Annotated in this window: 63 protein-coding genes and 1 tRNA gene (2 of these 64 only partly in view); 4 read left to right on the top strand and 60 right to left on the bottom strand. The window is 37.7% G+C overall.

Annotated elements, in window-relative coordinates:
• The 20 genes from ACSSV9_RS12430 to pgeF all read right to left on the bottom strand — a co-directional run.
• On the bottom strand, positions 1-311 hold the beginning of the coding sequence (locus ACSSV9_RS12430; protein ID WP_437347574.1) for an ABC transporter ATP-binding protein. 487 nt of this gene lie to the left of the window's left edge; 311 of the gene's 798 nt are visible here — the first part of the coding sequence; it begins with the start codon at positions 309-311; the stop codon falls past the left edge of the window.
• A 129-nt stretch (positions 312-440) separates the two neighbouring features.
• The gene (locus ACSSV9_RS12425) at positions 441-986 is read right to left on the bottom strand and encodes an energy transducer TonB (protein WP_437347573.1); all 546 of its coding nucleotides are present in this window, start codon (positions 984-986) and stop codon (positions 441-443) included.
• Between the two features lie 202 nt (positions 987-1188).
• Positions 1189-1587, bottom strand: coding sequence for a VanZ family protein (locus ACSSV9_RS12420; RefSeq protein ID WP_437347572.1), 399 nt, complete (start codon positions 1585-1587; stop codon positions 1189-1191).
• Positions 1577-3145 carry an NAD(P)H-hydrate dehydratase gene (locus ACSSV9_RS12415; RefSeq protein ID WP_437347571.1) on the bottom strand — a complete coding sequence of 523 codons (1569 nt, stop codon included), beginning with the start codon at positions 3143-3145 and terminating at the stop codon, positions 1577-1579. Before ACSSV9_RS12415 ends, ACSSV9_RS12420 begins: the two co-directional genes overlap by 11 nt.
• Positions 3146-3149: 4 nt before the next feature.
• Entirely contained in the window at positions 3150-4580 is a 1431-nt protein-coding gene (locus ACSSV9_RS12410; protein WP_437347570.1) for an NADH-quinone oxidoreductase subunit N, read from the bottom strand.
• A gap of 2 nt (positions 4581-4582) precedes the next feature.
• Entirely contained in the window at positions 4583-4948 is a 366-nt protein-coding gene (locus ACSSV9_RS12405) for a hypothetical protein (RefSeq protein WP_437347569.1), read from the bottom strand.
• Position 4949: 1 nt separating this feature from the next.
• Complete coding sequence (locus ACSSV9_RS12400) at positions 4950-6314, bottom strand: sodium:proton antiporter (protein ID WP_437347568.1); 1365 nt, start codon at positions 6312-6314, stop codon at positions 4950-4952.
• 7 nt (positions 6315-6321) lie between these two features.
• Positions 6322-7845 (bottom strand): NADH-quinone oxidoreductase subunit M, encoded by a 1524-nt coding sequence (locus ACSSV9_RS12395; protein ID WP_437347567.1) that lies wholly within the window; start codon positions 7843-7845, stop codon positions 6322-6324.
• Between the two features lie 17 nt (positions 7846-7862).
• Positions 7863-9803, bottom strand: a complete 1941-nt coding sequence (nuoL, locus tag ACSSV9_RS12390) for an NADH-quinone oxidoreductase subunit L (protein WP_437347566.1) — start codon at positions 9801-9803, stop codon at positions 7863-7865.
• A gap of 7 nt (positions 9804-9810) precedes the next feature.
• Positions 9811-10119, bottom strand: a complete 309-nt coding sequence (gene nuoK, locus ACSSV9_RS12385) for an NADH-quinone oxidoreductase subunit NuoK (RefSeq protein WP_437347565.1) — start codon at positions 10117-10119, stop codon at positions 9811-9813.
• 20 nt (positions 10120-10139) lie between these two features.
• Complete coding sequence (locus ACSSV9_RS12380; RefSeq protein WP_437347564.1) at positions 10140-10649, bottom strand: NADH-quinone oxidoreductase subunit J; 510 nt, start codon at positions 10647-10649, stop codon at positions 10140-10142.
• Positions 10650-11948: an asparagine--tRNA ligase gene (gene asnS / locus ACSSV9_RS12375; protein WP_437347563.1), complete on the bottom strand. Its 1299-nt coding sequence runs from the start codon at positions 11946-11948 to the stop codon at positions 10650-10652.
• 78 nt (positions 11949-12026) lie between these two features.
• Positions 12027-13583, bottom strand: coding sequence for a Ppx/GppA phosphatase family protein (locus tag ACSSV9_RS12370; protein WP_437347562.1), 1557 nt, complete (start codon positions 13581-13583; stop codon positions 12027-12029).
• On the bottom strand, positions 13573-14664 hold the full coding sequence (locus tag ACSSV9_RS12365; protein WP_437347561.1) for a glycosyltransferase family 9 protein: 1092 nt from the start codon (positions 14662-14664) through the stop codon (positions 13573-13575). The genes ACSSV9_RS12370 and ACSSV9_RS12365 overlap by 11 nt, the downstream gene beginning before the upstream one ends.
• On the bottom strand, positions 14664-14873 hold the full coding sequence (locus ACSSV9_RS12360; RefSeq protein WP_437347560.1) for a hypothetical protein: 210 nt from the start codon (positions 14871-14873) through the stop codon (positions 14664-14666). The genes ACSSV9_RS12365 and ACSSV9_RS12360 overlap by 1 nt, the downstream gene beginning before the upstream one ends.
• Positions 14866-15516: a deoxynucleoside kinase gene (locus ACSSV9_RS12355; RefSeq protein ID WP_437347559.1), complete on the bottom strand. Its 651-nt coding sequence runs from the start codon at positions 15514-15516 to the stop codon at positions 14866-14868. Before ACSSV9_RS12355 ends, ACSSV9_RS12360 begins: the two co-directional genes overlap by 8 nt.
• Before the next feature lie 9 nt (positions 15517-15525).
• Positions 15526-16029: a 2-amino-4-hydroxy-6-hydroxymethyldihydropteridine diphosphokinase gene (gene folK / locus ACSSV9_RS12350; protein WP_437347558.1), complete on the bottom strand. Its 504-nt coding sequence runs from the start codon at positions 16027-16029 to the stop codon at positions 15526-15528.
• Positions 16019-16387 (bottom strand): dihydroneopterin aldolase, encoded by a 369-nt coding sequence (gene folB / locus ACSSV9_RS12345; RefSeq protein ID WP_437347557.1) that lies wholly within the window; start codon positions 16385-16387, stop codon positions 16019-16021. The genes folK and folB overlap by 11 nt, the downstream gene beginning before the upstream one ends.
• A complete protein-coding gene (locus ACSSV9_RS12340; RefSeq protein ID WP_437347556.1) occupies positions 16384-17298 on the bottom strand; it encodes a DMT family transporter in 915 nt (304 codons plus the stop codon). The genes folB and ACSSV9_RS12340 overlap by 4 nt, the downstream gene beginning before the upstream one ends.
• A 3-nt stretch (positions 17299-17301) precedes the next feature.
• Entirely contained in the window at positions 17302-18039 is a 738-nt protein-coding gene (gene pgeF, locus ACSSV9_RS12335; RefSeq protein WP_437347555.1) for a peptidoglycan editing factor PgeF, read from the bottom strand.
• Between the two features lie 144 nt (positions 18040-18183).
• On the opposite strand from pgeF, the gene ACSSV9_RS12330 reads away from it, so the two are divergent.
• Positions 18184-19506 (top strand): multiheme c-type cytochrome, encoded by a 1323-nt coding sequence (locus ACSSV9_RS12330; protein ID WP_437347554.1) that lies wholly within the window; start codon positions 18184-18186, stop codon positions 19504-19506.
• Between the two features lie 16 nt (positions 19507-19522).
• Entirely contained in the window at positions 19523-20683 is a 1161-nt protein-coding gene (locus tag ACSSV9_RS12325) for a hypothetical protein (RefSeq protein WP_437347553.1), read from the top strand.
• A 113-nt stretch (positions 20684-20796) separates the two neighbouring features.
• Here ACSSV9_RS12325 and ACSSV9_RS12320 read toward each other — a convergent pair whose 3' ends face one another.
• The 20 genes from ACSSV9_RS12320 to lysW form a co-directional block, all read right to left on the bottom strand.
• Entirely contained in the window at positions 20797-21381 is a 585-nt protein-coding gene (locus ACSSV9_RS12320; RefSeq protein WP_437347552.1) for a CDP-alcohol phosphatidyltransferase family protein, read from the bottom strand.
• A gap of 540 nt (positions 21382-21921) precedes the next feature.
• Positions 21922-21994 (bottom strand) — tRNA-Phe (locus tag ACSSV9_RS12315).
• A gap of 84 nt (positions 21995-22078) precedes the next feature.
• Complete coding sequence (gene argF, locus ACSSV9_RS12310; RefSeq protein ID WP_437347551.1) at positions 22079-23011, bottom strand: ornithine carbamoyltransferase; 933 nt, start codon at positions 23009-23011, stop codon at positions 22079-22081.
• Positions 23012-23059: 48 nt separating this feature from the next.
• Positions 23060-24007, bottom strand: coding sequence for a carbamate kinase (gene arcC / locus ACSSV9_RS12305; RefSeq protein WP_437347550.1), 948 nt, complete (start codon positions 24005-24007; stop codon positions 23060-23062).
• A complete protein-coding gene (locus ACSSV9_RS12300; protein ID WP_437347549.1) occupies positions 24004-25323 on the bottom strand; it encodes a cyclic 2,3-diphosphoglycerate synthase in 1320 nt (439 codons plus the stop codon). Before ACSSV9_RS12300 ends, arcC begins: the two co-directional genes overlap by 4 nt.
• Positions 25324-25340: 17 nt before the next feature.
• Positions 25341-27173, bottom strand: a complete 1833-nt coding sequence (glmS, locus tag ACSSV9_RS12295; RefSeq protein WP_437347548.1) for a glutamine--fructose-6-phosphate transaminase (isomerizing) — start codon at positions 27171-27173, stop codon at positions 25341-25343.
• A 204-nt stretch (positions 27174-27377) separates the two neighbouring features.
• Entirely contained in the window at positions 27378-27932 is a 555-nt protein-coding gene (locus ACSSV9_RS12290; RefSeq protein WP_437347547.1) for a flavodoxin family protein, read from the bottom strand.
• Between the two features lie 71 nt (positions 27933-28003).
• Positions 28004-29332: an NADH-quinone oxidoreductase subunit NuoF gene (nuoF, locus tag ACSSV9_RS12285; protein ID WP_437347546.1), complete on the bottom strand. Its 1329-nt coding sequence runs from the start codon at positions 29330-29332 to the stop codon at positions 28004-28006.
• A gap of 17 nt (positions 29333-29349) precedes the next feature.
• A complete protein-coding gene (gene nuoE / locus ACSSV9_RS12280; RefSeq protein WP_437347545.1) occupies positions 29350-29823 on the bottom strand; it encodes an NADH-quinone oxidoreductase subunit NuoE in 474 nt (157 codons plus the stop codon).
• Positions 29824-29856: 33 nt separating this feature from the next.
• Positions 29857-31107: an NADH dehydrogenase (quinone) subunit D gene (gene nuoD, locus ACSSV9_RS12275; RefSeq protein ID WP_437347544.1), complete on the bottom strand. Its 1251-nt coding sequence runs from the start codon at positions 31105-31107 to the stop codon at positions 29857-29859.
• 2 nt (positions 31108-31109) lie between these two features.
• Entirely contained in the window at positions 31110-31601 is a 492-nt protein-coding gene (locus ACSSV9_RS12270) for an NADH-quinone oxidoreductase subunit C (RefSeq protein ID WP_437347543.1), read from the bottom strand.
• A gap of 1 nt (position 31602) precedes the next feature.
• Positions 31603-32115: an NADH-quinone oxidoreductase subunit B gene (locus tag ACSSV9_RS12265; RefSeq protein ID WP_437347542.1), complete on the bottom strand. Its 513-nt coding sequence runs from the start codon at positions 32113-32115 to the stop codon at positions 31603-31605.
• The gene (locus ACSSV9_RS12260; protein ID WP_437347541.1) at positions 32106-32474 is read right to left on the bottom strand and encodes an NADH-quinone oxidoreductase subunit A; all 369 of its coding nucleotides are present in this window, start codon (positions 32472-32474) and stop codon (positions 32106-32108) included. Before ACSSV9_RS12260 ends, ACSSV9_RS12265 begins: the two co-directional genes overlap by 10 nt.
• Before the next feature lie 131 nt (positions 32475-32605).
• Positions 32606-33760, bottom strand: a complete 1155-nt coding sequence (locus ACSSV9_RS12255; protein ID WP_437347540.1) for an aspartate aminotransferase family protein — start codon at positions 33758-33760, stop codon at positions 32606-32608.
• 9 nt (positions 33761-33769) lie between these two features.
• Positions 33770-34561: a [LysW]-aminoadipate kinase gene (locus ACSSV9_RS12250; RefSeq protein ID WP_437347539.1), complete on the bottom strand. Its 792-nt coding sequence runs from the start codon at positions 34559-34561 to the stop codon at positions 33770-33772.
• Entirely contained in the window at positions 34552-35196 is a 645-nt protein-coding gene (locus ACSSV9_RS12245; protein ID WP_437347538.1) for a class II glutamine amidotransferase, read from the bottom strand. Before ACSSV9_RS12245 ends, ACSSV9_RS12250 begins: the two co-directional genes overlap by 10 nt.
• Before the next feature lie 11 nt (positions 35197-35207).
• The gene (gene argC / locus ACSSV9_RS12240; RefSeq protein WP_437347537.1) at positions 35208-36254 is read right to left on the bottom strand and encodes an N-acetyl-gamma-glutamyl-phosphate reductase; all 1047 of its coding nucleotides are present in this window, start codon (positions 36252-36254) and stop codon (positions 35208-35210) included.
• On the bottom strand, positions 36254-37099 hold the full coding sequence (gene lysX, locus ACSSV9_RS12235; protein ID WP_437347536.1) for a lysine biosynthesis protein LysX: 846 nt from the start codon (positions 37097-37099) through the stop codon (positions 36254-36256). Before lysX ends, argC begins: the two co-directional genes overlap by 1 nt.
• A gap of 48 nt (positions 37100-37147) precedes the next feature.
• The gene (locus ACSSV9_RS12230) at positions 37148-38308 is read right to left on the bottom strand and encodes a hydroxymethylglutaryl-CoA lyase-like TIM-barrel protein (RefSeq protein ID WP_437347535.1); all 1161 of its coding nucleotides are present in this window, start codon (positions 38306-38308) and stop codon (positions 37148-37150) included.
• Positions 38309-38476: a lysine biosynthesis protein LysW gene (lysW, locus tag ACSSV9_RS12225; RefSeq protein WP_437347534.1), complete on the bottom strand. Its 168-nt coding sequence runs from the start codon at positions 38474-38476 to the stop codon at positions 38309-38311.
• Positions 38477-38529: 53 nt separating this feature from the next.
• Between lysW and ACSSV9_RS12220 the strand changes: the two genes are divergently transcribed.
• Positions 38530-38766 carry a hypothetical protein gene (locus tag ACSSV9_RS12220; protein WP_437347533.1) on the top strand — a complete coding sequence of 79 codons (237 nt, stop codon included), beginning with the start codon at positions 38530-38532 and terminating at the stop codon, positions 38764-38766.
• Positions 38767-38801: 35 nt separating this feature from the next.
• Here ACSSV9_RS12220 and ACSSV9_RS12215 read toward each other — a convergent pair whose 3' ends face one another.
• From ACSSV9_RS12215 to ACSSV9_RS12170, 10 genes are all read right to left on the bottom strand, one after another.
• Positions 38802-38963 (bottom strand): hypothetical protein, encoded by a 162-nt coding sequence (locus ACSSV9_RS12215; RefSeq protein ID WP_437347585.1) that lies wholly within the window; start codon positions 38961-38963, stop codon positions 38802-38804.
• Between the two features lie 107 nt (positions 38964-39070).
• Positions 39071-39349, bottom strand: a complete 279-nt coding sequence (locus tag ACSSV9_RS12210) for a hypothetical protein (RefSeq protein WP_437347532.1) — start codon at positions 39347-39349, stop codon at positions 39071-39073.
• Positions 39333-39590 (bottom strand): hypothetical protein, encoded by a 258-nt coding sequence (locus ACSSV9_RS12205; RefSeq protein ID WP_437347531.1) that lies wholly within the window; start codon positions 39588-39590, stop codon positions 39333-39335. The genes ACSSV9_RS12210 and ACSSV9_RS12205 overlap by 17 nt, the downstream gene beginning before the upstream one ends.
• A gap of 249 nt (positions 39591-39839) precedes the next feature.
• Positions 39840-40835 carry an AAA family ATPase gene (locus tag ACSSV9_RS12200; protein ID WP_437347530.1) on the bottom strand — a complete coding sequence of 332 codons (996 nt, stop codon included), beginning with the start codon at positions 40833-40835 and terminating at the stop codon, positions 39840-39842.
• A gap of 12 nt (positions 40836-40847) precedes the next feature.
• Positions 40848-42113, bottom strand: a complete 1266-nt coding sequence (locus ACSSV9_RS12195) for a peptidylprolyl isomerase (RefSeq protein WP_437347529.1) — start codon at positions 42111-42113, stop codon at positions 40848-40850.
• Positions 42110-42940: a hypothetical protein gene (locus tag ACSSV9_RS12190; protein WP_437347528.1), complete on the bottom strand. Its 831-nt coding sequence runs from the start codon at positions 42938-42940 to the stop codon at positions 42110-42112. The genes ACSSV9_RS12195 and ACSSV9_RS12190 overlap by 4 nt, the downstream gene beginning before the upstream one ends.
• The gene (locus tag ACSSV9_RS12185; RefSeq protein ID WP_437347527.1) at positions 42909-44876 is read right to left on the bottom strand and encodes a peptidylprolyl isomerase; all 1968 of its coding nucleotides are present in this window, start codon (positions 44874-44876) and stop codon (positions 42909-42911) included. The genes ACSSV9_RS12190 and ACSSV9_RS12185 overlap by 32 nt, the downstream gene beginning before the upstream one ends.
• Positions 44877-44896: 20 nt before the next feature.
• Positions 44897-45865: a DNA-methyltransferase gene (locus ACSSV9_RS12180; RefSeq protein WP_437347526.1), complete on the bottom strand. Its 969-nt coding sequence runs from the start codon at positions 45863-45865 to the stop codon at positions 44897-44899.
• A 15-nt stretch (positions 45866-45880) separates the two neighbouring features.
• Complete coding sequence (gene metG, locus ACSSV9_RS12175; RefSeq protein ID WP_437347525.1) at positions 45881-47926, bottom strand: methionine--tRNA ligase; 2046 nt, start codon at positions 47924-47926, stop codon at positions 45881-45883.
• Between the two features lie 163 nt (positions 47927-48089).
• Complete coding sequence (locus tag ACSSV9_RS12170) at positions 48090-49913, bottom strand: AMP-dependent synthetase/ligase (protein ID WP_437347524.1); 1824 nt, start codon at positions 49911-49913, stop codon at positions 48090-48092.
• A gap of 377 nt (positions 49914-50290) precedes the next feature.
• Here ACSSV9_RS12170 and ACSSV9_RS12165 point away from each other — a divergent pair, with 377 nt between their 5' ends.
• The gene (locus tag ACSSV9_RS12165; RefSeq protein ID WP_437347523.1) at positions 50291-50905 is read left to right on the top strand and encodes a YqaA family protein; all 615 of its coding nucleotides are present in this window, start codon (positions 50291-50293) and stop codon (positions 50903-50905) included.
• Here ACSSV9_RS12165 and ACSSV9_RS12160 read toward each other — a convergent pair.
• The 10 genes from ACSSV9_RS12160 to ACSSV9_RS12115 all read right to left on the bottom strand — a co-directional run.
• Positions 50902-51294 (bottom strand): hypothetical protein, encoded by a 393-nt coding sequence (locus ACSSV9_RS12160; protein WP_437347522.1) that lies wholly within the window; start codon positions 51292-51294, stop codon positions 50902-50904. The genes ACSSV9_RS12165 and ACSSV9_RS12160 overlap by 4 nt on opposite strands.
• Entirely contained in the window at positions 51275-52669 is a 1395-nt protein-coding gene (fumC, locus tag ACSSV9_RS12155) for a class II fumarate hydratase (protein ID WP_437347521.1), read from the bottom strand. The genes ACSSV9_RS12160 and fumC overlap by 20 nt, the downstream gene beginning before the upstream one ends.
• 76 nt (positions 52670-52745) lie before the next feature.
• Positions 52746-53420: a C40 family peptidase gene (locus tag ACSSV9_RS12150; protein ID WP_437347520.1), complete on the bottom strand. Its 675-nt coding sequence runs from the start codon at positions 53418-53420 to the stop codon at positions 52746-52748.
• A gap of 7 nt (positions 53421-53427) precedes the next feature.
• Positions 53428-54282, bottom strand: coding sequence for a sigma-70 family RNA polymerase sigma factor (locus ACSSV9_RS12145; protein ID WP_437347519.1), 855 nt, complete (start codon positions 54280-54282; stop codon positions 53428-53430).
• Between the two features lie 16 nt (positions 54283-54298).
• Positions 54299-54568, bottom strand: coding sequence for a EutN/CcmL family microcompartment protein (locus tag ACSSV9_RS12140; RefSeq protein WP_437347518.1), 270 nt, complete (start codon positions 54566-54568; stop codon positions 54299-54301).
• Between the two features lie 11 nt (positions 54569-54579).
• Positions 54580-54843, bottom strand: coding sequence for a EutN/CcmL family microcompartment protein (locus tag ACSSV9_RS12135; RefSeq protein WP_437347584.1), 264 nt, complete (start codon positions 54841-54843; stop codon positions 54580-54582).
• Between the two features lie 20 nt (positions 54844-54863).
• The gene (locus ACSSV9_RS12130; RefSeq protein WP_437347517.1) at positions 54864-55262 is read right to left on the bottom strand and encodes a PIN domain-containing protein; all 399 of its coding nucleotides are present in this window, start codon (positions 55260-55262) and stop codon (positions 54864-54866) included.
• Positions 55252-55560: a hypothetical protein gene (locus ACSSV9_RS12125; protein WP_437347516.1), complete on the bottom strand. Its 309-nt coding sequence runs from the start codon at positions 55558-55560 to the stop codon at positions 55252-55254. Before ACSSV9_RS12125 ends, ACSSV9_RS12130 begins: the two co-directional genes overlap by 11 nt.
• Positions 55553-56716: a phosphopentomutase gene (locus ACSSV9_RS12120; protein ID WP_437347515.1), complete on the bottom strand. Its 1164-nt coding sequence runs from the start codon at positions 56714-56716 to the stop codon at positions 55553-55555. The genes ACSSV9_RS12125 and ACSSV9_RS12120 overlap by 8 nt, the downstream gene beginning before the upstream one ends.
• 6 nt (positions 56717-56722) lie before the next feature.
• Positions 56723-57671, bottom strand: the 3' portion of a protein-coding gene (locus ACSSV9_RS12115; protein WP_437347514.1) for a sensor domain-containing diguanylate cyclase. The gene runs 932 nt beyond the window's last position; only the last 949 of its 1881 coding nucleotides appear in the window; the start codon falls outside the window, past its right edge; it ends in the stop codon at positions 56723-56725.

Raw genomic sequence — 57671 nt, 5'->3', positions numbered from 1 at the left:
ATCATCACAGTTTCATACACGGAGTACGGAAATGCGGAACTGATTTTCTGCGGAACATAGGCAATTCTTTTGGCTAAATCTTTTCTTTTATAATCGTTAATGTTAATACCGTCGATAAAAATATTCCCTTTTTCAGGTTCAATAAAGCGAAGAATTAACTTAAGAAGTGTAGATTTACCGCTTCCATTTGGGCCAAGTAGACTTAAAAATGTACCTTTCTTTACGCTCCAGTCGTCAACTCTGAGTTTGAATTGATTATATCCCGAGTGATTCTGGTAACTAAAACGAAGGTTGTTTATCTCAATTATCAATTTAATACTGCGGATATTTTATAAAAGCGGAAAAAATAAAAAAAATGGGCTTTCTAAAAGTATATTCAATTTTAGATTTAGTTTTCACGCAATTTGCGAAAAAACTTACTTTTAGAGAGCCCCAAAATTTTATTGAAGCTTGAATACAACGGGAATGGATACCTGAACTTTAACAGGTTTACCTCTTTGTCTGCCAGGTTTAAACTTAGTTTCCGTAACAGCTTTAACGGCAGCTTCGTCGCAACCGGCACCAATGCCCTTAATAACTTCTGCCTTTACAACATTTCCGTTTTCATCGACAAAAGCTTTGATATAAACTCTACCTTGGACACCGGCACGCTTTGCTATTTCAGGATAAATAATTCTTTTCTGAATAGCTTCAATACCACCTATTGGCTCGGGTTGTTCTTCAACAGCAACGAAGAAAACAGCCTCTTCTTCTTCTTCTTTAGCCTCTTCTTTAGGTGGTGGTGGCGGAGCTGATGTCACCTGCTCGTTTACATCGAGTTCGGTTTCCCCAATTGCTATATCCTCCAATACATCTTCGGATGGAGCTTCGATCGGAATTGGCGGCTTTGGAGGTGGAGGAGGAGCCGCTTCCTGTTTAGTATTTACTACATCCTCAACGTTTACCAATTCTTGCGCCGCTTCAAGTTTTACATCTTCTTTCTTCATCTCAGGGAAAAACTTGAAGGCAAGAATTATGACAGCCAGAGAGATAATAATACTAATCTCAAAAACTCTCTTATACTGTCTCCTTAGATCTGCCTTTGGATTTTTCTTTAAAGCCACAATTTATCTCCTATTTACACATTTAGCCTTAGCAAACTTAAAAAATTGAGAGTGAATAGTCAATTTGTTTTTCCTCTTTTACCTCTCATATTTTAAATTGTTTCTGCTCTTTTACAGTATTTAAAAATTTATGTATAATAAATATTCCCACCGTACCTCCAGTAATGTCAAAAATCAAATCGAATATATCGCAATACCTGCCTGGAATAAACGCCTGGTGTATTTCGTCAATTGAAGCATAAATAGTAGTAAACCAAAATGTAACGCTAAATGGTCTTTGTGCAAATTTGTAAATTTTATTCTGGAAATGGACAGTAAGTGTCAACAACATAGATAAGATAAGGTATGCGATGAAATGTTGTAATTTATCCTGCCATATAAATATTTGAGGTAATTTATCAGCGGGAATTGTTGTTAGAGAAAATAGAAATAACCAATATATTAAAAGTGGCGTGTAGACATAAAGACGCGGATTATTTCTCAATATTTGGTAAAAACGTATCAATAATGAATTTGATTGCATAAGGAATTTTTTCCGTTATATCATTAGCTGTGAAACCGTAAATTGTTTTTTCTTGAGCTAGCAAATCAGCAGCAAGACTGTGTAGATAGACACCTGCTATGGCCGAAGCTTCTATGTTGCTGGATTGTGCAACGAACGAAGCGACGAGGCCTGTTAAAATGTCGCCTGTTCCGAATTTAGCCATTCCTTGATTACCAATTGTGTTAATAAATACTTCTCCGGCAGGATTAAATATAATTGTAGGAGCACCTTTCAGAACAAGATGGCATTTATTCGTTAAAGCAAATTTTTTCGCCTTTGGTATTAGATCTGATTTCAACTCTTCAATTGTAACACTGACAAGATTGGCAAATTCTCCGGTATGCGGTGTCAATATACAATTCTTCAGTTCTAATTTTGAGTTTTTCAGTGCAATAATTGCATCTGCATCAATAACGAATTTTTTATTGCTATAGCTCTTAAGAATTTTTATTACAGCATTAATTGTTTCAGGTTCGTGTCCGAGTCCAGGTCCAATTGCAATTGCATCTGCCCATTTTATTTTTTCTTCAAGCTGAGATAATGCATTTTCAATTAAAAAGCCTTTCTGATCATCATTATACGAAAATACAATCGCCGAACCGAGTTTTATACGAATCATTTCTGCAATTGAATCTGGTACGGCCAGAACTACTGCACCAGCTCCCGCCCTCAGAGCCGATTCCGAAGCCATCACAGCAGCTCCTGGTAAATTCTTAGAACCAGCAATTAGCAACACCTTCCCTGCTGAATATTTGTGTACATCCCGTTTCTTTTCTGGCAAATTCAGGAAAGCATCTTCAGGTTCGATTAAGTAAGTATCTGTTTCCAACTGATTGTAATATTCTGACCCAATTCCAATCGAGCCTTTTACAACTTTACCACAGTGAGTATAACCCCTGCCATAAAAAAGCCCCGACTTGTATTCTGAAAGTGCTACAGTCAAATCGGCATTAAAAACAACACTACCGTATCCGGTGTCAACATCAAGTCCGGTTGGCAGATCGATGGCCACTTTATAAGCATCGATAGTATTTAATTTTTCAACTATCGATTTATACGGCTCTCTTAATTCTCCTTTACTACCCGTACCCAGTATAGCATCAACGATAACATCGGCGGTATTTAGTACGGAAAGGTCGGATAGCTTTTTGTACTTTATTAATTTTGAATCGGGATAATATTTGATTAGATTTTTCAGAACCTCAAAGTTCAAAAGTGCATCGCCTTTCAATTCTTTGTCATCTGCAAGTGCAACTACATTGACTCTGTAACCATTTATTAAGAGTTGGCGTGCAAGCGCAAATCCATCTCCTCCATTATTACCCTTACCCGCAACAATACCGAATACCATCTTTTCGGAGAGGACAAAGTGAGATTTAATCTGTTCTAAAATACTCCGTGCAGCATTTTCCATTAAAACCGTTCCGGGCAAACCGAGCTTTTCAATCGCAAACCTATCTGCGCTTCGTACTTGTTGGGATGTAAATAATGGAATCATAACTTTAACCAACAGCAATGCTGATGATTCTTAAAAGCAAGTCAGGAAATATTCCAAATAATAATACAAAAAGTGCTGAGATGACAATTGCAGATAAACTATAAGGACTGACGTTTAAGCTTAATTCTTTTTGAGGTTCCTTGAAATAGATATATACAACAACTTTAAGATAGAAATAGACGCTAATTACACTCGACAGTGCACCGACGATTGCCAACCACGTTAGACCACCTTCAATTGCCCCGAGAAATACATAATACTTACCGAAGAACCCTGCAAGCGGAGGAATGCCCGCCAGAGCAAACATAAAAAGCGACATAACTGCCGCAAGGAAAGGACTGCGAGAATTCAATCCCGCGTACGAATCGAGATCCAGATTAGTATCCAATTCGCCCTCAAGTACGGATATGACAGCAAACGCTCCGATATTCATAAAAGTATATGCAGCAAGATAAAAAATAATACCACTTATACTTTCTACATTGTTAGCAGCAAGACCTATGGACATATAGCCAGCATGTGCAATTGAAGAATATGCCAGCAGTCTTTTCAAATTACTTTGAGATAGTGCAATAATACTTCCAGCTATCATCGATAGAGTAGCAATTATTGCAAAATACGGCTGTAAAACATTATTTCCATTTACAGGAAAGGAAAGTGCAAGAAAGATTATAAGGACAGCGAAGGCTGCTGTTTTACCAGCCGTGGACATTAATCCAGTTACTGTAGTCGCTGCTCCCTGATAAACATCGGGCACCCACATATGGAATGGTACAGCTGCTATCTTAAAACTGAAGCCCACTACCAAGAGTAATACACCTGTCCAGAATAAGATATTTCCTTGCAATGAAAAGATTTTATCCACTATTGAATAGATACTCGTGGTTTGGGTTGAACCGTAAACCAGAGCTAATCCATAAAGAATAAAACCAGATGCGAAAGCTCCTAAAAGAAAATATTTCAATGCAGCTTCGTTTGCGGTTAATTTCTTTCTGTTAATTCCGGCAAGAATATAAAAACAAATCGACATCAATTCGAGCCCCATAAAAATCATTATCAAATCTTGAGTGCTTGCCATCAACATCATTCCAAGAACCGAAGATTGTATCAAAATATAATATTCACCGTAATAAGTACCGTATTTTTTGAGATAATCTGCAGAAGCCAGAACAACAAGCATTGCGGCGATATTAAAAATAAAATTAAATATAGCAGACTTTCCCCCTATGCCTATCATACCGCCGAAAAGCATTGTCTGATCATTTATATTCCAGAGCGATATGATACCTGTTGCCAAAAAAGCAACGGCGGAAAACCAGGGTAAAAATTCCTCGCTGCGTTTTAATGATATTTCTATAATTATCGATATTAATATAGTAGCTCCCAACAAAACGAAGGGAAGCATCATTAAATATTCTTGATTACTTGTAGGCATAATTACTCTATAAACAAAATGTCTTCGTTGGTTTCTTCAATAATTAATTTATGATTTTCTTTTATGTGCAAAACTAATTTTCTGTGATTCTGAAAATCAAAAATATCTTTACCATCCTCAACAACAACTAATTTAATAGTTTCAAATTCTGTGACCACTTCTTCGAGACTTGGATATTCAAAAAAATAAATTTCAGTAAAATAATCATGCTTATTGTAGCATGCTTCTTTTCTTTGATGGCTGAAGTCCATTATAATATCGTTTTCTACAACTGCTTTAAGAATGTCTGCTTTGAAGGGAAGAAGCACTCTGTTACCATAATGAAGCCCATTGATATTATTTTTCAAGACCTCATCTAATGTTCTCATTTTAACCTCGACCATAATAAGCAATTAACCATAAAATTGTAAATAATGGTAACAAAATCGGAATTGAATATTTAATTAAATATCCAAAGAAACTGGGCATTTTAATGCCTGCTCTTTCGCAGATCGATTTAACCATGAAGTTTGGACCGTTGCCAATATAAGTCATTGCACCAAAAAATACGGCCGCAACAGAGATTGCCTGCAAATACAAGGGATGCGACCAGGCAAACTCGCTCACGTGTTGTTTTATTGTTACATCCAGGCCATACTTGCCCAGCGCGGCACTAAGGAAATTCAAAAACGTGGGAGCATTATCAAGGAACGCTGATAGCGAACCAGTAGCCCAGTAAAATATTCCAGCGTTTAATTGCTCGCCATACAATTTAGCTTCGTAAGAAATTAATTGAAGCGCAGGTATCATAGTGGCAAAAATTCCGATGAAAAGATAAGCCACTTCCCTGATCGGTTCGAAATTAAATTCATTCTTTTCGAGTATTTCTTTATCCGCTTTTTTGTACGAAAGATAAACAATTGTAAACATTATGATTTCTCGTATACCAATCGGTAAAGGAGCCAACGAAGGCACCCAATTAAAAATTTTAGGATCGATAAATACCGAAATTAAAATTACCAATAAATAGATTAGATTTTTTGTGCCTTTGATTTCTATCTTACCAGTATATTCAGTGTCAGTCTCCGCAGCTTTATTCCTTGAATCAATTATATAAAATATTGCCATCAAAACAATTAATGTGGGTAACCATAAGTACCAGATATGTACAATGAACCAGAAGAAATCGACACCTCTTAAAAATCCAAGGAACAATGGTGGATCGCCAATTGGAGTTAATGCACCGCCAATATTACTTACAGAAAAAATAAAGAAAATTATGTGATAAGGTTTAATTCTGTTTTTGTTAATGCGAATGTACGGACGTATCAATAGCATTGATGCGCCTGTGGTTCCTATTATATTTGCAATAACTGAGCCAAATAGAAGCAAAATAATATTGAGTATCGGTGTTGATTTTCTGTCAATTTTTATATGTATACCACCTGAGGCTACAAACAACGATGAGAGTAGAGCAATAAAAGAAATATACTCGGCAGCTGTATGCAATAAGGAATGAGTATCATTTAATAAAACTAAATAATAAAATGTAGTAATACTTCCCAGTCCGATTGCAATTTTAGGATAATTTTTTTCCCAGAAGTGATGATAAAAAAGAGGACCTGTTGCAATCATGATCAACAGAACAATAAACGGAATAACCATCCATGGATTGGGCAAGGCATGAGACACTTCCGCATCCGAAGCAAAAATATCTTTCGATAAAAGAAGTGGTAACAAAAATAATTTTTTCATCTTTTCATTATTTAATTAATGACGTATACTCTGAAATCTGTCTCAATACTGAATCAACCGAAATCTGAGTCATATTTAAAAAAGTTGAAGGATAAACCCCAATCCATACGATAAAAATGAGAATAGGTATTAATACGATCATCTCACGTTGTGTTAAGTCAGTAAGCTGTTCTTTCAAAGCTGGATTTTTTACTTCACCGAAAACAACTCTTTGATACATCCATAATAAATAGACCGCTGCAAAAATAACTCCAGTAGCTGCAAAAACAACGTACCACCAACTATTGAGTACACCAGACTTAAAGGCTCCGAGTAAAATCAGGAATTCACCAATGAATCCATTTAAACCTGGCAACCCGATCGAAGAAAGTGAAACGATCATTAATATAGTAGAATAGAGAGGTACTATTTTAGCAATTCCACCATAGTATGCAATATCTCGTCTATGAGTTCGTTCGTAAATAGCGCCGACCAGCAAGAATAAGGCGCCGGTTGAAAGTCCGTGATTGATCATTTGAATTACAGCACCCTGTAGCGCTTCAGCATTGAATGCAAAAATTCCAAGTACAACAAATCCAAGATGAGACACCGATGAATATGCCACCAATTTTTTCATATCCGGTTGTACCATCGCAACCAGAGCTCCGTAAATTATACCAATTACCGCAAGTATCGATATAATCGGAGCGTATTCTATTGCCGATTGCGGGAATAAAGGCAAATTAAAACGTACCAACCCGTATGTACCCATTTTCAAAAGAACACCTGCCAGAATTACGGAACCTGCGGTGGGAGCTTCAACGTGCGCATCAGGCAGCCAAGTGTGTAAAGGGAACAATGGGACTTTAATTGCAAAACTTAAGAAGAAAGCCAGAAACATCCAGTTTTGAATATCTCTCGCTATAGTCGGAGCAACTTTATAAAGCTCGAGCAGATTGGTTGTAAAAGTGCCCGTTTGATTGGCAGCGTAAACAGCCAGCCATATAATAGCAACAAGCATTAATAAACTTCCGAACATCGTATAAAGGAAAAATTTCACGGAAGCGTATATTCTTCTCTCTCCTCCCCATATTCCAATAATAAAATACATCGGTATAAGCATCGCTTCCCAGAAAATATAAAACAGAAATAAGTCGATCGAAATGAACACTCCTATCATTCCTGCTTCGAGAAACAGCATGGAGAAAGTAAACATCTTAACATTCTTTTCAATAGCTTTCCATGTAGAAAGCAAAGTCAATGGTGTCAAAAACGTGGTCAATAATACAAGTATTAATGAAATTCCGTCAACTCCGACAAAATAACTGACGTTTAAACTTTCAATCCAAACTGATTGGTAAGTAAATTGGAATCCCGAATTAGTAGAGTCGAATCCAGCATAAATTGAAAGAGAAATAAGAAATGTAATCAAAGAGACAATCAATCCTGTCCATCTAATTAATTTCTCATTTTCCTTGTTGAAAAAGAGGACAATGATGCTGCCGACAATCGGGGTGAACAATAAATATGTTAATATATAACTGGATTCCATAATCTATATCGTGTTATTTATAAACTCATAATAAGCCATAGGAGCGCTATGGCAATACCAATCATCATGATAAAAGCGTAGAATTGGACGAAGCCGTTTTGAACTTTTCTGATTACTCCCGATATGCCACCTATTACACGCGCTGTTCCGTTTACGAGTCCATCTATTACAGCTGCATCTGTAAATTTCCAAAGAAATTTTTCTGAACCTTTTTGAATTGGCTGAACTACAGCAGCTTCGTACAATTCATCCACATAGTATTTATTCAATAAAATTCTATAAAGAGCGGCAAACTTTTCAGAGAGTTTTTGAGCAATTTCGGGTTTCTTCGTATAAATATGTAATGCTAAATAAATTCCTGTCAATGCAAGTGCTATAGATAGAGCCATTAGCATTATTTCTTCGAAATGCGTATGAAAACCGTAAATCGATAATTTTTCGAGGGCAGGCTGGTATACCGGCTCAAGCCATATTTCGAAAAGATTTCCGTGCTCACCTGAAAATACTTCCGGTATTCCAACATAACCTCCCACCACCGATAAAAAAGCCAGAATAATTAAAGGAACCGTCATTACAGCTGGTGATTCGTGAGGATGCACTTCGTGGTGATTGAATCTTTCTTTTCCTAAAAAAGTCAACGAGAAAAGTCTGAAAATATAAAATGCCGTCAACATTGCAGTAATTGCGCCGACAATCCAGTAGAATAAACCGCCATTGGCATATGAATACCAGAGAATTTCATCTTTGCTGAAGAAACCAGAAAATCCGGGAAAGCCCGAAATTGCCAGCGCTGCAATCAAAAACGTTATATATGTTCTCGGCATATATTTTTTTAATCCGCCGTAATGGCGAATGTCCTGCTGCTCGTGCATTCCATGAATCACAGATCCGGCGCCGAGAAATAAGAGAGCTTTGAAGAATGCATGGGTCATGACATGGAATATCGAAGCACCAAAAGCACCAACACCTGCACCAAGAAACATATACCCTAGTTGGCTGACCGTCGAATATGCCAATACCTTTTTAATGTCGTTTTGTACCAATCCAATTGTTGCCGCAAAAATTGCAGTAATCAGTCCAATTACAGCAACAACAGTCATTACACCAGGAGCTGATGCAAATATAACTGAGACACGAGATACCATATAGACACCCGCAGTAACCATCGTAGCTGCATGTATCAATGCTGATACCGGTGTTGGACCTGCCATTGCATCTGGAAGCCATACGTAGAGAGGTATTTGAGCAGATTTACCCGTTGCCCCGATAAATAAAAATAATGCGATCAAACTAAATGTCGTTTCTGATACTGGCAATGAGGCGGCTTTGCTAAAAACTTCGTTAAATACCAGCGAATCGAATGTAGAGAAAATCAAAAACATGCCGAGCAAGAAACCAAAGTCTCCAATCCTGTTAACCACAAATGCCTTTTTAGCAGCTTCGGCAGTAGTTCCTTTCTCGAATTTCCTGTCGTACCAAAATCCAATTAGCAAATAAGAACAAAGGCCTACTCCTTCCCATCCAAGAAACAAAAGCACAAAATTATCCGCAAGGACTAAATTCATCATAGCAAAGATGAATAGGTTCAAATAAGAGAAGAAACGCCAGAAGCCTTTATCACCATGCATGTAACCGATCGAATAGACATGAATCAAAAATCCGACACCGGTTACAATCAAAGCCATTGTAAGAGAAAGCTGGTCGATCAGATAAGCCGCATTAATTTTTAGACCTGCAACAGAAATCCACGTAAATAATTCAATTGTTTTCGACCTCTCTTCTGCAGGCAAGCCGATCGTTTCAATAAAAGCGAGAACTGTTATAAGGAAACTAATTCCTACGGTGCCGCTGCCAATTATACCGATTATTTTTTCATTTTTAATCTTTCTGCCGAACAGTCCGTTAATCAAAAACCCGAGCAACGGAAATACAACAGTTAAATAGATTAAGTCGATCATTAATACCTTACCATTTGAAAATATTGATTTCGTCTATATTGACCGTAAGTTTATTACGGAAGATTGCAATAATAATTGCAAGTCCGACGGCTGCTTCTGCGGCTGCCACTGTCATCACAAAAAAAACAAATACCTGTCCTGCAGGATTTCCCAAATACGATGAGAAAGTAACCAATGCCAGATTTGCTGAATTGAGCATTAATTCAATCGACATAAAAACAACAATGGCATTTCTCCTCAAAAGTACACCTGTTACACCTACAGTAAACATAAATGCACTTAGTACAAGGTAGTACTCCATTGGTATATTTGACATTTTACCTACTCCACAGGAATTTATTCAAGTTTTTTCTTAGCCAGAATCAGCGCTCCGATGGTAGCAGCCAGCAATAGGAAGCCCGCAACTTCAAACGGAATTATGTAATTGGTATAAAGTTCTCTTCCGATTGATTGGATTGTTCCAATTTCTACACTTTTCATTAAGTCAGGTGATATGCTTCTTGATGGAGCTCCATAAAAAATTATATATGCTACCTGAAGAAAAACGAAAATCGAAATTCCAATTGCAAAATACTTCAATATTTTTTTTTCGCTGAAAATTTTGGCTTCGCTATCCGTACGCAACAGCATTATAACAAAAAGGAAAAGCACCATAATAGCACCGGCATAAACGATAATCTGGGCGACAGCAATAAACTGAGCATTGAGCAATAAATAGAGCCCTGCCAGCGCAAAGAAGTTGAGAACAAGAAAGAGAGCGCTTATTACCGCATTCCTTCTTGTAATCATCATTATTGATGAGACTGACGCTATCAACGCCAGAATTATAAAAAGAGCTAATTCCATTTAAGGTGTATTCCTGTATATCATTCTGGGAAATGGTATTGCTTCTCGTAAATGCTCAAGTCCGCAGATCCAGCTAACGGTTCTTTCTAATCCAAGTCCAAATCCTGAATGAGGAACCGAACCGTATCGGCGCAGGTCGAGATACCACTCGAAATATTCTTGTGGTAGATTATGTTCTTTTATTCTGGAAATAAGCGTATCGTAATCGTCCTCTCTCTGGCTACCACCAATAATTTCCCCGTATCCTTCAGGTGCAAGTACATCGACAGCAAGAGCAAGTTTAGGATTTTCAGGATCTCTTTTCATATAAAATGCTTTTACTTCAGCCGGATAGCGGTGAACCATGACAGGTCGATCGAACTGTTCTGAAATAATAGTTTCGTCAGCACCTCCGAAATCGTCTCCCCACTTGAAATCGACGCCGTTCTTCTTAAGAATTTCAACTGCTTCGTCGTAAGTAATTCTCGGGAAAGGACGTATTACTTTTTCTAATCGGGAGGTATCGCGCTCGAGTTCTTTGAGTTCTTCTTTCCTTTCTTCAAGGACAGTCTGCACAATATACTCTAAAAATTCCTCTGCAAGATCCATATTATCGTTCAAATCATAAAAAGCCATTTCGGGCTCAACCATCCAGAACTCGGTGAGGTGTCTTCGAGTTTTCGATTTTTCGGCTCTGAATGTTGGACCAAAAGTATAAACTTTTCCCAGAGCCATAGCACCACTTTCAGCATAAAGCTGACCGGATTGTGTCAGGTAGGCTTTCCCTAGGTCAAAATAATCCATTTCAAAGAGAGTAGAAGTGCCTTCGCACGCATTTGGAGTAATAATTGGAGCGTCAAAAAGTGTAAATCCACGTGAATCGAAAAAATCGCGAATGGCTTTAACAATCCGATGCCTTATTTTAAGAATTGCTACCTGCTTTTTTGATCTTACCCACAAATGACGATTGTCGATCAAAAATTCGATACCGTGTTCTTTTGGGGTTATCGGATACTCCTGGGACATTGAAATCAATTTCAGATCGGTGACATCGAGTTCATAACCACCGATAGCACGTTTGTCCTCTCTTATTGTGCCTTTAACTTCGAAAGAGGATTCTTGTGTGATTCTGTCGGCTAAATCAAAAATTTCGGGAGAAACGTTCCCTTTAAAAACGACGCACTGGAGGTAACCCGAGCCGTCTCTCATTATAAGGAATTTAATTTTTCCGCTTGAGCGTTTGTGGTAGAGCCAGCCTTTTAAGCTGACTTCTTCGCCGACGTGCTTTCCTAAATCTTTAATATAAACAGTAGGTCTCATTATCTGGAAATTCTCGAAAAATTATAATCAAATATAATGAAGTGATTTATTATAATGCAAAAAAAGATAACTCTCTGTTCACTCTTCTATCAATTCTGTATAAACCTTTTTACCGAAAACTTCCTCGAATAGATTTTTCCTGCGTTCTAAATTCCACAATTCGATAGCAGGTTCAATCCCTTTTTTGTGATTAACAATAATTTTTACCTTCTTCGGCTCAATCACTGCATTTAACTGTTTTACGATTTTCCTGTGTGTCCTGTCGAACGAATCGGCAATCCTGAGTATCGACGCAAGTTTTTTTATTATTGTCCTGGTTTGTTCATTTAACTTCATAAATTCAGGATGACCTGGCTTGGGATGACTTTTTCTGTGATAACGAGCCGTATGTGCTATTATATCGATTTCATTTTCCGAAAAGCCGAGTAGCTCGCTGTTCTTTATAATATAATAGCTATGATGGTGGTGATTTGTGTGCGCAATATGATAACCGACGTCGTGAAGAATTGCAGAGGCTTCGAGAAACTCCCTGCATTCGGGTTTAAGTTTATGGATTGGCATAAGATCGTCATAAAGCTGAAGAGCAAGTTGCGAAACGTGGATGCAATGCTCCCTGTCGTATTCGCATTTTTCTGCAAGATGCATAACAGCTTCTTTACGAATATCCGTGAGCACTGGTTTCGATTTTTCCGAAGCACTTTTTTGTAAGGTATCAATAATGATTCCTTCACGCAGCGCATAACCGGAAATGGTCATTTCTTTGATCTCGAGCAATTTGAATATGGTCTCAAGTATAATAACACCAGCTGGAATTATGTCTGCTCTTTTTTCGTCCAACCCTTTTATTTTTTTTCTTTTTTCGGTTGTGCTGTGGGATAAAACTTCGTCGATAACATCTTTTAACTCGCTTTTTGTAAAAGTAAAATTATTCAGTATGGTCACATCGTTCGATTTCTTCTTTTGAGCATTTATCATTAATCCACATGACATTATAGTGCCCGATGTACCAACAATTTTTTCAAGACGAAATTGTTTCAATTGATTTGTCACAGGATAAATTTCGCCTTCGACCCATCTTCTGCAAGCTTCGATGCGTGATGGAGTAAGCTTAAAATCGGGGAAGAACTTTTCGGAGAGCCTTACCGCTCCCAATTTCATACTAACAGAGAAATCGATATGCCCTTTAAGACCAACAACAAATTCAGTGCTCCCGCCGCCAATGTCTATGACTAATGTCCTGCTGTTATAAATAGGGAGAGCTTTCAAAACTCCCAGATAAATTAAACGTGCTTCTTCGTGTCCACTTACAACTTCTATTTCGATTCCGGTTTTTTCCCTTACCAGTTCAATAAACTCATTGCTGTTGTGCGCCTCTCTAACGGCGCTTGTGGCAACTGCTCTTATAATTGCATTATGCGAAACTGCTATCTCCTTAAATCGCACCAGACAATCGACAGCTCTCTTCATTGCAGTCGGTAATATTTTTTTAATATCCGTACTGCTACCCTCACCCAATCGGATAACTTCTTTTTCCCGATCAATAATTTCAAAATTTCCTTTGTTTTTAATTTTTACTACAATGAGGTGAAACGAATTTGTACCGATATCGATTGCCGCCAGATTTTTATTTATCATTGTTTTTATCCGATGTATTTAAAATTGAATTGCACAGAGTAATAACTTCGTCAACTCTAATATCAGAAACAAAATCGGACTTTCGTAAAAAAAATTTATTATTGCCCAGAGGTGCCCAATTGAAGGGGTTCGTCGGTCCGAAAAGAGAAATTTGAGGTGTATCGGTAGCTCCGGCCACATGCATTATTCCTGTATCATTTGTAATAAAAAGGTCGCTCATTGAAATCAGAGCTGCAATCGTAGGAATACTTCTGTTTATAAAATATCCCACTTCGAAATTGAGATTACTTTTAAGGAAATCAATTTCATGCTTATCGGCGCTGCTTCCGGTAATATAAATTCGTGCATTAAACCTTTCTTTTATATACTTAATTAGTTCCAGAAAATTTTCCATTGGCCATCTGTTTTGAGGTTTGCCAGCTCCTACATGAAACCCGATCAGTTTTTCCCCTTTAAGCTTTCTTGTAAATTCCTCAGCTTTATCGATATCATTTTTATCAAACTCAATGTGAGATTTAAATTCATTCGTCGAAATGCTGAAAGGTCGGAGAATGTCGAGAATAAAATCTGAAACATGCGCGTCGGGATTTTTACGCCAATCGAGATCTATACGATAATTAAATAAATACGAAATATGATTTTCCTTACCATTCAAAGAGGCAGGGCCTATCTTAATTCCACTGTTTGAAAACGCAGCCAATATACAACTGGTTTTCGATATTGCAACAGTAGCCGGTACAATTGCAATATCATATTTTTTTCTTAAAACACGGAATAATTTTAGAAGGTAGAATGGACTGAATATTTTTTTCTTGTCAAAAACAAAGAGTCTGTCGATGAATTTATTTTTTGTTACTGCGTAAAAATTGTCAGGGCTTGCAATCAATGTTACTTCCGACTCGGGAAATGATTCTTTGACTGCTCTGAAAAGAGAAACACTTGCCAGCATGTCGCCAAGTTGATTATGCTGTCGTACAATCAAAATTTTTTTTGGTAAGCCGAGATTATAATCGTTCAGCCTTTCGGCCGAAAAATATTTTTTTAGGAATGATTCAAATGGATTTTTCTTTTGATGAGACATCAGGGATTACTGTTTTCTTTCGGTTTAATTTCTTCGAATTTTGCTTCTATTACGTCTTCTTTATTGATTTTATATTTTGAATTCTTTCCTCCTCCTGAATTATTTTCTTTTGCATTGTCAGATGTAAGCACACGATAGACAGTTTTAATCAGGCGGTAAATTATCGATACTATTAATATCCATATAATTATTCTTAAAAAATTAATCATTATTTCTCGCCTCCGGTTTGAAATATTCGATAAATCCTCTATCTTCTCTGAAAATTTGTTCATATAGTTCGTCGAAATCTCTTTCGTTATTTACAAAATCAATTTCTGAGGTATTGACAATTAGTAGAGGAGTTTGATTGTATTTGAAAAAGAAATTGTTGTAAGCTTCGGCTAATTCGACAATATAAGCTCGAGTCAGGTGTTTTTCTATCGGTCTGGCTCGTTTTTTAATATTGTGCATCAAGCGGTCGATGCTCGCCTGCAGGAATATTACCAAATCTGGTTTCGGAATATCTCGTTCTAATAACGGGAAGATCGACTCGTAGAGTTTTAATTCCTCACCCTGCAAATTTAGATATGCAAATATTCTATCTTTATCGAAGATGTAATCCGAAACAATATACCGGGTAAATAAATCTTGTTGATTGAGCTGTTGTTGCTGTTTGTAGCGGTTTACCAAAAAAAACATTTGCGTCTGGAAAGCATATCGATGACGGTCTTCGTAGAATTTTTCGAGGAAAGGGTTTTCCTGAAATTCTTCGAGAATAAGATTCGCATTGAGTTTTTCGGCAAGCATTTTGGCAAGTGTTGTCTTACCCGCACCGATAACTCCTTCAATTGCAATATATCTGATATCCTGCACTGCTAAGCCTTATATTAAAGTTGAATCGTGTTTACCAATAATATATCGCTCGAGATTTGAGAAATCAATTTCTCGTAATTTTTTCTTTTGACCGGGGGGTACAAAGTCGGGTGCAATTTCCAGAAGAGGAACAATCACAAAATCCCTTTTGAAGACTTCGGGATGTGGAATAGTAATATTCCCCGTGTCGTAAATCAGAGTGTTGAGGAAAAGAATATCGAGGTCAATTTCGCGCGGTCCCCATTTAATGCCTTCATCTTTTCTGCCCAATTCCTTTTCGATACTTTTTAGAAATTCAAACAATCCAATGACTCCAAGTCCCGTGTCGATTTCGATGACCGCATTATAAAAATTCTCCTGATTAGGATTGCCATAAGGCTTACTTTCATAGACCGAAGATGCTGCAAGCACTTTACAACTTTCGTGCTCTTTGATTTTTTTTACTGCTTCTCTCAGATACTGAAGGCGATTACCTTTATTCGAGCCGAGACCGATAAAGATATTATCTACCATTTTCCTTTATTACCTCCGCTTCGACGTAATCAATAACTCCACCAACCGGGACGTGGTGTTTTCTCACACGCACGGCAATTTTTTTTATCGAAGGATATTTTTCCAATAAACCATCAGCAATGATTGTGGCCAGAGTTTCAATTAAATACAATTTTTTTTTATGAACCAGGCTATTTATGTATTTATAAACTTCGTCGTAATTGATTGTAAGTTTCAAGTCGTCACTTGCAGCAGCTTCTGAAAAATCGGTATAAATATCAACGTCGGCTTCAAACTTTCCTCCAATATTTTGTTCTTCTTTTAATGCGCCGTGATATGCATAAAAAACCGCGTTCTTCAGTCGTATGATATTCGTCATAAATTAACTTTGCTCCTTCTCACATAAAAATATTTAATCAACCCTTTAAAATTAGCAAATAATATACCGATAAGCACCAAAGAACTACCAATAATTACTTTTTGCGAAAGATATTCATCCAGAATCAACCATCCGAGTAAAACGGCAATTATCGGCGTTATGAAAGCGCTCAGTGAAAGAATTACAACATTCATCCTTTTTAATAGCCAGTAATATGTTGTAAAAGTGATTACTGTCCCGAAGAATGCAAGATATAAAATAGAGCCTATCGATTTTTCGTCGAATATCCAATGTGCTGGATTCTCGAAAATAAATGCAACTGTTATCAATACAATTCCCGCAATCAACAGAGGTATAAAATTTAACGACAACGGATGCAAATGTTCACCATATTTTTTCATAGCGACAGCAATAAAAGCCTGCATCATCGAGCTGGCAAGCACAGCAATTGTACCCCAAAAGTAGTTCGTAATTTCGATATTGATGTTTTCAGAAAAGATTATCAAAATGCCCACAAATCCAAGAACAACTCCTGTTAGTTGACTTAAGCTTATCCGATTTTTTGGTAGCATTAAACGAGAAAAAATAATTACACCAAACGGCATTATTGCAAAGAGTATGGAAGCAAGTCCAGAGGGAATAAATTGCTCGGCCCAGTAAACTAGTCCAAACGGAATTATAAAAGAAAAGATTGCCAGCATTAAATAAATCTTTGCTGATTTTTTATCAACTTGAAAAACAACATTATTAATTTTCATCAAGACAAATATGAACACAGAAGCCAGCAGAAAACGGATACCAACCGATATTATTGGATCTATCGAGTCGAGCCCCAATCGTATTGCCAGCCATGTAGAGCCCCAAATTATACAGATAACTATGTAACCGAGTACAATCTTTAGATTTTCCAAACTTTATTCCTTCATATAAATTAAGCCAAGAGCTCTCCCTGACATTTTTCCGTCTCTTCGGTAAGAGTGGAGCAAATCTTTTTCGTTAAATGTACAACCTTCATAAACTTCGATGTTCAATTCTCGAATTTGATAATCAACCAAAACATCGAGGCATACTTGTCGCAAATCCAGGTAATATTTCCCATTGTTTTTCGATAAATATTTTTCATCGAATTGAGATGCTACATCCAGACCGACTTCATAATTTTCTTTCGATATTGAGGGACCAATATATACAAAGAGTGAATCGACCTGAGTATTGAATTTATTTATTAAAAGATCGAGAGTTTTACCGAGAATATTTGCCTTTGTACCCCTCCAGCCTGAATGAATTCCTGCTATAACTTTATTTTTTTTGTCATACATAAAAATCGGGACACAATCTGCCGAAGAGATAGCCAGTGCAATTCTTGTATTGGTTGTAATCATTGCGTCGGATTCTCCTGCGAATCCACCTTTGTTAACAATTAGAATATGGTCCGAATGAACTTGCCTTTGATAAGCTACATTTTCAGGTTCAATACCTAAGGCTCCGAAAAACGCATCCCTGTTTTCTTTGACGACCTTTTCATCGTCACCTACGTTATACGACAGATTAAAATAAAATGGACCTTTTCTTCCGAGTCCTATTTTTGTTGAAAATCCGAAGACGATATTTTCAAATTTCTGAAATAATTTGCTCTGAATAATTTTTATCATAAATTCTTTTTAGGATAACAATATAAAAATAAGTTCTGCATAATAGAGAACAAAATTTATATCGATAAAATAATCCTTGACACTGGTAAAAGCGATAATTAAATTAAACAAGAGATTAACCTCTCATTAAATCCGGAGGGAAACATGAAAAAACTCATCTTATTTTTATTGATTGTAGGATTAATAAAAGCTCAGTCGGGAGTGAAAAAATTTTCTTATGAAGATTTTAAGAATCCCGAATTCTGCCGTTCGTGTCACAACGATTTTTATCAACAATGGAAACAGGCAATGATGTCTCAGGCATACACACATAAATGGGATGAAATTGAATATTTTAAATTGGCTGTGCCCCATGCAGAGAAAGACGAAAAAGTAGCTGAAGTAAAAGCGGGCTGTAATGGTTGCCATTCTCCAATTGCATACGTAGTTGGGGATACTCCACCTCCATTGCCTGAAAAAAATTCACGTGCAAATGAATCGGTGTCATGTGATGTTTGCCATAGTATAAAAGGCTATTCGGGAGATGTGCCATATAATTTCAATTACATAATCGAACCGGGTAAAATAAAATATACATCAAGGAAAAATACAGTCGATTCACCCGTTCATGAAATCGAAATTACAGAACTCCATAAGAGCGGTGATTTTTGCGGCATCTGTCACAACGAAAAAAGTCCTTATGACGTATGGGTAAAATCAACTCAACTGGAATGGAAAGATGGACCATATTACAAAGAAGGCGTACAATGTCAGGATTGCCATATGACTAAGAGTGAGATGAAAACTGCATCTATGGGACCTACTTATAAAGACGCCAAGCTTCATCTTTTCCACGGTGCTCACGACCCGGGCAAAATTCGCGGAGTTATAGAATTACGGATTAATCCCGATACACGCCAGGCTGAACCTGGAGAAACTGTAAAATTTACCTTAGCTCTTTTCAATCAAAAGACAGGTCATAAATTCCCAACCGGCTCGGTTGAAGACCGAATCGTATGGCTGCATGTTGAAGCAGTAGACGCAAATGGGAAAGTTTATCATTTACCGGTGGATAAAAAAGGATTTGAAGGAGAGGAATATACTATTGCAGACAAATCGCTGGCTTATCAGGATATGGGAATTGCGCTTAACATTCCTGACTTTAAAGGAGTCGAACGAGATGGTATACCATCAGGTGACAGAATTTTTAGAATGCCCTATTTCGACCCTAAAGGCAGAATGACAATTCAACAGTGGAACACCGCCTCACTCGGAGTAGACTACAGAATTGGCCCACGTGAGACTAAAATTGAAACATTTACATTCAATATCCCAAATGACGCACCGCCGGGCAAACTAACAGTTACGGCAGTTTTAAATTATCAGCTTCTGGTTAAACCGGTAGCAGATTTTCTCGGTGTACCGGAGGAAGAATCCAGAGTTGTGGAAGTTAACAGACACTCAACCGAAATTGAAATTTTACCATAAAAACGGGAATATTAAAATGAAAAGATTACTCTTTCTTTTTTTATTGCTCCTCTTTTCCGCTGAATTTATGTACGGTATCCCTGCTTTTGCAAGAAAGTACAGAATGAGTTGCCAAACATGCCATGCGCCCTTTCCAAAATTGAAACCTTACGGTGACGAATTCGCAGGTAATGGTTTTAGATTATCCGAAGAAGAAGCCCCTCGATATTACGTCAACACTGGCGACAACGATCTCTTTCTGATCAGGGAATTACCATTTGCTATAAGACTGGAAGGTTATACAACTTACAACATGAATAATTCGGATAAATTTGATTTTACTGCACCTTACATATTAAAATTACTTTCTGGCGGGGAACTATCGAATAAGATTTCTTATTATTTCTATTTCTTTTTTAGCGAGAGAGGTGAAATAGCAGGAATCGAAGATGCATTCTTGATGTATAACGACCTTTTTGGATACAACCTCGACATATATTTAGGACAATTCCAGATTTCCGATCCACTATTTAAAAGAGAATTGAGACTGACACTCGAAGATTATACAATATACAAAGCCAAACCCGCCTACGCCAGATCGGCTTTAACTTACGATAGAGGATTAATGATTACTTACGGCGCTCCCACAGGAACCGACATTATTCTGGAAATACTTAACGGCAATGGAATAGGCGAAGCAAATAATCTTAAAATATTCGATGACGACAAATACAAAAATTTCTTTATGCGAATATCGCAGGATATAAACAACAGTTTCAGGCTCGGTGCATTTGGTTATTATGGTAACGACGAAATTGAAGACGATTTTGGTTATAATTTTACAAATGAGTTTTATTCCTTTGGAACCGATTTTACTCTGACGTTTGAAAATCAATTGGAATTAAATTTTCAGTATCTATATCGGAATGACAAACAAGCCACTTATTTCAACAGAGACATCGCAACAAAAGGCGGAATGGCAGAATTAATTTATAGTCCAAATGGTGACGAAAGTAAATGGTACAGTGTGGCTCTTTTCAATTGGGTCGATTCAGAATGGAATGCGCTCGACTATAAAACTGCTACACTTAGTATTGGCCATTTGTTAAATCGAAATGTCAGAGTAATTGGTGAATGTACATACAATATAAAAGACGAGTTTGCTCAGTTTAGTCTCGGAATAATTTCTGCATTTTGATTAAAAAGTTCGGAGCTGTCTAAAAATGATCTCCGTCAAAGAAAAAGGAGATTAATTTCACATATTTTCACGAATTATTCAGCGAGCTTTTTACTTTCTGGACAGCTCCGAATTCATTTTTTTTCCTCATCTTTCAGTTTTTGCCCCTCGATTATTACAGAAGCAATGTATATGATAAATAAACCTACAGCCAGTACAAGTGCAGCTAAATCAATTATAGTGATAATTCTTCTCCCCAATAAAAATGGGAAAGCTCCAAAATAATATAGAATTGTATTCAAAATTATAATGAGCACTCTTACTTCGGTGGGACCTATTTTGTAATACGACAATCTGAAGATGCCCTGTATATATGTTCTGATATAAACGAGAATCGACATAAGGAAATAACTGAGTAATGCAATTAAAAGAAATTCAAAATGAGCATAAGGCGAAAGACCTATTCCAAAAGCAATGAAAATCATACTTACCGAATCGAGAGTGTGATCGATAAAAAAACCGTAGCGTGGTCTTTCGATATGCCGGAAACGAGCTACTGTGCCATCCAGGCTATCACCAAACCAATTAATAACAAGTCCTAAACTCGCCAGCCATAAATAATTCTTATTGTAATTTGTTAGATAATAACTGAGTCCTGTCAAAAAGGATCCAAACAATCCAAATAATGTTAACTTGTCGGGGGTTACGAATGCTGGCATTTTGGAGGCTAACCATTTTAGGGCTGGTCTTTCTAAAGGTCCTAATAAAATATCATTTATTCTTTCGTGTGGTTTCTGCATTGTTAATAATAATCTTATGAATTTAACAGATGAAATATAAGAAATACTTGTCACTTTACATTAAATTCACCCTAAAAGTTCAACTTACATTTTATAATTCAATTGTTATTTTATGCTTATGATTTGATCACAATTTTCTTTTTTTGACAATGTAAATTCATTTGTAGTTTAGAACAGCCATATCAGATGCCTGCGTGGTAAACTCCATCAAACCACCTTATTCTTTAAAACGAAAAAAGGATGATTTTTTTTCATCCTTTTTTTATGTGGGCAGAGACCACGCCTGCGGCGCGGTAAACTCCATCGAACCGCCTTATCCTTTAAAACGAAAAAAGGATGATTTTTTTTCATCCTTTTTTTATGTGGGCAGAGACCACGCCTGCGGCGTGGTAAACTCCATCGAACCGCCTTATCCTTTAAAACGAAAAAAGGATGATTTTTTTTCATCCTTTTTTTATGTGGGCAGAGACGGAATCGAACCGCCGACACAAGGATTTTCAGTCCTTTGCTCTACCGACTGAGCTATCTGCCCAAATTTAAATTGCCTTAGGCTATTAAATTGTGGCAACAAATCTATAGAAAAAGAGGAATAAAATCAAAACAATTTCATACAAAATTACATAACAAGTGCCATTATCGCTTTCTGTACATGTAATCTGTTTTCTGCTTCGTCAAATACAACTGAATTAGGCGAGTCAATGACTTCATCAGTTACTTCATCACCTCTGTGAGCAGGCAGACAATGCATAAACAGATAATCATCTTTGGCGAATTTAATTAGTTCATTATTGACTTGATATTTTTCAAAATGTTTACGACGTTCATTTGCTTCGGCTTCCTGACCCATACTTGCCCATACGTCGGTGTAAACAATATCGGCATCTTTAACGGCTTCTACTGGATCTGATGTAATTAATATTTTACTGCCCATATAATTGGCATTCTTCTTTGAATTCTCCACAATTTCTTTTTTCGGCATATATCCCGACGGCGAGGCAATAGCTATATCCATTCCTACTTTTGAACAGCCGTGAAGTAAAGAGTGGGCCATATTGTTTCCGTCCCCGATATATGCCAGTTTAAGACCCTGCAGCTTTCTTTTCTTTTCAAGAATAGTAAATAGATCCGTCAATACCTGGCAGGGATGAAGCAAATCTGTCAATCCATTTATTACTGGAATGTCAGCATATTTTGCTAATTCGATAACATCATCGTGCGAAAAAGTTCTGATCATTATACCATTCAAATATCTCGACAATACTTTTGCAGTATCGTGGATATTTTCAGATTTGCCTAGTTGCAGATCGTCAGGTCCAAAATAAAGTCCCAGTCCACCCAATTGGTAAATTCCTGTTTCAAACGATATCCTGGTTCTTGTCGAGCGTTTATGAAAAATCATCCCTAAAGTTTTTCCTTCCAATAGACGATGTGGTTCGCCCGTTAATTGTTTTTCTTTCAAAGACTTCGATAAGTCGAATATTTGATAAATTTCCTCAACTGTTAAATCGTTGATGGAAATAAGATCTTTCCCTTTCATATTAATTGCCATAGTTCACCTGAAATTTTGATTTTATACAAAAATAAAAAAAAGAATTAATTATGAAGGAATAATTCTCGTTCCGCAGTTATCTTTTTCAATTTCTTCCTGATTTGTTATGATGGCTTCGTTACCAGTTTTTTCGACGAACTGAATTGCAGCAAGAATTTTCGGTCCCATGCTTCCGGGCGGAAAGTGCCCGCCGTCGTATAATTTTTTGGCTTCTGTAACACTCAATTGATCCAGCTGCTTCTGGTCTTCTTTTTTATAATTGATATAAACTTTTGGTACATCCGTAATAATGTAGAAACGGTCGGCGTTAATTTCGCTGGCAAGTAAACCTGAGGCCAGGTCTTTATCGATAACCGCTTCGATAGCTTCGAGGTATTTGGTATCTTGATGCCAGTAAACCGGTATTCCGCCTCCTCCGACACCAATTACAATATGCCCCCTTTCTACCATTTCTTTAATTACCTGTTTATTCATAATGTCAACAGGCTTAGGTGAAGGAACCACTCTCCTCCATCCTCTTCCAGCTGGATCTTCTTTGAATATCCAGCCTTTTTCTCTGTTAAGGCTGCTGGCTTCTTCTTTAGAATAAAATCTTCCAATCGGTTTAGTCGGATTTTGAAATGCTGGATCGTTAATATCGATAAGAACCTGCGTAATGATTGCCAGGACGTTTCTTTGAATGTCGGTCTTGCTCATTGCATTACGCATTTGCCTTTCGATCATATAGCCGATTCCACCCTGGGAATCGGCCACACAGATATCGAGAGGCATTTTGGGAATATTAAATTGATTGTAGCCGGCTTCGTTTCTGAGTAGAATATTGCCAACTTGTGGTCCATTGCCGTGAGTTAGAACGAGGTTATAACCGTTTTTTAACAAACCTATTAATTTTTCACAGGTTTCGAGCGTATGCTTCTCTTGCTGCTCGATTGTTCCTGCTTCGTCCCCCCTCAAAAGGGCATTCCCGCCCAATGCGACAACGGCTATTTTATTCATAACAAACCTCTCGACCTTAGAACGGATTCGACAGTAACTTCTCCTTTCTCGTCGAGCTCATACATTACTCTTGTTGTAGGTTTATTGATTTTAAGAATTCGCCCCAGGTCGATTGGAGTACCGATTACAACCGAGTCACAATCAGTACGGTTAATTGTTTCTTCGAGATCTTTGATTTGTTGCTCGCCGTATCCCATAGCAGGAAGCAATTTGCCAATATTTGGATATTTTTTGTATGTATCGGCGATCGATTTAACGGTGTAAGGTCGTGGATCCACAATCTCTTTTGCATTCAATCTCTGAGCAATTACAGTACCAGCTCCATATTTCATCTCGCCGTGAGTTAATGTTGGACCATCTTCGACTACCAGAACGCGTTTGCCTGTTATTAATTCAGGTTTGTCTACCATAATGGGTGATGCAGCTTCGATAATCACTGCATTTGGATTTACATTGTGAACATTTTCTCTTACCGTTTCAATACCCTCTTTAGTTGCTGAATCGATTTTATTAATTATAACCGCATCTGCCATTCGAAGTGAAGTATTTCCTGGATAATATTTCAATTCGTGACCGGGGCGATGCGGATCGACCACCGTAAATGTAAGGTCGGAATGATAAAACGACATGTCATTATTGCCGCCATCCCACAGAATTATATCAGCTTCTTTTTCTGCTTGTCTGAGAATAGCTTCGTAATCGACGCCTGCATAAATCACACCTCCGCGTGCAATATGTGGTTCGTATTCTTCTCGTTCTTCAATTGTACATTCATATTTATCCAGGTCCTCATAAGAAGCAAAGCGTTGTACTTTTTGTTTGACCAGATCGCCATAGGGCATTGGATGACGTATTGCTACAACTTTTTTGCCCGCTTCGGATAATAATTTTACGATTTTTCTGGAAGTTTGAGATTTACCGCATCCAGTTCGCACAGCGAGTACCGAAATAACCGGTTTGCTACTTTTAATCATCGTTTCATTAGCACCCATCAACCTGAATGAAGCACCAGCAGCATTAACTATTGAAGCCTTTGTCATAACGTATTCAAAAGGGACGTCAGAATAAGCAAATACTACTTCGTCTGCTTTGAGCGTTCTAATTAAATCGACGAGTTCACTTTCGTCGTATATTTTAATACCGTCTGGATATAGTTTACCTGCGAGTTCGGCAGGATAAACTCTTCCATCGATGTTAGGGATCTGTGTTGCTGTAAAAGCAACCACATCGTAGTTTTCATTGTCCCTGAAATAGACATTGAAATTATGGAAATCGCGTCCCGCTGCCCCCATAATAATTACTTTTCTTTTAGTCATACTACACCTCTGTTTATTTATTCTACAGTTACGCTTTTAGCCAAATTTCTTGGTTGGTCTACATTCAATCCTTTCTTAACAGCCACGTGATAAGCAAGCAGCTGAAGTGGTATTACACTTAGAATCGGTTGAAGCATATTAATCGTTTTTGGTACTTTGATGACGTGGTCGACTAATTTTTCAATATAATCGTCCTCTTCGTTAACAATAGCCAGAATTCTTCCTTTACGAGCTTTAACTTCTTCTATGTTGCTTATAACTTTATCATAAACGGCATCCTTAGTTGCAATAAAAACCACCGGCATATTTTCATCAATCAATGCAATCGGTCCGTGCTTCATTTCTGCAGCGGGATATCCTTCGGCATGGATATAAGAAATTTCCTTCAATTTAAGCGCCCCTTCCAGCGCTACAGGAAAATTGTACCCACGTCCAAGATAAAGAAAGTTTCTGCACGACATATATTCTTCGGCAATTTTTTCGATCTGATCGTTCGATTCCAATATTTTTTTCACCTTATCCGGCAGGGACTGCAACTCGCGTATTATTTTTTGACCTTCAAGCAGGCTGAGATTTTTCTTGCGAGCAAGCAACAATGTTATCAAAGACAGAACCACCAGTTGAGATGTAAATGCTTTTGTTGAAGCTACACCGATTTCTGGACCAGCGTGAATATAAACGCCGGCATTGCTTTCTCGTGCAATTGAACTGCCTACAACATTACAAACTCCCAGGCAAAGAGCTCCCTTTTTTTTGGCTTCTCTAAGCGAGGCTAAAGTATCGGCGGTTTCGCCGCTTTGCGATATAAAAATGACAGTATCTTCAGGACGAATTATCGGGCGTCGATAACGAAATTCCGATGCGTACTCAACTTCTACGGGAATACCTGCATATTCTTCCAGCATATATTCGCCCACTAAGCCGGCATGCCACGATGTTCCACAAGCCGAAATAATGATCCTTTGTGATCGTGCAATTCTATCTTCATAACCGTGTAGACCGCCAAGTTTGGAAATTCCTTCTTCGAGTAGCAATCTACCACGCATCGAATTAAATATTGAATCGGGTTGCTCCATAATCTCCTTTAGCATATAATGTGGATATCCACCTTTCGTGATTTCATCGACGTTCATTTCAATCTTGTGAATCTCTTTTATTATCTCTTCGTCGTGAATTGTTTTAGCAGAAAAATGGTCCTTGTAGACCTCTGCAATTTCACCGTCCTCAAGATATATCACCTGGCTAGTATGAACAATTAGTGCATTTACATCTGAGGCTACGAAATTCTCGTTTTTTCCGATGCCAACTACTAAAGGAGATCCTTTTCGAGCAACTACTATTTTATCTGGCTCTCCTTTGTAAATCACCGCCAATCCATAAGTACCCTCAATTTCGTTAAGGGCATACCTGACTGCCTGAAATAAATTATTTTTCAATTTTAGGTAATGATCGATAAGATGAGCCAGAACTTCTGTGTCTGTTTCACTAACAAATATGTAACCCTCATCTATTAAATTTTTTTTAAGTGTGGAGTAATTTTCAATAATGCCGTTGTGAATAACAAAAAGAGTATTCTCATTATTGCTATGCGGATGTGCATTTGTAACGCTCGGTTCACCATGTGTAGCCCAGCGTGTATGTCCGATGCCAAGGTTGGCATAAATATTTTCCGAATAAACAATTTTTTCTAATTCCGAGACTTTTCCTTTAGTTTTAATTGTTTTGCATTCGTCCTGACCGACCACTGCAATACCGGCCGAGTCGTAACCCCGATATTCCAGGCGTTTGAGCCCTTCGATTAAAATAGGAACACAATTCTTGTCGCCAATATAGCCAACAATACCACACATAGATGGATCTCCTATGTTTTTAATTAAATAAAAATGAATTTCAATATAATGAAATTAGTGGTCAGGGCAAGGACGCAATAGAAGGAGTTCTGATGAGATAAAGAGTCTGCTTGTTTTATGAGGGTGTTTTATTAACATATTCACAAAAAATTTGTGCAGAAAAATTATGAAAAAAAGTTGTGAATAGTCAATACCACCTTAAACTCAATCCCATGGATTTCTCTTATATAGATTATTCAATGGATGAAGGTCCTTTCTTCCATCGAAGTATACGGCCACCCATTCTGCCAGTCTTCTTCCTAAGCGGCGGCATGCTTCAATTTCTTTATCGAGTCTTGGTTCGCCAGCTTGAACTGCACCATAGTGTGCTGTAAATTGATGCCCGCTATAGTCGGTAACGCCGAATACCAGAAATCCGAAGTTCATCATAACAGTTAGAATCGACATACATGTTAATTCTGCACCACCGCCCCAGCCCCCTTGAGAACTAAAAGCGCAGCCAATTTTACCATCGATCCTTTGCCAATCGGGTAATAAATCTTCCCAGAATTTTTTCATTTCGGAAGATAAAATTCCCAGATGCGTTGGCGAACCTACCGCAACTCCATTGCACCAGATTATATCTTCTCTCGAAGCTGTGTTAATGTTCTTTATTCGTATTTCGGTGCCCGGAATTTGCAAAGCTCCTTCCGCAACGTACTTAGCCATTTTTTCTGTGCTGCCGTCCTTGCTGTAGTAAAGGATAAGTACTTTGCCCATCTCCTGCCCTGAAAAAAATTTTATAGTAAACTTTAATACCCTCTGTCCTTCTGGCAGATTGCGTAAAATATTTAGGATTTTAATACAATATTATCGAGTGAAATTTTAGTAAACCTCATTGAATGAACTTTATTCGGTACAGGGATGACAACCTGAGGTTTAACATACTTTTCAAATTCATCTCTAAATCTCTGAATCATAAATTTAACAGGCCATGCTGCCGCATCCCCAAGTGCACATATCGTATTGCCTTCAATGTTTTGTGCCACACTGACCAATAAATCCAGATCTTTAGATGTACCATTGCCCTGGTCAATTCTTTTAAGAATTTTTTCCATCCATCCTGTACCTTCACGGCAGGGGGTGCATTGGCCACAGCTTTCGTGATGATAAAAATGTGTAATTCTTAACAAAACTTTGAGAAGATTCGTATCTTCATCCATTACTATGACACCACCAGTTCCAATAGCCGAACCAGCTTCTTTAAGGGATTCGGCATCCATTCTTATCCCTTCGAGTTGATCGCCTCTGAGTGGTGGCATAGACGAGCCCCCAGGTATTACACATTTAATTTTCTTGTTACCAGGAACTCCACCTGCTACATCATAAATTAATTCAGTTAACAAAATACCTGTGGGCAGTTCGTAGACACCGGGCTTGTTGACATGTCCACTAATGCCAAATAGAAGAGTACCCGGATGTTTTGGTGCCCCGATTTTTGAGAACCATTCCCATCCCTTCAAAATAATTGGGGGGACGTTTGTAATTGTTTCTACGTTATTAATTGTTGTGGGACAGCCCCATAAACCTTTTTGAGCCGGGAAAGGCGGTTTTACACGCGGATACCCTCTTTTCCCTTCAATTGAATTCATTAATGAAGACTCTTCACCGCATATATATGCGCCAGCACCTTTATGAATATAAAGATCACAATGGAAATCGACACCGAAAGTGGTTCTCATTTTTTCACCGAGAAATCCTTTATCGTAAGCAGTGTCGATTGCCTGTTGCATCAATTTAATCCATTTGTGGTATTCACCGCGAATATAGAGGTAAGCAATTTTCGCACCTATTGCATAACACGCAATAATTGCTCCTTCAATTAGCTGGAAAGGATTGTATTCGAATATTTGTCTATCTTTAAAAGAACCTGGTTCACTTTCGTCTCCATTAATGCAAAGATATTTGGGTAAGTCTGTCGTTTTGGGCATAAAGCTCCATTTCAAACCTGTTGAGAATGCTGCGCCGCCTCTTCCTCGCAATCCAGATTTTTTCACCTGTTCGATAATATCATCGGGTGTTTGAGAAAAAGCCTTTTTAGCTGCTTCGAAACCGCCATTTTTTAGATAGACATCAATTTGATTTAAATTCGGTATTTCTGGTAATACAATTCTTTCCATTATTGACAGACCTAAAATTATTTCAGAGAATTGAGAATTTCTTCTACTTTTTCTTTAGTCAAGTTTTCATAATAATCTTCGTTAATTGCAATCATTGGCGCATACCCACAAGCACCCATGCATTCTACTTCTTCGATTGAGAACTTTCCGTCGGGAGTAACTTCCATATTGTCAATTCCGAGCTTGCTTTTAATATGCTCCCAAATTTCGTAACCGCCTCGAAGCATACACGAGACATTTGTACAAACCTGAATATGATATTTACCGACAGGTTTGGTATGAAACATAGTATAAAAAGTAACAACTCCCAGAACCTCAACTTTATCTATTCCGAGCACATCGGCAATTTCGGCCATTACTTCGTTTGTGATATAACCGTTTTGTTCCTGGGCTATATAAATAGCCGGCATAACAGCGGCTAAAGATTCGGGATATTTTTTCCGTTCATTTTCTATTCGTTTAAGATTTTCTTCGGTAAATTTAAAACTCATATTTACTTATTCCCGACAGCTATTCAAAAATAATTATTTATCAGCTTCGCCCATTACGGGGTCGAGACTTCCAATTATAGCAATAACGTCCGATATCATTGCTCCTTTGCAAAGCTGAGCAATTGCCTGCAAGTTGCAGAATGAAGGAGAGCGAATTTTCAATTTCCAGGGATTACCTTTGCCGTTACTTACAATATAGAATCCCAATTCGCCTTTTGGATTTTCTGCCGAAAAGAAGACGTCGCCTTCAGGAGGGTTGATGCCATAATTAATAATCATGAAATCGTGAATCAGTTCTTCCATCTTTGTATAGATTTCAGTTTTATGAGGCAATACATGCTTAGGATCGTTAGCCATAATTTCACCTGAAGGCATTTTATCAAGAATTTGATAAAGAATTTTGACGCTCTCGCGTACTTCGTCGCCTCTCAAAAAATAACGAGCAAGGCAGTCGCCTTCGGTATATACAGGAATATTAAAATCGATTTCGTCATAAAACAGATATGGTTTAGCCCGGCGAACATCATAAGCCACTCCCGAAGCTCTAAGATTTGGGCCTGTAACACCCAATTCGATTGCATCTTCTTTACTCAGCACACCGATTCCTTCAAGACGGTCGATAAAAATTTTGTTGGAAAGCAAAAGCTTGTCCATTTCTTCGAGCGCCGGGTGGAACTGGTCAAGAAAATCACGCACCATTTTCAGAGTCTCTTCATCAGCATCAGCAGCCACTCCTCCAATTCTTGTATAGCTGGTCGTAAAGCGAGCTCCGGCAAGGCGATCGAATATATTTTGAATTTTTTCTCTTTCACGGAAAGTCCACATAACCATAGTAACTGCGCCCACATCCATTGCGTAGGTACCGATAGCTACCATATGAGCAGCAATACGCGATAATTCTGCAACCATCATACGAATATATTGTGCACGTTTCGGAGCTTCGATTCCCAGTAACTTTTCAACTGCCAGAACATAGGCAACGTTATTGCACATTGTGGCAGTATAGTCGAGGCGGTCGGTATGTGGAATAAATTCGATATAACTCATCTCCTCAGCCATCTTTTCGTATCCACGATGGAGATATCCAAGTTCAGGGACGCAATTAACGACTGTTTCGCCATCAATTCGCAGTACCAATCTGAGCACTCCATGCGTTGCAGGATGTTGAGGACCCATATTAATAACCATCTCGTTTTCGAGAGCGTCTTCGATGGTTATATTCGAATCTTCCATTAATTTCTTTAAAATCTTTTCGTCTGTATAAACCTTTTTGTTACTAGTCATAGTTATTCTGGTTTTTCTGGAAGTGGTAATGAGCCCGGTATTCCTAATACAGGAAATTCTTTGCGCAGAGGATGATATTCAAATCCTTCGGGCATATAAATTCTTCTTAAGTCGTTATGATTTCGAAAATTTATTCCATACATATCATAAGTTTCTCGTTCGTACCAGTTTGCGCTTCGCCATACAGAAGTTACAGAATCAATTGAAGGTGGATCCTGAGAAATCGTTGCCTTAATTCTGAGATTAAAATTATTCTTAAACGAGTAAACGTGATAAACTACTGTAAATCGATTCTTTCGGGTAGCCCAGTCGATTGCCGTGATGTCTTTACACATCACAAATTGAAGGTCGTCGTCGTTTTTTAGAAATTCCGCTATCTCAACTATCTTATTCGGATCGACAGATATTGAAACATCGCCTCTGAATTCAGTAATTTCAAAAACCGATTCTCCAAATTTTTCTTTGATTTTTGAGGTAATACTTTTTTGATCCATATTATCTATTCTGAAGTTCTAATAATGGTTTATCCTGAAAATCCCTTGCGCGGGTATTTCCAATTTTCTTTTGAATTGTCATAACTGCATTAATCAAATTTTCGGGTCTTGGTGGGCACCCAGCAGTGTAGACGTCGACGGGCAGAAACTGGTCGATACCCTGAACAACGTTATATGAACGATACATTCCGCCGGATGAAGTACAAGCACCCATAGCAATTACCCATTTTGGTTCGGGCATCTGGTCATAAATTCTTCTAACCACCTGTGCCATTTTATAAGTAACGGTACCGGCTACGATCATCAAATCACACTGGCGCGGTGTAAATCTCATAACTTCCGAACCAAAACGTGCCAGGTCGTATTTCGGATCTGCCGAGGCAATCATTTCAATGGCACAACATGAAATGCCCATAGGCATTGGCCAAACAGAACTTTTACGAGCCCATGCAATAATAGCATCTATAGTCGTTGTAATAAATCCATCTTTAGTCAACTTGGCTTCTAATCCCATTTCAATCCTCCTTTCATAAGAATGTAGAGATAACCGAGCTCAAGTACAATTAAAAATATAAACATCGGCATAAAGGCAAATAATCCGTGAGACTGAAACATGTTCCTGAATTCAACAGCCCACGGATAAACGTAAATAACTTCAATGTCAAAAATAATAAACAACATAGCTACGAGATAGTACTTAACAGAAATTCGCTCGTGGGTGCTTCCAACGGGGTCTTTTCCACTTTCATACGACATGGTTTTAACTTTATTGGGTCGATATGGGCCGAATAACCGCGAGGAAAAAACTATTGCAAGACTTACTATTATAGAAAAAGCAAGTACAAGAAAAATTGGAAGATAATCTAATAACATTGATAAATCTTATTTTTTTATTCAGTAAAATAAGTTAAAAGTGGGTATAAAGTCAAAGTATCTCAATTAAAAAGAGAAGGCTTTCTCGATATGAATTTTTGAATGATAATTAAAGAGAAAGCCTCTTTTTTTTAAGCCAATACTTTGGCAATTTTTTCAGCTGCTGTGTCGAGGTCGGCATAATCGATTGTAAGTGGCGGAAGTAATCTCAAAACGGTTGTGCCTGCAGGCAGCGTAACGACTCCTTGCGACAGTAATTCAACAATGTAGGATTGAACTTTTTCTTTCAATTCAATACCGATCATTAAACCGATTTGCCTGATTTCTCTTACTTTAGAGAGTTGATATTTTTCGAGCTTTTCTCTGAAATAATTTCCTTTTGCTGTCGATGCTTCCCATAATTTATTTTCCACCATGAAATCGATGGCAGCTATTCCGGCGGCGCAAGCCAGAGGATTGCCTCCGAAAGTCGAACCGTGTTTACCTCTTTCGATTTGAATTTTATCTGAACAGAGCACAGCACCCATCGGGAAACCGCCAGCAATCGATTTTGCAAGGGTCATCATATCGGCTTCAATTCCATAATGTTCGATAGCAAACATTTTGCCGGTTCTGCAAAAGCCGGTTTGGATTTCGTCTATTATGAGTAAAATATTTTTTTCATCGCAAAGCTTACGTACTTTTTGAAAATATTCTTTATCGCCTATATTAATTCCACCTTCTCCCTGCACAAGTTCAAGAATGACTCCGGCAGTGTCCTCGTCAATAGCTTCTGCTAATTTTTCAAAATTATTGTAAGGCACAAAAGAAAAGCCGGGCACCAGAGGTTCAAATGCTTCCCTGTATTCTTTTTTAAATGTAGCACTGAGAGCACCCATCGTCCGGCCGTGAAATCCTTTCATTGCTGCTATAAATTTTTTCTTTTTTGTGGTAAATCGGGCAAACTTGATAGCAGCTTCGATTGCTTCAGTGCCGGAATTAGTTAAAAATGCTTTCTTTAGATTTTTAGGTACGACAGAAAAAAGTTTTTCCAGAAATAGAGCTTTCTTGTCGTTGTAAAATGTATTGGCACATGTAATTAAAGTCTGCGCCTGCTCGGATATTGCTTGTGCTACTTTTTCGTTGGAATGACCAATATTAGCTACGCTGATTCCGGAAGATAAATCGATGTATTCATTTCCCCTGTCGTCCCACAATCTTGAATTTTTTCCTCTAACGAATACAACATCTCTCATTGGATAAACGTCAATTTCGTACTGCTGCTGTAATGCTTTAAAGTCTTTCATAATCCACCTTTATGAAATTATTGTTCCTTTCCCGTTAAGAGCATCTTCAAGCGGATGTTCAGTGCGACCGTCAGATAAAATTACAGTCGTAGGCGAGCCTTCGAATAATTTTCTGAGTGCAAGTATCTTTCTTTTCATTCTACCTTCCACTTTCTGTTCCATCGCTTCGAGTTCGTTACGCGAGATATTTTTTAATAGTGAATCAGGGTCATTTTTATCGAGCAAAAAGCCTGGTGCCTCGATTAGAGAAATAATTTTATCAGCATTAAATTCTTTTTGAAGCAGAGCCAGTATATCATCGTTTTCTGAATTTACAGCAAAATTATTTTCATCCAACAAAGGGACGGACAGTACAGGTGTATAACCATTGTCGAGAAGAAGATCGAGCAAGTGTTTGTTGATAGAATTAGGTTTACCAGAAAAATCTTTGAGCAAAAGAGTTTTACCATTTTGACGCACGCGTATACCGCTGTTTCTTCTGGCCTGAATAACTTTGCCATCCAGCCCGCTTAAACCGACTGCATTGATTCCGTTTTGCTGGCACAGTTCTACAATTCTTTTGTTTCTGAGGCCGGCATAAGTCATCATCATCAAGTCGATTGTTTCTTCATTGCTAAACACAGAATCATAACCGGAAACTGAGGTAACAATACGCTTTTTGTATCCGAGTTTTTCGCCAATTAAATCGCGTAACGCATTTGCACCGTGTAGTATAATAAACTTGTCGTTAATTTTTGCGAGGTCTGCAACAATTCCTTTAATATTAATATCTGCCCCGCCGCCAATTTTAATCAAAAGCATCTGAACTCCGTTATTGATTCGTTTTCAATTTTTTGCCAGTTAGATTCATTAGGAAACGGATCTGATGAAACGAGAATAATATTGTTGTCAATTTTTTTGTGCATTGTAAAATAATCGGGATCTTCGTTAAATTTTGAGTAGACATAAGCCGAATAGTTATCTGCTATAATGATATTCATTGCTCTTACATAAGCGCTTTTCTTCGAAATTATCGAAGCGCCTTTTAATAATGCGTCTTTAATTGAACCTCGATCAAATCTTTTAATGTAATTAAAAATTTTTTCGGCGCCAATTCTACCGTCTTCTTTAATTCTAACGCCCCTTAATTCACCATTGAAAATAAATACATATTTATCGTCGTAAAAAGGCATATTATTTTCCACAACAATGCCCTCATCTCTGAAGGCGCTTCTGGCATGTGCTATGATTCTATTCGTATAGCCAAATTTTGTGAGATCGTCTTCCCAGATGGGTTTAATATTTTTATATATTTTACGTTCACCATCGACCCAATATGCCATACCCCATCCGTGTCCCTGATATTCTTTGCTATTACGGGAAATAAGTGCAAATTTTTCAAGAAACTTTCCTGCATTTATTTTCTCTTTTGAATTAAGATAGAATAAGCGACACATAGTTAATCCGATTAAATTGGATGAAGCCCAGGAAATTCAAGTCCTGTTTTTTCATCGAATCCATTCATGATATTGAATGCCTGGAGAGCCTGACCTGCAGCTCCTTTCATTAAATTGTCGATTGCACTAATAACAACCAATCTATTAGACAGCTCGTCTTTCTTAAAGCCAATATCACAGTAATTCGTACCGGCTAATAGTTTTGGTTCCGGAAATCTGTAAATGCCTTCGTTTTCTTTTACAATTCTGATAAATGGTTCGTTTGAATAATATTTACGATAAATTTTCCAGATCTCTTTTTCATCAAGATTTTCTTTCAGAAATAGATGGCAGGTGGCAAGCAAACCTCTCACAAGGTCGATGGCCGTTGCCGAAAAATGAATATTTATTTTTTTTCCGAAGCTCAATTCCTGAATTATTTCGGCTGTATGACGATGCCTTGTTGGCATGTAAGAACGAACCACATTACTGCGCTCGGGATGATGAGAACCTTCATTTACTTTATTACCGCCTTCGCTTGAACCGACTTTAACTTCAATTACAGTTCTCTCCTCTTCCACCAATCCTTCTTTATAAAGAGGGTAAAGGCCGAGAATAGAAGCAGTGGCATTGCAACCTGCGCTCGAAATATAATTCGAATTCTTCATTTCTTCGCGATGAATTTCTGGAATTCCGTAAACAAACTTGCCTAATAAATCCGGACGTGAGTGATCGTGACCGTACCATTTTTTATATTCTTGACTGTCCTTAAGTCTGAAATCCGCACTCAAATCAATAATTTTTGGAGCAAGTTTCATAAACTCATCAATTTTATTTTGCGAACTATTATGTGGAAGGCAGAGAAATAAAACGTCACATTCCTCAAGCTCGCTTACAGAGCTGAATTTAAGCTGAGTTACTTTACGCAAATTTGGATGGACTTTATAGACGAATTTGCCGGTAAATGATTCAGATGTAACCTGTTTTACTTCAACATTTGGATGAAATAATAATAGTCTCAGTAATTCACCACCTGTATAACCTGAAGCACCAACAATAGAAACTTTCACTTTTTCCATTATTCCCCTCTGGCAACTTTTAAAATATACTCAACCATTTTAGCTGGAATATTAACGCCAGTCGTATCGATACTGTTTTTGTATTCCATCGTATAGTTTACTTCGTTAACGACATAACCTTCATCAGTTTCAAATATATCGATCGCTACAATACCGCCGCCTACGGCTTTAGCCGCTTTAATAGAAATATCTGCTATTTCATCCGTCACAGGACAGTTAGAAGCTTTTCCGCCACGAGCCGTATTTGTAATCCAGTGAGAAGATGTCCTGTATATTGCAGCAATACATTCGTCGCCGACTACGAAACTGCGAATATCTCTTCCCCTTTTTTCAACATATTTTTGAATATAGAAAATCGAATGATGATAAGAGCCCAGGATGGTTTTATGTTCCAGTATTGCTTCGGCAGCATCTCTATCGTTAATTTTGGAAAGCAGTCTACCCCATGAACCGACAGCAGGTTTAAGAACTACGGGATAGCCCATTTCTTCGATTGCCTCTAAAGCGGATTCTTCAGTAAATGCGATTCGTACCTCTGGTTGGGGAACGTTGTTTTCAGCTAAAGCTACTGAGGTTAATAGTTTATCGCCGCAAATTGTAGCTGTTTTATACGAATTGACACATTTAACACCAGCAGCCTCGAATAGGCGCAAACCGTGTAATGCTCTCGAGTGATTAATGCATCTTTCGACAACCACATCTAAATCAAAATTATCCTTCCCAACATTAAATTTGATCTTTCTGTCGTCAATCATAACAAGTTCGACATCTTTAACCTTATTTAATTCGTCGATTAAATATTTTTCATCTTTTCTTAATAATGAATGAAGCAAGCCAACTTTCATTTTACTTATCTCCTCTTATTGTAATTTATTTAGAAGAGCTATAAAACATCAAATATGTTTATAGGTCTGATGATGTTTTACAGCCTCAACGATATGCTTAAGTTCGGGAAGGTCAACGGTTCTGCCGCGTTGTCCGACGGCTTTAACTTCTTTGAGTATATCGTATTGCATTTCTTCGTCAATATTATTTTCGCCAATTAAGCCGAGGGCATATCTGAGAGATGCAATACCCGACATATGATCGAGTGCAAATGTGCGCTGGCGTCCCAACAAATCTGGTGAAAGGCTTTCATAATGCATCGGATTAATTGAAGCGGCGTGTGTATGAACACCGGCACAATGTGTAAATGCATTTTTCCCTGTCATAGGGAAGTTATGGGGGATGGGAACTCCGGAATGTTTACTGACCAGGTCGTACAATTCAGGCAATTTTTTCAGGTTCCATCTATTTTCTCCGAAATCGACCGTGAGAACAACCAGCAATTGTGCCAGATCAGTAATGCCAGCACGTTCACCCAGACCAAGAGTTGCAGCATCAATTATGTCTGCACCCGCTCTATATGCATCGAGTGAATTAGCCAATGCGAGTCCTCTGTCGTTATGGCAATGAACTGCAACTTTAGGATTCAAATTTCTTTTTGTGAATTCATCTTTGAGACGAGAAATATAATCGTACATGCTTCTTTTTGTACCGGGGACCATATATCCCGTGGTATCAGCCACGCTAATTATGTCTGCACCCGCTTCTACTGCGGCAACTGCAGCAGTTACAACATTCTCGAATTGGGAGCGTACAGTATCTTCAGGGGTGTAACGAATAAGCAGGTCTGGTTTCTGAGATTTTGCGTATTTAATTACATCGGTAATCTGGTTAATTGCCGTATGTAGATCCTTCTTAAATACTGTATTAAGACGTTCGTCGGAAACGCAATAAAAGACGCCAATAAATTTAACGCCACATTCGAGTGCCAGGTCTACATCTGCTTTTAAGGATCTCGAATGCGCCCCTACTATAGATTTATAATTTTTTTGAGCAATCGACTTTACGGCAGCATGTATTTCCGGCGTAACCATCGGGTGTCCTGCTTCAATAATGTCTACACCCACTTCGTCGAGCATATTTGCAATGGCCAGTTTAATGTGCTTATCGAAATAAACACCTGGTGTTTGCTCGCCTTCTCTTAAGGTGGAATCTAAAACCCAGACCAATTATTCACCCCAGTCTTCTTCTTCTTGAGGAGCTTCGTTTAATTTGGGTGGATTTAGTGAAACAACCTCGAGCTCGGTTCCACAGTCGGGGCATTCGAGCAATTCACCCTCAACGGTACCTTCGACTAATTCTATTTCTGCGCCGCAGACCGGGCATTCTGCTTTCATATTTTAACCTCGTTGTTATGGGAAAAATTAATTGTAAAAATAAAAAAAATTTTATGCCTTTACAAAAATATAAAAATTATTTTTATGCACAATTATGCATAATTATAAATTATCGATTGGTACTAAAAATTCTTCTTTATATTTCTCAAGAATTTAATTTTTCAAGATATGCAAATCTCAGGGAATCGAACTCTGTCTATTTCCTACAGGAATTCCTCTCGACTGGCAAATTAATTCTCTTAAATGGTTCACCTGACGGCCGTTTTTCCAGAACCGATAGCATAATGTAGACCCGTAGCCTGTCCGGTTTTAACTACATATCCAATCACCTGTCCTTGTTTAACATAAGTTCCTTTACAAATGTATTCTGCAAAACACTACATAAGCAAATACTGAGTGGGTAAACCGATTTGTGTTTTATCTTCATATAATTTCCATTACCCTTTGTATAACCCGCAGTTATCACTATTCCATCGCCAACACTCAAAATCAGCGTATCGATGGAAGCCGCATAATGTGTCCCCAAGTGAGCTTTACCCGTCCTGATATCGGATGCAGTCGAGCGTTGAATATCTCGATAAAATTCTGCTGTACTTAAGAGATGCTTTCAGAAATGTTTTTCTTAACTTTTACCTTTTTCGTCGTAGTTATCCGACTCGTTACATCTTCAAAATAAAATGCATTGGATTCTATCACTCGTTTGAACAATTGCGCCGTTAATATTCTACTCGTTCCAGCTAATTGGTCGTCTACATATATGTTTTCGCTGTAAACTTTGAAACTATCACCCGGTTGAATCCTGAAAAAGTCGATTTGCCAGGCATAAATATCCGAGAGTGTAATTGCCTGGTCTATATTAAGATTTTTTTTCAAGCGTGTCGCAAAGAGAATACACAATACTGCTTTTCGAAACTTTCAATTCTACACATTTTTCTTTCTCACCCCTTGTGACAGTAATTGAATCACCGAATTCAAAGATTACATAGTTAATCATATCTTCGTCATAAACAAAATATCTGGGTGTGTTAAGTGAATCTTTTGTTAAATAAATACTATATGTATTGCCACTCTTAATACTTCTTAAATTGACAACACCTCTCGCTGCTTCCTTCATTTTATAAATAAAAGAATGGCTTGCATACTTAGCCTGTAAATCGGTAATGGTTTGTCAGATTTTACTTTACCCGAAACTATCTAACTATCTGTAGCGTATCGGCAACAATCATGTATGAGTTTTTTGAATTGATGTTTTTCGGATACTTTCGAATTTTCGGCGCAGGCGAAAAATAATGTCGCTCATAAAAGAAGAGGGACAGGTTTTCTGACTTTCAACATTTTTTCCGGTACAGTATCTGATGATTGGCTATAACTGATTTTGCAGTTTTGTAATAATATCGAGAGTAGAAATTCCTTCTGCTTCTGCTGAGAAATTAGGAACTATGCGATGCCTGAGTACGGGATATAGAAAATTATTAACGTCGTCTATACCTGGGGTAAATCTGCCTTCAATGACAGCTTTAGTTTTGGCAGCCATAATAAGATATTGCGATGCTCTTGGACCTGCACCCCAATTCACCCATTTGTTTATGAATTCTGGTTTGCCGTCACCAGGGCGGGTAGTATTGACAAACTTAACTGTATATTCAATAACGTTATCAGCAACAGGAACGCGTTTAATCAAATTCTGGAATTCAATTATTTCTTCAGATGTGATGATTCTTGTTAATTGCGGCAAATAATCGCTTGTTGTTTGTTTGATGATTTCTATTTCTTCTCTGACCGAAGGGTAATCGAGCCATAGACTGAACATAAACCGATCGAGTTGAGCTTCGGGCAAAGGGTAAGTACCTTCCTGTTCTATTGGATTTTGGGTAGCCAGAACAAAAAACGGTTCTTCGAGTTTGTAAGTAGTGCCAGCAGCTGTAACCCTGTGCTCTTGCATGGCTTCGAGTAAAGCGGATTGAGTTTTAGGTGGCGTTCTATTAATTTCATCTGCAAGAACAATATTTGCAAATAAAGGTCCTTTTATAAACCGGAAGTTCCTTTTTTTTGAAGTTAAGTCTTCTTCGATGATTTCAGTCCCTGTAATGTCGCCTGGCATCAAGTCGGGTGTGAATTGAATACGGCTAAATTTTAAGTCCATCACCTCGGCGAGTGTCTTGATCAATAATGTTTTAGCAAGACCGGGCACTCCAATAAGCAAACAATGTCCCTGCGAAAGCAAAGAGACCAATAAATTATCAACTATATCAGTCTGACCTACAATTACTTTTGATATTTCTTTCCTGACGTTATTAATTTTCTCGCTTAATTTTTCTGCGAGTTCAAGATCAACCGCATTACTGTTTTTATTTTTCAATTCTTTCCCTTATTAAAGTCTTATTTCCCAGTAGATTCTTTTTTTAATTTCCTGCATCCATTCGTTATAAATTTTTTGTCTTTTGTAATATTCAGCCAATCTACTTAATTCATCGTAATCTTGCTCAAGATTTGGTTTATGTTGAGGTATTCTGCGTATTAATTTGACAATATGGTACCCATAAGAATTAGGGTCAATCTCCATTCTTTTTGGATAGGAGATATCGCCCTCTTTCATTTTGTAGATTAAATCGAGCAAGGATTTATCGAGTTGACTTGCCTCGAAAATACCGAGTTTACCACCGAATTTTGCGCTCTCTTTGTCGTCGCTATATTTCTTTGCATAATATTCGAAAGAATTTTTGCCGGCTAATATACTATCACGGAGTTCGTTAAGAAATTCGATAGCTCTCAGGTCGGCTTCTTCGTCTGCTTTAAGTTTAACGAGGATATGTCTTACGTGGATCGCTTCACCTCTTCTTTCAAGAAGTTGAATTATATGGTAGCCAACGGGTGTTTCGACAATATCCGAAATTTGATTGGGTACAAGGGAAAATGCAGCTGCTTCGAATTGAGGATAAAAGATGCCTCGTTTAACAAAACCGAGATCGCCTCCGGCTGAAGCGCTGCCCGCATCGTCTGAATATTTTTTTGCAAGATAAGCAAAGTCGGCTCCTTGTATTAAACTGTCGAGTAACGATCTGGCAAATTCATAAGCACGCTTTTTTGTTTGTTCTCCCGTTCTGGGATTCTGGAATATATGAGACAATTCAAATTTTTCAGGCACCATTCCAAGCGAATCCTTGTAGGCTTCATAAAAATCTTCCACTTCTTTACGCGATACCTGAACTTCGCCAAACTTTTTTTGCTGTAGCATTTGAGCCATTAAATTCTTTCTGGTGTCTTCCCTCAAAACTCTTTTGATTTTTTCGACAGGCATTCCGTATGCTTCTTCGAGTTTTTCCTGGGAACCGTACTGTTGGATGAAATAATTTATCTGGTAATCAAGTTGACTTTTTACCTGATCGTCTGATACTACTACCGAATCGATTTCTGCCTGCGCATATAGGAGTTTCTCTTCCACCATACGCATTAAAACATTTTTGAGCAAAGTCGAATCGACCCGAGGCAATTGCCTTTGTGCCGCTTCCAGATTTGCACGAAATTCGAGCTCTGAATGAAGTATAATATCATCATCCACTACAGCCACAATTCGATCAACTACTTGTTGCCCATAAATTCCAGATGCGAGTAATAAAAACAAAAATAATTTTTTCATTCTGATTCCCTTTTTATATCGGATTCCGAAATTAACTCTTCGATGAATTCTTTTATTTTTTCTTTTTGCTTGAAATATTTATACCGTTCGTAAACAATATTTCTCACCTCTTTGAATTCAGGAATAATACCCCTGTCAAAACGTTTCAAAAATTGTATAACAGTAAATTTACCCGGATTAACTTCAGTTACAATGCTGACTTCGTTCTCATAGAGGTTCTTTACTATTTGATTTAGAGCGACGGGATTAATCTGATAATCATAAAACAGTTTATCGGTTTCGTTTTCAATAATTGAGCCGTTGTCACGAAAGACATTCAGCGCTTTATTCCAATCGCTTTCAATCAATATTCTTCTGAATTCTTTTGCGCTTTCCTCGTTATTAAATGAGATATAATTCAATTTATATGCATCCTGCTGAAGCACGAAATCGTGTTTGTACTTATTGTAAAAATCAATTAATTCATTTTCTTCTATAACAAGCGGATTTTCCATTAAGTACTTTTTAATCAGCAATGCTGCGGCAAGTTCTTTTTTGGAATTTTCAATCAAACTGATATACTCATCTGAATTGGTAATGCCTTCTTCAATTGCTTTACGATAGAGCACTTCTTTTTCGATCCAGTTATTAATAAATTGTTCTCGATAAATTGACTTTGAAGCGCCTTTGCCAATTTCTTTTTCAATTTCATCTTCGGTCAACACAGCGTCGTCGATACGCACTACTTCTTCGCCTGTTTCTTTTTTTTGTTCGCATGCTACAAACAATAAAGCAAACAGAACAGCAAGAAAAACGCTATTTTTTAACAATTTTTTCGAGTTCATCATAATAATATTTTGGACGATACAATTTTTTCAATTTATCGATATATTCGTTTTCAAGACGTTTGCTTTCCATTTCCTGCAGGATACCCGTAATTTCGTTACGCGCTTCTTCGAGTGTTTTGAGTCTCGCAGGCTCGTGTTTAATCAATTTAATTATTACCCAGTTGCCCTTGAATTTAAAGGGCTCTGAAATTTTGCCTGCTTCGCGCAGCTCAAGAGCTTTATCCGCCAGACTTCCGTCGTTTTTCACTTCCACTAATTCAGATTTAATAGTGGAACGGGTATACTTTGAAGCTACAGAATCGAAATCGGCTCCTGCTTTCAATTCTTCGTAGATTACATTTGCAAGCGAATCCGACTTTACCTGTATCTGACTATACTGAACTCTGTCGTTCCATTTAAAATTCTCTTTGTTCTTTTCGTAATAATTTTTAACCATTGTACTGTCGATGTTAACTTTCGACCAGACTTCTTCGTCAAGTATCTTAAATAAATAGACGCCTTTCTCATATTCATCCATCAGAGAAGCAAATTGCGAATTAACTTTATCGTAATTCAATACTACGTCCCGCACAGCCAATTCGTCGGAGTACTCATCGATAGAATTATTTATTATCGTTTCGCCAACTTTACCTCTGGATATTTTCTTTTTGGTTATCATAAAATTAAATAGCGAGTCAACAGAAACGTCCCTGCCGTTGATCTTAAAAGCGGGCAAATTGCCAAAATCATTATGTATTTTGCATCTCCAATAATCATCTCCCATTTTCATCGAATCGACATTTTCCAGAATTTTATCTATTGTTGATTGAACTATCGTAAAGCCAGCTTTTTGTTTAAGGCTATCGATAAATTTGTTTTTGTCGTAATTGTATCGTGTTTTTTGATAGATGTTTTTCAATTCTTCTTTTATATCATCCATTGGGGGAGTTGGCTTTTCTTCGGTTACTTCTATAATGTGGTATCCGAATCTTGTTTTTACAATTGGTGAACGTTCACCCACTTTTAATTGAAATGCGGCGTCTTCAAATTCCCTTACCATTCTACCTCTTGCAATAAAACCGAGGTCGCCGCCTTTTTTCGAACTGAATTTATCGTCTGAAAATTCTTTTACAAGTTCTTCAAAATTGCCACCGTTATTCAACTTTTCCTCAACTTCGAGAATTTTTTTGTAAGAAGCCGCAGTATCGATTACATTATTCGAATCCATTACAGAAGCCATTATGTGGCGAACTTTGATCATATAGCGACGTGGTTGTTTTTCGATCACTTTTAAAATGTGATATGCGAAGTTCGATTTTACAGGTTGAGGATAAACAGAACCAGGAGTTGTTGCATAAATGGCGTCTTCAATTTCCGGGAATGGTATATCGCCTGCTGTAATGAAACCAATTTCTCCGCCTTTATTATTTGTAAACTTATCTTTAGAATATTCTTTAGCCAGTGCAGCAAAATCTTCGCCGTTATTAATTCGTTGAATTAATTCCTTACCTAAGGCAAACACATCTTCGCTTGTTTGTGCTGAATCTGGCACGAGCATGATATGAGCAATTTTGAACTCTTCTTTTCGTTTATCGTACAGTTTTTTAATTCCGGGTTTAATAATCTCATTTTCATAATAAAGAGTTGTGCCGATATTTACTTTGTAATCAGTCAATTCTTTTTTTAAATCTTCGTCCTGGTAGTAACCTCTTACAAAAGCATCTCTTAATTTCATTCTGTAATTAACATAAAGGTCGAGAAAGTTCTTATAGCTATCGAGGGAATCGTCGGAATTTTTTTCAAGAGCAGCATTTTTTTCGTAAGCTTTTTCGAATTCATCCAGCGTAATTTTATTACCACCAAATTCTGCAACCACAATTTTAGAATTTTGAGCAGAGCATGCAGACAGGACGATAATAAAAATAAGACTCAGAATTTTGACTGATTTTAACGACATGAGATTCCTCCCGCTATTTATTAACGCTTCTTTTTGACATTAAAATTGATTGGAAACGGTTTGGTGTTACGTTCCCAGAAAAAACCGTAATTATAACCTTGAATATCGGAATTTGTTTCTGCTAATTCCAATCGCTTTTCTGTAAGGCATGCAAAATAATTATCTGCTTCGATGCCGACATATTTTCTCCCGAGTTTTTTTGCGACAACTGATGTAGTACCCGAACCGACAAAAGGATCAAACACAATGTCGTTTACCTCGCTACTGGCTAATATAAGTTTAGCAATCAATTTTTCAGGCTTTTGTGTGGGATGCTCTGTATTCTCCGACATCGACCAGAACGGTATCGAAATATCTGTCCACAGGTTCGAAGGATGAGTCAATCTGAAATTTCCATTTTCGAATTCTATCCAGTCCTTGGGAAGGCCGTTCGAATCCCTGTAAGGGGCAATAACTTTTTTAATCAGTTTAACAGCATTTACATTGAACTTATATTTATCCGACATTGTGCAGAACCAGATATCTTCGGAATTATTTTTCCAGTTCTTTACCGAACCTCGGCCTTTTTCCCTTTCCCAAGTAATCCTGTTACGGATTATAAAATGCTTGCTGAGTACCGACGAAATGGAAATCGAAGTGTACCAGTCGCTGCAAAAATATAACGAAGCGTTCTTCTTTAAAAGTGGTTTAAGAGCTATTATAATTTTCTCAATCCAAGCAGCGTATTTATCAATACTTCTAGAAGTAAATTTAATTGAGTTAAACGACTTATTTAAATTATACGGAGGATCGAGTATCAGTAGATCTACGAAATTGTCGGGCATAAATTTTACGGCATCGAAGAAATCCTGGTTAATTGTTTTGTTGATCAAAGAATCTGCTTCGACTTTAGAATTTAATTTTAGTAACTTTTTCGAGTACCCGTTCAATTCATCATCATGAAGAATAATGGTCTTGTTTCTCGACTTCGCCTTTTGCCCTGCCTTCATATTAATAATCCATAATTACTTAGCAAGGCGACCGGGTGAAATTGAAGGATCGATTTCAATTATTTTCACTCTCTCTTTTTCATCTGTATCGAGAGCTAAAATCATTCCCTGCGATTCGATTCCAAATAGTTTTGCCGGTTTTAAATTTCCAACAATCAATATATTCTTTCCAATTAATTCTTGAGGACTGTAGCTTTTTGCAATGCCAGCCACAACCTGTCTTTCGTCATTACCAGTATGCAATTTTAATTTTAGAAGTTTATCACTCTTAGGTACTTTTTCGGCTTCAATTACTTTTGCAACCATCAATTTAACTTTCTTAAAGTCGTCTATCGAAATCAATTCATCTTCATTTGACGTCTCTCCAGAATCGAGTTTGGAAAGTTGCTGGTCAATAATTTTGTCTTCGATCTTAGTAAAGAGAATTTCAGGTTGTTTCAATACTTTGCCAGCTTCAAGATGGAATTGGCCGGATTCATACCACGGGACTTTTTCGGCATCAAGCATGTTGAATATTTTTTGAGATGTAAAAGGAATAACTGGTTCAAATATTTCTGCCAGAGTGTAAATTGTATTAAGACAAATATTTATCGTTGTAGCGCATCTGTTTTTGTCTTTTTTAACTGTAATCCACGGTTCAGAATCATTAAAATACTTATTTGCAGCCCTTGCAAGATTCATCATTTCAAAGACTGCATCCTTGATTTTATACCTTTCGATTAACTTGCCTACTTTTTCAGGATAACTTTTAACCAGCTCAATCATCTCTTTGTCGATATCCTTAAGCTCATAAAGAGGGGGCACTTTGCCTTCAAAATGCTTAAAAGCAAAAGTAAAAGTACGATTAATAAAATTACCTAAGATGTCGGCAAGTTCGCCGTTATTTCGCGATTGAAATTCTTTCCAGTAAAAATCCGTGTCTTTATTTTCAGGAAGGTTGGCAGCTAAAGTATACCGCAATGGATCGGGAGGAAACATATCGAGAAATTCCAGCACATCGACTCCCCATCCTCGCGACTTAGAAAATTTTTTACTTTCAAAATTCAGGAATTCATTTGCCGGAACATTCTGAGGCAAAATATATTTGTCGTCATTGTAATCGTTCCATGCCATCAACATTGCAGGGAAAATAATTGTATGAAAAACAATATTATCTTTTCCGATGAAGGCAACATATTTGGTTTCTGGATTCTGCCAGTAATTTTTCCATAAGTCGGGATCATTTCTTTTTTCCGAAAGTTCTTTTGTAGCAGAGATATAACCGAGGACTGCTTCGAACCAGACGTAAATTACTTTCCCTTCTGCATTTTCGAGAGGCACTTTAATTCCCCAGTCGAGATCTCTTGTTACAGCCCTGTCTTTTAATCCATCTTTAAACCAACCGCGGCAATATTGAAGAACATTTTCTTTCCAGCCGTAATTTTTATTCATTTCGTCGACGTATTTTTCAAGACGCTCCTGAAATTTACCCAGAGGAAAATACCAGTGCGAAGTTTCTTTTAATATTGGCGTTTCGCCGGATATTTTGCTTTTGGGATTTTTCAATTCGGAAGGTTCATATAACGAGCCACATTTTTCACATTCGTCGCTTCTGGCTTCTTCGTTGCCACACTTAGGACATGTACCTTCAACGTACCTGTCTGGTAAAAACATTTTTGCTTTGGGGTCGTAAAACTGCATCGATTTTTTCTCGATGAGTAGTCCATTATCATAAAAACATTTGAAAAATTCCTGTGCAGTTTTATGATGAATCGGTATACTCGTTCTCGAATAAATATCGAAACTCATACCAAACTTTTCAAATGCCAGTTTATTTAATTCATGGTATCTGTCGATGATAACTTTGGGACTTACTTTTTCTTTATCCGCTGTAATTGTAATAGGCACGCCATGCTCGTCGGAACCACAAATATAAATCACATCATCGCCTTTGAGTCGTTTATAACGAACATAAATATCAGCCGGTAAATAAGCTCCGCTCAAATGTCCGAGATGAATTCTTCCATTGGCATAAGGCAAAGCCGACGTAACTAAGACCTTTTCTTTCTTCAATTTTTCCACTCATTTTTATTAATGATTGAGGACAAATATAAGAAATTTCCAAGAATAAGAATCGTGAGAATGGGAAAGGATACCATGAGATAAATAATAAAGTTCTTCCCGAAATTGACATCAACCGACAATTGGAGCCATCGTTAACCTTAGATTAAATCGGTGAATAAGTTTAACCCTCCAGCCCTTTGTACATTTCGTCGATTAAATCGCGGTATCTTTCTTCAATAACTTTTCTTTTCACTTTCAATGAGGGAGTCAGCTCGCCGTCTTCGATTGTAAATGGCTTGTCGAGGAGAGTGAATTTACGAATCCTTTCGAAAGAGGAAAGTTTCTTTTGAAATTGCTCAAGTTCTCTATCGAGCAATTCATAAATTTGTTTCATCTTCACCAGTTCTTTTTCGTCTTTGTATTGAATTCTGTTGGCATCGGCATATTCTTTCAAAGCTTCAAAATCGGGGACAATTAATGCCGTGATAAACATTCTTCGATCGCCTATTATAACAAATTGCTCGATATATTTACTTGCAAGGAACATGCTTTCTATTGGAGTCGGTGCAATATATTTGCCCTGACTCGTCTTAAACAGATGCTTTTTTCTGTCTGTAATAATCAGAAAACCTTCTGCGTCGAAGACGCCAATATCGCCGGTATGTAACCAGCCGTTTTTTATTGCTTCTTCAGTTTCTTTTTTATTTTTATAATATCCCTGCATGATGTTTGGTCCATGAGCAAGAATTTCGCCGTCTTTAGCAATCTTAACTTCAACGCCGGGCAAAGGCTTTCCCACAGTTCCGAATTTATAGTCGTTTAATCTGTTAACTGCAATGACGGGAGAAGATTCGGTCAAACCATAACCTTCGATTATAAGAATACCTGCAGCCTCGAAAAATATTCCGAGCTCGCGGGCTAAAGCTGCGCCACCAGAAATAAAGAATCTCATTCTTCCGCCCGTTCTCTCGCGCAACTTCGACAAAACAAGTTTGTCTGCCAATTTATGCTTCAAAGTCAATGAAATGGGTACCGGTTGCCCAGATTTTCTTGCTAATTGATATTCTTTACCTGTTTCGATTGCCCAATTAAATATTTTCTGTTTCTTTACTGATTGATTTTCAACGTTCCTTTTAATTTTTGTGTACATTCTTTCGAATAGCCTGGGCACGGCTGTCATAATTGTCGGTCGTATTTCAAGCATATTCGACGCAATTTTTTCAATTGACTCAGCATAGGCAATTGTTCCGCCGCACGAAAATGCAGTATAATACCCTGCCATCCTTTCGAAAATATGACACAACGGAAGGAAAGAAAGGAAAATATCGTTTTCATTGATATCGAAAACTTCGTGTGCTGCTTTAATATTCGAAACAATATTTTTATGCGTAAGCATTACTCCTTTCGGCTCGCCTGTAGTTCCAGATGTGTATATAATAGTGCAAAGTTGATTTTCTTCTACGAGTTCACATTTATCCTTGAAATATCCAGGATTTTCCATTCGAAATACTTTTCCCATATTTAAAATATCTTCAAAAGCATAAACTCCTTTATCTGGCGATTTTTCGGCATTGTTCATCACAATTATGAATTTAAGATGTCTGCATTTGTCTTTTATCTTCAAAATTTTATTTAGATGGAATTTATTTGAAACGAAAATGCCCACAGATTCGGAATTATTAAGAATATACTCGATTGTATCGGCTGTCGATATCGGGTAAAGAGGAACATCGATAGCTCCAAGTCCCAATATAGCCATATCGGCATAAACCCACTCAGGTCTGTTTTCTGAAATAATTGCAATCTTATCATCTTTTTTGATTCCTAACGAAGCCAGACCACAAGCCAGCAGTTCGGTTACTTCATACACTTGATCGTATTTTATGTCTATCCACCTGTCCTTATCCTTGTATTTGAATGCCGGCTTATCCTTACCCTTACCAAATTCTACAGCTACGATGTGAAATAATTCAGGAATTGTTTTAAAGTCTTTTATAATTGGCATATCATTCCCCAAAATATTTTATTACAAGATAAACTGACAGAATAAAAAAGGCAATCAAATTCTAATGGCCAATATTAATTTGAAGTATTACTTTTTATCTACTTTTCAAATTGTTACTTAGTGCAATAAGTAATAATAACACAATTCTCTTCTTTACCTTTCCGGCAGTATTGTGCCATTAATTTTTATTACTACAGTTTTGTCCGCCATAACTTTCTGATGCCGTAAGTCATTCAAAAAAGTTTTCACTCCTGAAGCGGCAAATTTTTTTTGCGATTTGAAATATTTATTCCAGCTTATTTCTCGATCACCCGCTTCATCAATGATTTTATCCTGACAATATTTTTGCTATAATTACGGATTAAAATTTATTTTATATGAAATTTCTAAGAAGATTATACGATTGGGTACTTCATTGGTCGGAAACTCGGTATGGAGCGGCAGCATTATTTGTACTGGCATTTGCCGAGGCTTCTTTTTTCCCGATTCCGCCCGATGCTTTATTAATTGCTCTGGTACTCGGTTCAAGAGAAAAAGCTTTCCGTTTTGCCTTAATTTGTACAGTAGCTTCTGTATTTGGCGCTGCAGCGGGATTTGGATTAGGTCACTATTTATGGTGGGATTCGCCCGAAAATTTTTCCTCTTTAGCCAATTTCTTCTTTGCCAATGTTCCTGGCTTTACAAAAGAATTATTTTTTAACGTACGCAACCTCTATAACGAATGGAACTTCTGGATAATTTTTACCGCCGGTTTTACACCCATCCCTTATAAAGTATTTACAATTTCAGGTGGTGCTTTCGATATCAATTTTCTTCTTTTCATTGTTGCCTCAGTGGTTGGTAGAGGACTTCGTTTTTTTCTGGTTGCAGGATTAATATGGAAATTCGGCGAACAAATCAGAACGTTTATCGATAAGTATTTCAATATCCTGGCTATTCTATTTACGGTATTGCTAATTGGTGGATTTGTAGCAATAAAATACCTGATTTAATCTGCGAGTATCTTACCGTCGACAACGGGAGTTACGCAAATTAAGGGATTGTCCGGGACACCAAAATAGTCAAATATTTCTTCGTAGAGTTTATAGTGATATCCCCTAGATTCGAGGCGCGAAAATTTTTTGTACGAAATGAAGTTTCCATCGTCGTTTGTGGGCGCTTCGAAACTGATTGCTCGTTCGTAGTCGCTACGCGCCTGTTGTTTCAAAAAATTTATTTTTTCGGTGTCCGTACCCTCAGCTTCATATGAAATTGCCCGGAAACCGACGACGTTTTTGTTCTGGATTTCAACATAAATATTTAATATCAATTCTTTCATAATAAACAGGCTGCCATAAATGTGGGCAGCCCCTTTTAATCTATTATTTTTTATTCGGACCAACCATATTTTCCGGTCTTACATACTTGTCAAATTCCTCTGCCGTTAACAACCCCAATTCAATAGAAGCCTGTTTCAGGGTTTTGTTTTCAGCGTAAGCCTTTTTAGCCACCTTAGCTGCGTTGTCGTATCCAATAACAGGATTAAGAGCTGTTACGAGCATAAGAGAATTATTCAGATGTTTGTTGATGACTTCATGATTCGGTTCTATTCCAACGACACAATTATCCGTAAAGCTCTCGCATGCATCAGCTAATAGACGAATTGATTGTAAAATATTGAAGGCGATTACTGGCATGAAAACGTTGAGTTCAAAATTACCGCTTGCGCCTGCAAAGTTAATAGTAACGTCGTTGCCAAATACTTGTGCACATACCATTGTCATTGCTTCTGATTGAGTCGGATTCACTTTGCCTGGCATAATTGAACTTCCAGGCTCGTTAGCAGGCAAAATAATTTCACCAATTCCGCAACGAGGACCTGAACCGAGCCAGCGTATATCATTTGCTATTTTCATTAATGAGGCTGCTATTGTTTTCAAAACCCCGCTGAATTCAACAAGAGCATCTTTACCTGCCATGGCCTCGAATTTATTCGGAGCAGTACGGAACGGTTTGCCAGTAAGCTCAGAAATTTTTTGTGCAGCTTTAACAGCATAGTCCGGATGCGTATTTAATCCCGTACCTACAGCTGTTCCTCCCAGAGGTATTTCATAAAGCCGATTTAAAGCATCGTTAATTCTTGCTAATCCATTTGTTAATTGTTGCGCATAACCCGAAAATTCCTGCCCGAGCGTTAATGGAGTAGCGTCCATTAAATGTGTCCTTCCGATCTTAATTATCGAGGCAAACTCTTTCGATTTTTCCTCTAAGGCATCTCTTAATTTTGTTAACATCGGAATCAAACGGCGATGAACTTCTTCAACTGCAGCAATATGAATAGCAGTAGGAAAAGCATCATTTGTGGATTGGGATTTGTTTACGTCGTCGTTTGGGTGAATTGGTGTTTTACTGCCGAGCTTACCTCCGGCAATTTCAATTGCTCGATTCGATATAACTTCGTTTACATTCATATTTGTCTGAGTTCCGCTTCCAGTTTGCCAGACAACCAGTGGGAAATGATCGTTTAATTTTCCTTCGATAACTTCGTCGGCAGCTTCAATTATTAATTCCTTTTTCTCGTTGGGTAAAAGACCCAATTCATTATTGGTTAATGCGGCGGCTTTTTTTACAATTGCGAGCGCTCTAATTAATTCGAATGGAAATCGTTCACCCCCGATTTTAAAATTTTGTAACGACCTTGCCGTTTGCGCTCCGTAGTATTTGTCTGAAGGGACTTTAATTTCTCCCATGCTGTCAGATTCAATTCTGTAGTCCATTTTCAACTCCTATGATATTTTAAATACGTACAACAAATTAATGGAATGTGTAAATTATTGCAATGGTCACAAAAAGTTATTGAGCGAGGGGAAGTCGACGGGCACCGACATATCTTTTTTTATAATAAGTTTCGTCGAGAGAAGAGACTGTCACTCCTAAAGTTCTACTTGAATGGATAAATTCCCTGTTCCCGAGATAAATTCCCACATGGCCGGGGTAAGCTCGCCTCGAAGTATTGAAAAACACAAGGTCACCAAATTTCAATTCATTTTCAGCCACACTCATACCTATCGTGAATTGTTCCCTGACTGTGCGAGGTAAATCCACTGAGAAAGCACTCAATACTTGCTTTGTAAATGCCGAGCAATCGATGCCTCTATCGGAGTTACCACCGTATTTATATGGAGCATCAATATATTTTATGACTTCGAGAAGTAATTTTTCTCTGAAGGAAAGAGGCACTTCGGAGCTTATCGATGTTCTATAATCATCGATAAATTCCTTAACGTCTACTGAATTTATCTCCTCGGGGAATTCGTCAAATTCGTCTATTTCCTTATTCTGAACAGGTGTGCTCAAACTTACTGAATCAATTTTTGAATCCTCTTCTGAAGTGAATCTTGGATTTTTACTTACTTCTTCTTTTTTCTCCGTCGATTTATTGTATCTTACAGAAGATGAAGTGGAAGCACACCCTGTCATCATAATAGAAAAGATGAGTAAAAGAGATATAACTATTTTTCCGAACATTCGATTATTATCCCAGATATGCTCTTAAGTTTTTACTCCTGGATGTATGTCTGAGACGGCGAATTGCTTTCTCCTTAATCTGACGAACTCTCTCACGCGTAAGATTAAACTTTTCGCCAATTTCTTCAAGTGTAAGAGAATGTTCGCCGTTGAGTCCGAAATAAAGTTTTATAACTTCAGCTTCTCTATCGGTCAATGTTGAAAGCGCTCTTTCAATTTCTTTTTTCAGGGATTCCGACATTAAGGTTTGGTCGGGCGAAGGTACTTCATCATTTGGTAAGACGTCGAGCAGACTATTTTCTTCACCTTGACTGAAAGGAGCGTCCATTGAAACATGTCTGCCGGCATTTTTAATAGCGTCTGCTACTTCCGAAACATCCATGTTCAATTGTTCAGCTAATTCTTCGGCATTCGGTTCTCTTTCGAATTCCTGAACCAGGTTGCTGTAGGCTTTACCAATTTTATTGAGTGCACCTACTCTATTGAGTGGAAGTCGTACAATTCTCGATTGTTCGGCAAGCGCCTGAAGAATCGATTGACGAATCCACCAGACTGCATATGAAATAAATTTAAAGCCACGAGTTTCATCGAAACGCTTGGCTGCTTTAATCAATCCCAGATTACCTTCGTTAATTAAATCACCAAGTGACAAGCCTTGATTTTGATACTGCTTTGCAACAGAGACTACAAATCTCAGATTTGCTTTGACCAGTTTTTCCAGAGCTTTCTGGTCACCTTTTTTTATTTTAATCGCAAGTTCAATTTCTTCTTCTGGAGTAAGCAATTCAACTTTACCGATTTCTTGCAGGTATTTGTCGAGAGAAATACTTTCACGGTTTGTAAATTGTTTTGTGATTTTCAAGGTTCCTCTCCCCTATCTATTTATCAGTATTAATAGAATCCACAATACCTACAATCGAAGCGTCGACAGGAGCCATTTCTACATCGAGCGGAATAACAGCTTCGCTTGCGGTTACGTAAAAAATAATTTCACCAGGTCCGGCACCTACAGTATCGAGCGCTATAATAGGACTACTGATATTTTCCAGATTGTAGTTAACAGGTTGAATTAGTTGCATTTTATAACCTGTAATGGCGTCGTATTTTCTTGTAGCCCATATTGTTCCAATTACTTTTCCAAGGTGCATAGAAAGAATACCTACTTATTATCGCTAATTGCGACGTCAAGTTTATCGACGATAGCCATAATTACTGCGTCAACGGGTTTGTTTTTGGTAAAAGTTGTTTGTCGTGCCGAACTACCCTGCGCTACTAAAACCGTTTCGCCGATGCCTGCACCCACCGAATCGACAGCTATTATCGTTGATGTTTTTGGCGTTAAGTCGAGATTCAATTCACGGACAATCAGAAATTTTGCGCCCACAAGATTTTCGTCCTTGCGTGTTGACCAAACTGTTCCTATTACCTTTCCGAGTAGCAGAACTACCTCCCTGTTTTAATTTTTGCCGCGTCTATTATTTCGATGCCAGAATTCGAATACTTTTCTACCTGTCTTGTGACCAATGGCAATTTGTTGTTTAATGCCACAGAACAAATTAAAGCTTCACGGACGCCCGCAACTTTATTAAAAAATTTTGAAATGTTCAAACTATATCTTGAATTTAAGCCAAGTACTTTCAACGCCGAGAGCAGACGTTTCACCGCTTCTTCCCGCACCTGGTTGTTCGAATTGAAAAAAAGTTCAGCCGAATTTATTACCGTAGTAAAACAAATACCTCGTCTCATCAGAATTTCCAGTATCGAATCCTCACTTGCATCGCTCTCAAGGTATTCTATCAAAATATCAGTATCGATTAAATAATGTTCTCTCTTATTTTCCATGTTCATACCAAACGAATTCCTTCCCGAAATTTTCCTTTTTTAAACTTCCCTTCGTCCTTAAAAAATCATAAACTGTGGAATATGGAATTCCCTGAGTTTTTTGAATTCTGTCAAAAAGCTCTTCTGAATAACCTTCGAGTATTGCAAGCTTTCTTGCATCGTAAAATATTGTAACAAAAAATTCGGTAATTTTTTTATCATTAATTTGCTTAATGGCATATTCGCTTAATGTTACCGTGTTGTCTTTGTTAAGTTGTGCCGCACATGAAATTAATTCCGTTAAATTATCTTTATTCATACAAAAAGCTTTTTCCTTTCAAATCGTTGTTAACTTTGAAATAATGGGCTACAGTTTGGGCTACGTCTGCAAATGTATTTCTAATACCAAGATTGCGCGCTATTTCATCTTTTGAATAAAAAAGTAAAGGAACGTATTCTCTGCTGTGGTCTGTGCTCGGAGTCGTAGGATCGTTTCCGTGATCTGCAGTAATGACTAAACGATCGCTGGAATCAAGCTGATTTAAGAGCAACGGCAAAAATTCGTCGAATTCTTTCAGAGCACTTGCAAAACCATACGGGTCGTTTCGGTGACCATAGTAGACATCGAAGTCGACCAGATTTACAAAAATAAACGAAGATTTGACATTCGCACTCACCTGCAGGAGCCTATCCATTCCTTCCGAATTTGATCTGGTTTTGTAACCAATTTTTATTCCCCTGTAATTAAATAAGTCGTTTATTTTACCAATAGCAATCGTATCAATTTTATTATAATATAAGTAATCGAGAATGGTATATCCGAAAGGATCGAGAGAGAAATCTTTTCGATTTGTCGTTCGTGTAAATTTTCCCGGTGTGCCGATAAAAGGACGAGCAATAACACGCGCAACTGCATCTTTACCTGTTAATACATTTTTTCTTGCGATTTCGCAGATTTCATAAAGTCTATCTAATGGTATTACTTCTTCGTGAGCTGCAATTTGAAATACGGAATCGGCAGAAGTATAAACTATTGGGAATGAAGTTCTCAAATGTTCCTCTCCTAACCTTTCGATAATTTCTGTGCCTGAAGCGGGAATGTTACCAAGAACTCCTTCGACTCCAGTTTCTTCGATAAATTTATTGATAATAGATTGAGGAAATCCATTTGGATAGAGAGGAAATTCTTTATCAATATGTAATCCGCCCAGTTCCCAGTGGCCTGTTGTTGAATCTTTACCGATGGATACTTCCATCATTTTACCGAAAGAAGCTAACGGTGAGTCAACTGGCTCGATTCCTTTGACCGACTCGATATTGCCCAGACCGAGCTTTTGGAGATTGGGCAAATTCAAGCCGCCCACGTATTCAGCCATGTTTGCCAGAGTATTGCTGCCCTGATCGCCGTATCTTGAAGCATCTGGCAGTTCTCCGATGCCTACGCCGTCTAAAACTATTACAATAAAATTTTCCACAAACTGTCACAAACTTTTTACGGTGTTCCCTCCTTTTTCGAGGGCTTTATTGAGCGCCAACTCGGCATTGGACAATATTTCACCAACATCCGTTTTGTTTGTTGTGGAAGCAACACCCACCGAGATTGTAAAAGTTGTCTGTTTCGAAACTACCGAAATTGGCTTACGTGCCACTTTAATACGAAGTTTCTCAGCCCACAGGAAAACGTCTTTAGGTGCCGTATTGAAAAAGTAAACGGCAAAAACCCTTTCACTTAAACGACCAATTAAATTCATTGGTGTCATTTCATCACGGATCATTTGTGAGATAGCTTTCAAAACTTTTGGAAATGGATTACCATCGAAGAGCGAATCTTCTTCGATAAAATCATCGATTTTAATTAGGGCAAGTGCACCAGGCAATGCAAGTTCTTTGCTACGAACCAGATCAACAGTTAAACGTTCTATAAACGACTGGTAATTTAAAACTTTTGTCTCGACATCGTGGGCAAGTAAGTTTTTCAATACATTAATCGATGCGTGTGAATAAAGAATAAATGCAAAAATTTTAGTAGCATTCTTGACAAATGTAACTTCACTGTTCGAATAATAATTTTTTTTGAGGCTCTCGAAACATAACACTCCATAATTTTGCTCGTCGTAGATAAGCGGTATCGCCAAAAACGAGCCGTCGAAACTTACGTCCTCATTCCTGTTAAATCGTGGCAGGTCTATTTGAGTAGTGTCGTCAATTTTAACTGGAATAGAACTCATAATTGATTTTCCGACCAGCGTATCTTTGAGTTCCACTTCCAGATTTTCGCCAACGTATTTCAATGAGGTTTTGTTGATAATACGCGAAGTCTTAAATTTTTGTTCGAGTGGATTATAAAGAACAAACGTAAAGACATCCCAGTCAAGCAATTTTTCGACTGTTTTATCGAGCACTTCAAAAATGTCTTTTTCCGATTCGAAT

Origin of the sequence: Melioribacter sulfuriphilus (assembly GCF_051488685.1) — a bacterium.
Lineage (GTDB): Bacteria > Bacteroidota > Ignavibacteria > Ignavibacteriales > Melioribacteraceae > Melioribacter.
This window is presented reverse-complemented; position numbering and strand designations above follow the sequence as displayed.

What these genes read in the sequence shown, in the direction of transcription:
- ACSSV9_RS12255 (WP_437347540.1), bottom strand. Translation starts at nt 33,760, where the DNA reads ATGAAAGACTTTAAAGCATTACAGCAGCAGTACGAAATTGACGTTTAT.
- ACSSV9_RS12125 (WP_437347516.1), bottom strand. Translation starts at nt 55,560, where the DNA reads ATGAATAAAGATAATTTAACGGAATTAATTTCATGTGCGGCACAACTT.
- argF (WP_437347551.1), bottom strand. Translation starts at nt 23,011, where the DNA reads ATGGCAATTAATATGAAAGGGAAAGATCTTATTTCCATCAACGATTTA.
- ACSSV9_RS12415 (WP_437347571.1), bottom strand. Translation starts at nt 3,145, where the DNA reads ATGATTCCATTATTTACATCCCAACAAGTACGAAGCGCAGATAGGTTT.
- nuoL (WP_437347566.1), bottom strand. Translation starts at nt 9,803, where the DNA reads ATGATCGACTTAATCTATTTAACTGTTGTATTTCCGTTGCTCGGGTTT.
- folB (WP_437347557.1), bottom strand. Translation starts at nt 16,387, where the DNA reads ATGACGAATATCATACGACTGAAGAACGCGGTTTTTTATGCATATCAC.
- ACSSV9_RS12130 (WP_437347517.1), bottom strand. Translation starts at nt 55,262, where the DNA reads ATGGAAAATAAGAGAGAACATTATTTAATCGATACTGATATTTTGATA.
- argC (WP_437347537.1), bottom strand. Translation starts at nt 36,254, where the DNA reads ATGGAAAAAGTGAAAGTTTCTATTGTTGGTGCTTCAGGTTATACAGGT.
- folK (WP_437347558.1), bottom strand. Translation starts at nt 16,029, where the DNA reads ATGGTAGATAATATCTTTATCGGTCTCGGCTCGAATAAAGGTAATCGC.
- ACSSV9_RS12300 (WP_437347549.1), bottom strand. Translation starts at nt 25,323, where the DNA reads ATGACTAAAAGAAAAGTAATTATTATGGGGGCAGCGGGACGCGATTTC.
- ACSSV9_RS12170 (WP_437347524.1), bottom strand. Translation starts at nt 49,913, where the DNA reads ATGCCAATTATAAAAGACTTTAAAACAATTCCTGAATTATTTCACATC.
- arcC (WP_437347550.1), bottom strand. Translation starts at nt 24,007, where the DNA reads ATGAATAAAATAGCCGTTGTCGCATTGGGCGGGAATGCCCTTTTGAGG.
- ACSSV9_RS12265 (WP_437347542.1), bottom strand. Translation starts at nt 32,115, where the DNA reads ATGGGATTAGAAGCCAAGTTGACTAAAGATGGATTTATTACAACGACT.
- ACSSV9_RS12405 (WP_437347569.1), bottom strand. Translation starts at nt 4,948, where the DNA reads ATGAGAACATTAGATGAGGTCTTGAAAAATAATATCAATGGGCTTCAT.
- pgeF (WP_437347555.1), bottom strand. Translation starts at nt 18,039, where the DNA reads ATGATAAAAATTATTCAGAGCAAATTATTTCAGAAATTTGAAAATATC.
- glmS (WP_437347548.1), bottom strand. Translation starts at nt 27,173, where the DNA reads ATGTGTGGTATTGTTGGCTATATTGGCGACAAGAATTGTGTTCCTATT.
- ACSSV9_RS12165 (WP_437347523.1), top strand. Translation starts at nt 50,291, where the DNA reads ATGAAATTTCTAAGAAGATTATACGATTGGGTACTTCATTGGTCGGAA.
- nuoK (WP_437347565.1), bottom strand. Translation starts at nt 10,119, where the DNA reads ATGTCAAATATACCAATGGAGTACTACCTTGTACTAAGTGCATTTATG.
- ACSSV9_RS12370 (WP_437347562.1), bottom strand. Translation starts at nt 13,583, where the DNA reads ATGATAAATAAAAATCTGGCGGCAATCGATATCGGTACAAATTCGTTT.
- nuoF (WP_437347546.1), bottom strand. Translation starts at nt 29,332, where the DNA reads ATGGAAAGAATTGTATTACCAGAAATACCGAATTTAAATCAAATTGAT.
- ACSSV9_RS12205 (WP_437347531.1), bottom strand. Translation starts at nt 39,590, where the DNA reads ATGAAGGAAGCAGCGAGAGGTGTTGTCAATTTAAGAAGTATTAAGAGT.
- ACSSV9_RS12400 (WP_437347568.1), bottom strand. Translation starts at nt 6,314, where the DNA reads ATGAAAAAATTATTTTTGTTACCACTTCTTTTATCGAAAGATATTTTT.
- ACSSV9_RS12365 (WP_437347561.1), bottom strand. Translation starts at nt 14,664, where the DNA reads ATGTCTCATCAAAAGAAAAATCCATTTGAATCATTCCTAAAAAAATAT.
- nuoE (WP_437347545.1), bottom strand. Translation starts at nt 29,823, where the DNA reads ATGAGTTTTAAATTTACCGAAGAAAATCTTAAACGAATAGAAAATGAA.
- ACSSV9_RS12140 (WP_437347518.1), bottom strand. Translation starts at nt 54,568, where the DNA reads ATGCACCTTGGAAAAGTAATTGGAACAATATGGGCTACAAGAAAATAC.
- ACSSV9_RS12180 (WP_437347526.1), bottom strand. Translation starts at nt 45,865, where the DNA reads ATGAAGGCAGGGCAAAAGGCGAAGTCGAGAAACAAGACCATTATTCTT.
- ACSSV9_RS12195 (WP_437347529.1), bottom strand. Translation starts at nt 42,113, where the DNA reads ATGAAAAAATTATTTTTGTTTTTATTACTCGCATCTGGAATTTATGGG.
- lysX (WP_437347536.1), bottom strand. Translation starts at nt 37,099, where the DNA reads ATGAAAGTTGGCTTGCTTCATTCATTATTAAGAAAAGATGAAAAATAT.
- ACSSV9_RS12150 (WP_437347520.1), bottom strand. Translation starts at nt 53,420, where the DNA reads ATGTTCGGAAAAATAGTTATATCTCTTTTACTCATCTTTTCTATTATG.
- ACSSV9_RS12190 (WP_437347528.1), bottom strand. Translation starts at nt 42,940, where the DNA reads ATGATGAACTCGAAAAAATTGTTAAAAAATAGCGTTTTTCTTGCTGTT.
- asnS (WP_437347563.1), bottom strand. Translation starts at nt 11,948, where the DNA reads ATGAGACCTACTGTTTATATTAAAGATTTAGGAAAGCACGTCGGCGAA.
- ACSSV9_RS12320 (WP_437347552.1), bottom strand. Translation starts at nt 21,381, where the DNA reads ATGCCAGCATTCGTAACCCCCGACAAGTTAACATTATTTGGATTGTTT.
- ACSSV9_RS12325 (WP_437347553.1), top strand. Translation starts at nt 19,523, where the DNA reads ATGAAAAGATTACTCTTTCTTTTTTTATTGCTCCTCTTTTCCGCTGAA.
- nuoD (WP_437347544.1), bottom strand. Translation starts at nt 31,107, where the DNA reads ATGACTAGTAACAAAAAGGTTTATACAGACGAAAAGATTTTAAAGAAA.
- ACSSV9_RS12360 (WP_437347560.1), bottom strand. Translation starts at nt 14,873, where the DNA reads ATGATTAATTTTTTAAGAATAATTATATGGATATTAATAGTATCGATA.
- ACSSV9_RS12245 (WP_437347538.1), bottom strand. Translation starts at nt 35,196, where the DNA reads ATGTGTCGCTTATTCTATCTTAATTCAAAAGAGAAAATAAATGCAGGA.
- ACSSV9_RS12270 (WP_437347543.1), bottom strand. Translation starts at nt 31,601, where the DNA reads ATGGATCAAAAAAGTATTACCTCAAAAATCAAAGAAAAATTTGGAGAA.
- ACSSV9_RS12380 (WP_437347564.1), bottom strand. Translation starts at nt 10,649, where the DNA reads ATGGAATTAGCTCTTTTTATAATTCTGGCGTTGATAGCGTCAGTCTCA.
- ACSSV9_RS12395 (WP_437347567.1), bottom strand. Translation starts at nt 7,845, where the DNA reads ATGGAATCCAGTTATATATTAACATATTTATTGTTCACCCCGATTGTC.
- ACSSV9_RS12250 (WP_437347539.1), bottom strand. Translation starts at nt 34,561, where the DNA reads ATGCTTTTGATTAAAATTGGCGGCGGGGCAGATATTAATATTAAAGGA.
- fumC (WP_437347521.1), bottom strand. Translation starts at nt 52,669, where the DNA reads ATGGACTACAGAATTGAATCTGACAGCATGGGAGAAATTAAAGTCCCT.
- ACSSV9_RS12185 (WP_437347527.1), bottom strand. Translation starts at nt 44,876, where the DNA reads ATGTCGTTAAAATCAGTCAAAATTCTGAGTCTTATTTTTATTATCGTC.
- ACSSV9_RS12220 (WP_437347533.1), top strand. Translation starts at nt 38,530, where the DNA reads ATGCCTTTACAAAAATATAAAAATTATTTTTATGCACAATTATGCATA.
- ACSSV9_RS12260 (WP_437347541.1), bottom strand. Translation starts at nt 32,474, where the DNA reads ATGTTATTAGATTATCTTCCAATTTTTCTTGTACTTGCTTTTTCTATA.
- ACSSV9_RS12410 (WP_437347570.1), bottom strand. Translation starts at nt 4,580, where the DNA reads ATGCCTACAAGTAATCAAGAATATTTAATGATGCTTCCCTTCGTTTTG.
- lysW (WP_437347534.1), bottom strand. Translation starts at nt 38,476, where the DNA reads ATGAAAGCAGAATGCCCGGTCTGCGGCGCAGAAATAGAATTAGTCGAA.
- ACSSV9_RS12290 (WP_437347547.1), bottom strand. Translation starts at nt 27,932, where the DNA reads ATGGGCAAAGTACTTATCCTTTACTACAGCAAGGACGGCAGCACAGAA.
- ACSSV9_RS12330 (WP_437347554.1), top strand. Translation starts at nt 18,184, where the DNA reads ATGAAAAAACTCATCTTATTTTTATTGATTGTAGGATTAATAAAAGCT.
- ACSSV9_RS12425 (WP_437347573.1), bottom strand. Translation starts at nt 986, where the DNA reads ATGAAGAAAGAAGATGTAAAACTTGAAGCGGCGCAAGAATTGGTAAAC.